This window comes from Victivallis lenta, from assembly GCF_009695545.1.
GTDB lineage: Bacteria > Verrucomicrobiota > Lentisphaeria > Victivallales > Victivallaceae > Victivallis > Victivallis lenta.
Genome location: NZ_VUNS01000027.1, coordinates 1 through 57671, shown reverse-complemented (window position 1 = coordinate 57671; position 57671 = coordinate 1). Strand labels below are relative to the sequence as shown.

Annotated in this window: 45 protein-coding genes and 1 tRNA gene (1 of these 46 running past the window's edge); 21 read left to right on the top strand and 25 right to left on the bottom strand. The window is 61.4% G+C overall.

Annotation, left to right across the window (positions count from 1 at the left end):
- From rdgC to thrC, 14 genes are all read right to left on the bottom strand, one after another.
- Window positions 1-1034, bottom strand: the 5' portion of a protein-coding gene (gene rdgC / locus FYJ85_RS18540; RefSeq protein WP_154420106.1) for a recombination-associated protein RdgC. It extends 64 nt beyond the left edge of the window; 1034 of the gene's 1098 nt are visible here — the first part of the coding sequence; it begins with the start codon at window positions 1032-1034; the stop codon falls past the left edge of the window.
- 614 nt (window positions 1035-1648) lie between these two features.
- Window positions 1649-1725, bottom strand: a tRNA-Val gene (locus FYJ85_RS18535).
- Window positions 1726-1798: 73 nt separating this feature from the next.
- Window positions 1799-2881: a GntR family transcriptional regulator gene (locus FYJ85_RS18530; RefSeq protein WP_154420104.1), complete on the bottom strand. Its 1083-nt coding sequence runs from the start codon at window positions 2879-2881 to the stop codon at window positions 1799-1801.
- 163 nt (window positions 2882-3044) lie between these two features.
- On the bottom strand, window positions 3045-4106 hold the full coding sequence (locus FYJ85_RS18525) for a protein arginine kinase (protein ID WP_158704135.1): 1062 nt from the start codon (window positions 4104-4106) through the stop codon (window positions 3045-3047).
- A complete protein-coding gene (locus FYJ85_RS18520) occupies window positions 4099-4653 on the bottom strand; it encodes a UvrB/UvrC motif-containing protein (protein ID WP_154420100.1) in 555 nt (184 codons plus the stop codon). The genes FYJ85_RS18525 and FYJ85_RS18520 overlap by 8 nt, the downstream gene beginning before the upstream one ends.
- Before the next feature lie 268 nt (window positions 4654-4921).
- Window positions 4922-5911, bottom strand: a complete 990-nt coding sequence (locus FYJ85_RS18515; RefSeq protein ID WP_154420098.1) for a beta-ketoacyl-ACP synthase III — start codon at window positions 5909-5911, stop codon at window positions 4922-4924.
- Window positions 5912-5974: 63 nt separating this feature from the next.
- On the bottom strand, window positions 5975-7024 hold the full coding sequence (plsX, locus tag FYJ85_RS18510; protein ID WP_106054311.1) for a phosphate acyltransferase PlsX: 1050 nt from the start codon (window positions 7022-7024) through the stop codon (window positions 5975-5977).
- Window positions 7025-7057: 33 nt separating this feature from the next.
- On the bottom strand, window positions 7058-7237 hold the full coding sequence (gene rpmF, locus FYJ85_RS18505; RefSeq protein WP_106054310.1) for a 50S ribosomal protein L32: 180 nt from the start codon (window positions 7235-7237) through the stop codon (window positions 7058-7060).
- Window positions 7238-7502: 265 nt separating this feature from the next.
- The gene (locus FYJ85_RS18500) at window positions 7503-10097 is read right to left on the bottom strand and encodes a sugar-binding domain-containing protein (protein WP_154420097.1); all 2595 of its coding nucleotides are present in this window, start codon (window positions 10095-10097) and stop codon (window positions 7503-7505) included.
- Window positions 10098-10100: 3 nt separating this feature from the next.
- Window positions 10101-10763 carry a type II secretion system protein gene (locus FYJ85_RS24120; protein ID WP_106054308.1) on the bottom strand — a complete coding sequence of 221 codons (663 nt, stop codon included), beginning with the start codon at window positions 10761-10763 and terminating at the stop codon, window positions 10101-10103.
- Window positions 10764-10802: 39 nt separating this feature from the next.
- Window positions 10803-11810, bottom strand: a complete 1008-nt coding sequence (locus tag FYJ85_RS18490; RefSeq protein WP_106054307.1) for a LacI family DNA-binding transcriptional regulator — start codon at window positions 11808-11810, stop codon at window positions 10803-10805.
- 200 nt (window positions 11811-12010) lie between these two features.
- On the bottom strand, window positions 12011-13075 hold the full coding sequence (locus FYJ85_RS18485) for a DUF4434 domain-containing protein (protein WP_154420095.1): 1065 nt from the start codon (window positions 13073-13075) through the stop codon (window positions 12011-12013).
- 198 nt (window positions 13076-13273) lie between these two features.
- Window positions 13274-13891 carry a MarC family protein gene (locus FYJ85_RS18480; protein ID WP_106054305.1) on the bottom strand — a complete coding sequence of 206 codons (618 nt, stop codon included), beginning with the start codon at window positions 13889-13891 and terminating at the stop codon, window positions 13274-13276.
- 41 nt (window positions 13892-13932) lie between these two features.
- Entirely contained in the window at window positions 13933-15225 is a 1293-nt protein-coding gene (thrC, locus tag FYJ85_RS18475) for a threonine synthase (protein WP_154420093.1), read from the bottom strand.
- 201 nt (window positions 15226-15426) lie between these two features.
- On the opposite strand from thrC, the gene panD reads away from it, so the two are divergent.
- Genes panD through FYJ85_RS18460 form a run of 3 tightly spaced genes read left to right on the top strand, consistent with a single transcriptional unit; the run spans window position 15427 to window position 16261 of the window.
- On the top strand, window positions 15427-15798 hold the full coding sequence (gene panD, locus FYJ85_RS18470; protein WP_106054303.1) for an aspartate 1-decarboxylase: 372 nt from the start codon (window positions 15427-15429) through the stop codon (window positions 15796-15798).
- A gap of 20 nt (window positions 15799-15818) precedes the next feature.
- The gene (locus tag FYJ85_RS18465) at window positions 15819-15977 is read left to right on the top strand and encodes a hypothetical protein (protein ID WP_154420092.1); all 159 of its coding nucleotides are present in this window, start codon (window positions 15819-15821) and stop codon (window positions 15975-15977) included.
- A 32-nt stretch (window positions 15978-16009) separates the two neighbouring features.
- Window positions 16010-16261 (top strand): hypothetical protein, encoded by a 252-nt coding sequence (locus FYJ85_RS18460; RefSeq protein ID WP_106054302.1) that lies wholly within the window; start codon window positions 16010-16012, stop codon window positions 16259-16261.
- A gap of 102 nt (window positions 16262-16363) precedes the next feature.
- On the opposite strand, the gene FYJ85_RS18455 is transcribed toward FYJ85_RS18460, so the two are convergent.
- The 3 genes from FYJ85_RS18455 to FYJ85_RS18445 all read right to left on the bottom strand — a co-directional run bounded on the left by FYJ85_RS18455 (window position 16364) and on the right by FYJ85_RS18445 (window position 22407).
- On the bottom strand, window positions 16364-20473 hold the full coding sequence (locus FYJ85_RS18455) for a glycoside hydrolase family 2 protein (RefSeq protein WP_154420090.1): 4110 nt from the start codon (window positions 20471-20473) through the stop codon (window positions 16364-16366).
- Window positions 20474-20530: 57 nt separating this feature from the next.
- Window positions 20531-21262 carry a DUF1559 family PulG-like putative transporter gene (locus FYJ85_RS18450; protein WP_154420088.1) on the bottom strand — a complete coding sequence of 244 codons (732 nt, stop codon included), beginning with the start codon at window positions 21260-21262 and terminating at the stop codon, window positions 20531-20533.
- 107 nt (window positions 21263-21369) lie between these two features.
- On the bottom strand, window positions 21370-22407 hold the full coding sequence (locus FYJ85_RS18445) for a LacI family DNA-binding transcriptional regulator (RefSeq protein ID WP_106054300.1): 1038 nt from the start codon (window positions 22405-22407) through the stop codon (window positions 21370-21372).
- Between the two features lie 279 nt (window positions 22408-22686).
- Here FYJ85_RS18445 and FYJ85_RS18440 point away from each other — a divergent pair, with 279 nt between their 5' ends.
- The 7 genes from FYJ85_RS18440 (at window position 22687) to FYJ85_RS18410 (ending at window position 29947) form a co-directional block, all read left to right on the top strand.
- Window positions 22687-24573: a hypothetical protein gene (locus tag FYJ85_RS18440; RefSeq protein WP_154420086.1), complete on the top strand. Its 1887-nt coding sequence runs from the start codon at window positions 22687-22689 to the stop codon at window positions 24571-24573.
- A gap of 119 nt (window positions 24574-24692) precedes the next feature.
- Window positions 24693-25631 carry a fused DSP-PTPase phosphatase/NAD kinase-like protein gene (locus FYJ85_RS18435; RefSeq protein WP_235903241.1) on the top strand — a complete coding sequence of 313 codons (939 nt, stop codon included), beginning with the start codon at window positions 24693-24695 and terminating at the stop codon, window positions 25629-25631.
- Between the two features lie 19 nt (window positions 25632-25650).
- Complete coding sequence (locus FYJ85_RS18430) at window positions 25651-26349, top strand: hypothetical protein (protein ID WP_154420082.1); 699 nt, start codon at window positions 25651-25653, stop codon at window positions 26347-26349.
- 232 nt (window positions 26350-26581) lie between these two features.
- Complete coding sequence (locus tag FYJ85_RS18425) at window positions 26582-26977, top strand: DUF4190 domain-containing protein (protein WP_106054296.1); 396 nt, start codon at window positions 26582-26584, stop codon at window positions 26975-26977.
- A gap of 15 nt (window positions 26978-26992) precedes the next feature.
- Complete coding sequence (locus tag FYJ85_RS18420; RefSeq protein WP_154420080.1) at window positions 26993-27379, top strand: DUF2752 domain-containing protein; 387 nt, start codon at window positions 26993-26995, stop codon at window positions 27377-27379.
- A gap of 67 nt (window positions 27380-27446) precedes the next feature.
- Window positions 27447-29594: a glutamine synthetase III family protein gene (locus FYJ85_RS18415; protein ID WP_106054294.1), complete on the top strand. Its 2148-nt coding sequence runs from the start codon at window positions 27447-27449 to the stop codon at window positions 29592-29594.
- A gap of 8 nt (window positions 29595-29602) precedes the next feature.
- Entirely contained in the window at window positions 29603-29947 is a 345-nt protein-coding gene (locus FYJ85_RS18410; RefSeq protein ID WP_106054293.1) for a hypothetical protein, read from the top strand.
- Between the two features lie 75 nt (window positions 29948-30022).
- Here the strand turns inward: FYJ85_RS18410 and FYJ85_RS18405 are convergent, their stop codons facing one another.
- From FYJ85_RS18405 to FYJ85_RS18385, 5 genes are all read right to left on the bottom strand, one after another.
- The gene (locus FYJ85_RS18405) at window positions 30023-30940 is read right to left on the bottom strand and encodes a dihydroorotate dehydrogenase (RefSeq protein WP_154420078.1); all 918 of its coding nucleotides are present in this window, start codon (window positions 30938-30940) and stop codon (window positions 30023-30025) included.
- Window positions 30941-30943: 3 nt separating this feature from the next.
- On the bottom strand, window positions 30944-31720 hold the full coding sequence (locus FYJ85_RS18400; RefSeq protein WP_106054291.1) for a dihydroorotate dehydrogenase electron transfer subunit: 777 nt from the start codon (window positions 31718-31720) through the stop codon (window positions 30944-30946).
- Entirely contained in the window at window positions 31707-32336 is a 630-nt protein-coding gene (locus FYJ85_RS18395) for an MBL fold metallo-hydrolase (RefSeq protein WP_106054290.1), read from the bottom strand. The genes FYJ85_RS18400 and FYJ85_RS18395 overlap by 14 nt, the downstream gene beginning before the upstream one ends.
- Window positions 32333-36112, bottom strand: coding sequence for a DUF3857 domain-containing protein (locus FYJ85_RS18390; RefSeq protein WP_154420076.1), 3780 nt, complete (start codon window positions 36110-36112; stop codon window positions 32333-32335). Before FYJ85_RS18390 ends, FYJ85_RS18395 begins: the two co-directional genes overlap by 4 nt.
- A gap of 431 nt (window positions 36113-36543) precedes the next feature.
- Window positions 36544-37548, bottom strand: a complete 1005-nt coding sequence (locus tag FYJ85_RS18385; RefSeq protein ID WP_106054288.1) for an aspartate-semialdehyde dehydrogenase — start codon at window positions 37546-37548, stop codon at window positions 36544-36546.
- Window positions 37549-37665: 117 nt separating this feature from the next.
- On the opposite strand from FYJ85_RS18385, the gene FYJ85_RS18380 reads away from it, so the two are divergent.
- The 6 genes from FYJ85_RS18380 to FYJ85_RS18355 all read left to right on the top strand — a co-directional run bounded on the left by FYJ85_RS18380 (window position 37666) and on the right by FYJ85_RS18355 (window position 48839).
- On the top strand, window positions 37666-39555 hold the full coding sequence (locus FYJ85_RS18380; RefSeq protein WP_154420074.1) for a helix-hairpin-helix domain-containing protein: 1890 nt from the start codon (window positions 37666-37668) through the stop codon (window positions 39553-39555).
- Between the two features lie 258 nt (window positions 39556-39813).
- Complete coding sequence (locus tag FYJ85_RS18375) at window positions 39814-41793, top strand: heparinase II/III family protein (protein ID WP_206213302.1); 1980 nt, start codon at window positions 39814-39816, stop codon at window positions 41791-41793.
- A complete protein-coding gene (locus FYJ85_RS18370) occupies window positions 41780-43018 on the top strand; it encodes a GntR family transcriptional regulator (RefSeq protein ID WP_158704131.1) in 1239 nt (412 codons plus the stop codon). Before FYJ85_RS18375 ends, FYJ85_RS18370 begins: the two co-directional genes overlap by 14 nt.
- On the top strand, window positions 43015-43683 hold the full coding sequence (locus FYJ85_RS18365; protein WP_154420046.1) for a type II secretion system protein: 669 nt from the start codon (window positions 43015-43017) through the stop codon (window positions 43681-43683). Before FYJ85_RS18370 ends, FYJ85_RS18365 begins: the two co-directional genes overlap by 4 nt.
- A gap of 27 nt (window positions 43684-43710) precedes the next feature.
- Entirely contained in the window at window positions 43711-47412 is a 3702-nt protein-coding gene (locus FYJ85_RS18360) for a type 1 glutamine amidotransferase family protein (protein ID WP_154420044.1), read from the top strand.
- 92 nt (window positions 47413-47504) lie between these two features.
- Window positions 47505-48839 carry a Na+/H+ antiporter NhaC family protein gene (locus FYJ85_RS18355; RefSeq protein WP_106054282.1) on the top strand — a complete coding sequence of 445 codons (1335 nt, stop codon included), beginning with the start codon at window positions 47505-47507 and terminating at the stop codon, window positions 48837-48839.
- Between the two features lie 16 nt (window positions 48840-48855).
- Here FYJ85_RS18355 and FYJ85_RS18350 read toward each other — a convergent pair whose 3' ends face one another.
- Window positions 48856-49956, bottom strand: a complete 1101-nt coding sequence (locus tag FYJ85_RS18350) for a glycoside hydrolase family 5 protein (protein ID WP_154420042.1) — start codon at window positions 49954-49956, stop codon at window positions 48856-48858.
- Window positions 49957-50173: 217 nt separating this feature from the next.
- On the opposite strand from FYJ85_RS18350, the gene FYJ85_RS18345 reads away from it, so the two are divergent.
- Together FYJ85_RS18345 and FYJ85_RS18340 are read left to right on the top strand one after the other, a co-directional pair.
- Window positions 50174-51076, top strand: a complete 903-nt coding sequence (locus FYJ85_RS18345; protein ID WP_106054280.1) for a hypothetical protein — start codon at window positions 50174-50176, stop codon at window positions 51074-51076.
- Window positions 51077-51103: 27 nt separating this feature from the next.
- Window positions 51104-51349 (top strand): hypothetical protein, encoded by a 246-nt coding sequence (locus tag FYJ85_RS18340; protein WP_154420040.1) that lies wholly within the window; start codon window positions 51104-51106, stop codon window positions 51347-51349.
- A 242-nt stretch (window positions 51350-51591) separates the two neighbouring features.
- On the opposite strand, the gene FYJ85_RS18335 is transcribed toward FYJ85_RS18340, so the two are convergent.
- A complete protein-coding gene (locus FYJ85_RS18335; RefSeq protein ID WP_106054278.1) occupies window positions 51592-52380 on the bottom strand; it encodes a hypothetical protein in 789 nt (262 codons plus the stop codon).
- 199 nt (window positions 52381-52579) lie between these two features.
- Between FYJ85_RS18335 and icd the strand changes: the two genes are divergently transcribed.
- Genes icd through FYJ85_RS18320 form a run of 3 tightly spaced genes read left to right on the top strand, consistent with a single transcriptional unit; the run spans window position 52580 to window position 56317 of the window.
- Window positions 52580-53830 (top strand): NADP-dependent isocitrate dehydrogenase, encoded by a 1251-nt coding sequence (gene icd / locus FYJ85_RS18330; protein ID WP_106054277.1) that lies wholly within the window; start codon window positions 52580-52582, stop codon window positions 53828-53830.
- Between the two features lie 57 nt (window positions 53831-53887).
- Window positions 53888-54796 carry a CBS domain-containing protein gene (locus tag FYJ85_RS18325; protein ID WP_106054276.1) on the top strand — a complete coding sequence of 303 codons (909 nt, stop codon included), beginning with the start codon at window positions 53888-53890 and terminating at the stop codon, window positions 54794-54796.
- Window positions 54797-54808: 12 nt separating this feature from the next.
- Window positions 54809-56317 carry an ArsB/NhaD family transporter gene (locus FYJ85_RS18320; RefSeq protein WP_206213301.1) on the top strand — a complete coding sequence of 503 codons (1509 nt, stop codon included), beginning with the start codon at window positions 54809-54811 and terminating at the stop codon, window positions 56315-56317.
- 166 nt (window positions 56318-56483) lie between these two features.
- On the opposite strand, the gene FYJ85_RS18315 is transcribed toward FYJ85_RS18320, so the two are convergent.
- Complete coding sequence (locus FYJ85_RS18315; protein ID WP_106054274.1) at window positions 56484-57320, bottom strand: helix-turn-helix domain-containing protein; 837 nt, start codon at window positions 57318-57320, stop codon at window positions 56484-56486.
- Window positions 57321-57671: the final 351 nt, after the last annotated feature.

The following is a 57671-nucleotide window of genomic DNA, read 5'->3' as shown; positions in this document are numbered from 1 at the left end:
GAAAGAAGCGTTTCTACGAACTTTTTGAAGAATGCCGCAAGCACCAGACGGAATGTATTCATGTGCTCCATGCGTTCCTCCAGACGGTCGTCCGGTTCCATTTCTTCGCCTTCAGGGAGTTTCATTCCACCAAAGGAAAAAGTGTCCGCATCAAACATTCCCTGCCAGACTTTTTCCTCGTGCTCCAGATAGAATTTCGCCTTCTTGAGCTTTTTGCCAACTGAAAGTGCAGCTTTTGCTTCAGCCGCCCGTAAAGGACTGTTCCCGTTCTTGAGGGTGTTTTCCGCTGCTCCATCGGCTTCGCCTGCCAGCGCAAATGTCAAAGGACCCTCGATCGTAAAGGTACATTCCCCGACTTCTGGAACCTCCAGCATACCTCCGGTTTCCTGTTCGGAAAAATACCACAGCCATGTCAGAAAATCACGTCCGGGAACAGTTTCGCCATCCGCCCGGACAGAGAATTCAATCACAGGAAGTTCATCGGCATGCTTTCCGAACTCCATTTCACTGTAATAGTCGGGATTAATCTGTACCGGTTCAAACTGGAATGTTTTGATAAAATATTCGATAAAAAGGTCTATTTGTGCGGAGGAGGATGCCCCGAGATAGAGCATGTGATTTGTTCTGTCTATGACGGCCGGAATAGAGGAAAGCGTTGGAGGTACCGACACCTGATTCTTTTCAATCACCTCCGCCTTGATTTGCTTCTTCTGCTTCGACGGCACGTTGCTACGTCCGTTGCTGCGCATCCAGACCAGTTCAGCCTGCTGGCACCATGCCTTGAGCATAGAAGATGGTATCTTGCGCTCTGCTTTGCGCAGACTGATGTAAATCAGATTGTTCCATAGCACGGTGCTCTGCTCTATTTTTGAATCCAGCAGACAACGTCCTGACGCCCAGCCAATCTCCGGCTCATCTTTCACCAAATCTATGCAGCCGGCACGATTGGCGTTCAGCAAATCTATATAGTTCTCCGGCAAATCCTGCGGGAGTGCAAATAACGTAACGGAAAAAGTCCCAATTTCAAAAGGCATGATTTTCTCCTCCTGTATTTCATGTCTTATAGCAAACTGATACGGTGAATATATACCATAAATGATTGGTTTACAATAGGGGGAATTTCTATTTTTTGATTGCTGACCGGAATTAGAATAGCATAAAAGTTGAATATTCTTCGACAGGATTAATGTTGTCCGAATGTTGTCGTCAGGTCGTTTGTTCTGAAAAGCGAATTTCGCAAAACTCGAAAAATTCTCTGAATCAAAAAGTCTTTTGTTATGAATTGCGCGAATAAGGGGTCGACCTCTTGATTTTTTGAACACATGTCCTTTGCAAGTTTATTTTTGCATTATCAGTTGAGTACAAACATGTTACCTTAATAAAAGATTACAAAATGAATGTATAGCAGAGAAAAATTGACGATCAAAGGTCGAGCTTCTCGACGTGTGTTTCCTCCAAAAAATGCTCTCCAGACCAAAAGACCGGTCTTTTACTCCCCCGGAGAATTTACCGGGAGAGGGTCTGAAACACACCTTCATAAGAGAAAAGAGGAGATTCTCCGCTTTCGGGCAAAACGCGAGTTGAGCTCAAATTTACCCCCGAAACGAAAAAACCGACCAGAAGACCGGTCGGTGGAGAATTTTGAAAATGGTGGGCGGTACGTGACTCGAACACGTGACCTCTGCCGTGTGAAAGCAGCGCTCTAACCAACTGAGCTAACCGCCCGATCTGAATCGGTACGTTTTTTAATATAATCCCGAAGCCGGGTTTGTCAAGGGCGCAACAGGATTTTTTACCGTTATCTTGTGTTTCCGCGTGCGGAAACGGTTCCGCGGGTGATCAGGAGCGGCGGAATCATCTCGCGCAGTTCGAGCCCGTCGGCGTCCCCCTCCATCACCGCGCGGACGAAACGGGCGAGCCGGGCCCCGATCGCTTCGCCGAATCCCTTGACCGTCGTCAGCGGCGGCTTCAGGAACTCGACATAGCACTGGTCGTCATAACCGATCACGCTCATATCGTCCGGCACCCGGAGGCGGCGGCGGTGGCAAAAATCGATCACACTCAACGCAAGCTGATCGTAGAGCGCCATGACCAGAGAGAGCTCCGGGTCGCGCCGCAGAAATTCACCGAGCGCCCGGTCGCAGCTCGGCCCCATGTTCCGGACTTCGTCCAGGCTCATGCGGCAGACCTGAAGCTGCGCGCCGGCCTCCGAAACCGCATCGCAGATTCCGGCCAGCCGCCGGGCGAAATCGCTGGCGTCATCCGCACCGCGCGGACCGAGCACAGCCAGGTGGCGGTGGCCGTTCTCCAGCGCGTGTCCGGCCATCAGCCGGCCACCGGCGTAGTTGTCGCTGTCGATGAATTTACAGGTCGGATGCGTATGGCCGAGCAGGACCAGCTCCTTCGCGCCGGCTCTGACGGCGGCGAGCTGCTCATCCGTATAGTTGCCGAACACCACCGCGACGTCCGGCGCGTAACCCGGCTCCGGAAATTCGCCGTCGAGATCGCTGAACAGCACCGACACGCCGACCTTTTCCGGCAAATGCCGGCGGCACGAGTTGAACAACTGCTGAAGCTGCGGATTCGCAGCCTGATCCGGCGCAATGATGAACGTCACGTCGAATTCGGCGCGGCCCCGGCGGGAAGCCGCCTTTTCGAGTGCATCCGCCGTCACAAAAGTGCCGACCGGCGGCCGCCGTTCGAGAATCCCGAGCGTTTCGAGATCCGACAGCGCGCGGCGGATCGTGTTGCGGCTGACCCGGTAGCGCTCCCCGAGCTCACGCTCGGCAGGCAGCCGCTGCCCGCCCCGGTAAACCCCGATTGCAATCTCCGAAAGAATATGTTCCCGGAACGTATCGTTCTTGCCGCCGACCCGATTCATCGCCGCTTGCCCTTCTGCCTGATTCCTTGTTCGGAAAAGTTACCATAAAAAACCGGAAAATCAAGCCGCTCGTGCAAGAAAACGATCATTTCCGGTCCATCCGGACCAGACTTTCTTTTCCGCAACGCATGAAACGAACAGGGCCGAAACAGCGATGCGGGGATCAGAGCTTCAGCTTTTCCCGGCAGAGCGCCGCGCGACAGACATCCCGCTCCGCCGCATTCAGGACACGCCCCGCGGCCTTCTGCAGATGCGCAGCGCCGATCCCGATGAAAAGTTCATTGACCGTATGGATGTCGAGCGCCGAAAACATGCCGAGATCGACCCCTACCCGGACGCCGGAGAGACAATTGACCGCCTCTTCCCCACTCAGTTTGTAGCTGTGCCGCAGCGTTCCGTATGAACGCCCGACATGATCGAGCAGCGAAAACTGGTCGCGCTGCAGCAGAAGCTGCCGCGCATTCTTCTCGTGCGCGATCAGTTGGCCGATCACCGTATTGAGCCGTTCGAGAATCTGCGCTTCACTCTCGCCGAGCGTGCTCTGGTTCGATACCTGAAAGAGATTGCCCTGATTGCCGGTCCCCTCCCCGCCGATGCCGCGCACGGCCAGATTCAGTTTGTTGATCCCCTGAATAGTCGGCGCAATCTGCCCGGTCAGCACAAGCCCCGGCAGGTGCAGCATGACCGACGCGCGCATGCCGGTACCGACATTAGTCGGACAGCAGGTCAGAAAACCGAGCCGGTCATCGAACGCATAATCGAGACGGGCGGCAAGCTTATTGTCAAGTTCGTCGATCTGCGCCCAGACCGCACCGAGCTGGAAACCGGGCAGCATGGTCTGAATGCGGAGATGATCCTCCTCATTGATCATGACCGAGCGCGATTCGTCGTCCTTGACGAGCAGGCGCGTTCCAGTCGGCCGGTTCAGGAAGTCACGGCTGGCCAGGCGGCGTTCGAGCAGAAGCTCGCGGTCGAGTCCGTCCATCTTCTCCGGATCGAATGAAAAGCATTCCGGGCAGCCGAGAGCCCCGGACTCCGCCGCCGCACCGGACACCTCATCGCAGATCTTATGCAGCTCGCCGGAGTCGGCGGCCACCGGAAAACGGTGGCCGGCCAGATTGCGGGCCAGCCGGATGCGCGAACTGATCGCGATATCCTCATCCGGCCCGGCGTCGGCGAGAAAGCTGACCCGGTTCGCAAGCAGCCGGTTGATGTCGTCAGTCATTGCCCACCTCGCCGGTTGCCAGCCCCTCGAGCTGCGTCTTGAGCTGATTGATCCGGTCGCGGCAGACGGCGGCCTCCTCATATTCCTCGCGCTTGACGAGGGCGTCGAGTTCATGCCGCCGGTTGTCGAGCTCGGCTTCCAGCGCGGCACGGCCGTCCTGCGGAACGGACTGCGGACGCTTGCCGAGATGAACCGAACCGCGATGGACGTTTTTGATCGCCTCCGCCAGCATCGGCGCAAACGTCGTGTAGCAGTGCGGACAGCCGAGCCGGCCGCCGAAATTCCGGACCTTGTCGATCGTCCAGCCGCATTTCGGGCAGACAGTCGCAGCCCCGGCCGGAGCCTCCTGCGGCGGTTTGGCCGACGACGAGATCTTGCCGAGATTGCAGAGCATTTCGGCGAGATTGAAACCGAGAGCGCTCAATTCGCCGTTCTTTTCTTTTTCCGAAGCACAGGCGGCACACAGATTGGCCGTATGGGTCTCCCCGCCATGCATTTCTTTTATATGAATGGTTGCCTCATTCTTCTTGCAGACATCGCACAACATATCGGTAACCTCCTCACTGAACTGTTAAAGGTTCATTTAACAATTTAAAGCGTTTGCGCGATATTACAAGTGAAAAACGAAACTTTTTTTGCGGGAACGCAGGACGGCCGGAAACACTGAGGGGATGCAAAAAAACGCGCCCCCGGAAGGAGTGCGCATTCCAGAGGCGTCCCATCATCAGGCCGCATTCAACCGTCACATGCGATTCCGGCCGGACCGAACTCCCCGTCCCCGTTTTTGCGAAGGGGGGAACGAAACCGCGGCACGGTCAGAACCTGAGCAGCATGGCTCCCCAGGTCAGGCCGCCGCCGAAAGCGGTCAGCAGCACATAGTCGCCTTTGGCGATGCGGCCGGCGCGAAACGCTTCATCAAGACAGAGCCCGATCGACGCGGCCGAGGTGTTGCCGTAACGGCTGATATTCATGAAGACACGTTCATCCGGAACGCCGAGGCGGGGAGCGACGGCGAGGATAATCCGGCTGTTCGCCTGGTGCGGAATGACGAGCTTGACCTCATCCGGAGTGATTCCGGCCTCTTCGAGCACGTTTTTCCCGGCTCCGACCATCGCATTGACGGCCAGTTTGAAGACCTCTTTGCCTTCCATATGAATAAAGTGGTCATGCGCCCCGACCGACTCGACGGAGGCCGGCCTGCGGCTGCCGCCGGCCGGCATTTTGAGGATGTCGCCGTACCCGCCGTCGGTGTGAAGATCGCTGGCCACAACGCAATCGGCTCCTTCGTCTTCCGTATTTTCAAGCAGAACGGCGCCGGCGCCGTCGCCGAACAGCACACAGGTGTTGCGGTTGGTCCAGTCGGTGATGCACGACAGCTTTTCCGCGCCGCAGACGAGGACGTGCCGATACTTTTTCGGATGCGTCTTCATGAGCGAATAAGCGACTTCAAGCGAGAAAAGAAGACCGGAGCAGGCGGCCTCGAGATCGAAGCAGAACGCACCCTTCGCGCCGAGCCGGTCCTGCAGAATGCACCCGGTGCTCGGGAAGACATAATCCGGCGTGATCGTTCCGACGATGATCGCATCGACCTCTTCCCCTTTGATTCCGGCCATATCGAGCGCCTTCAGACATGCTTCATACGCAAGGTCGCTCGTCGCCTGTTCGGGAGAAGCGATGCGCCGCTCCTCAATCCCGGTACGGGTACGGATCCATTCGTCGTTGGTCTCGACCATTTTCTCGAGATCCGCATTGCTCAAAATCCGTTCCGGAACATACGATCCGGTACCTGCTATTCTGATGCTCATGTAACTCCTTCTGAGGCGTGAATGTTGATTTCCCTGCCGGCCGGCCCGACCCTGCGGCGGCCTTTACTTCTTCGCGTCAGCCAATTCGTGTTCCAGTTCTGCGGTATTGCTTCCGGTGGCGTTGAGCCGGGCGGTGATCCGTTCATTGAGGCCGAAGGTGACGCATTCGCCGGCCACCCGGATCGCGCTGCGGACGGCCCGCGGGCTTGAGGAACCGTGGCCGATGATGCAGATTCCGTTAATTCCGAGCAGCGGAGCGCCGCCGATATCGTCCGCATCGCCGAGCGACCTCAGTTCGATGAAGGCGTTCTTGGCCAGCATCGCCCCGGCAAGCCGGAGCGCATTCTTCGACAGCACCCGCTTCAGCCAGTACATGGTCGAACGGGCGAGTCCCTCGATACCCTTCAGCATGACGTTGCCGGAAAATCCGTCCGTCACCAGCACGTCCGCCACATCCTCGAAGATGACGTCGGCTTCGACGTTGCCGACGAAATTCAGTTGTTCGCGCTGTTCGAGCAGTTTGAACGACTCCTTGGTCAGATCGTTCCCCTTGATGTCCTCGCCGCCGACGGAGAGCAGACTGACCCGCGGCGTTTCAAGCTGGAAAAGATACTGGGCGTAGACCTCGCCCATGATGGCGAACTGCACGATGTTGACCGGCGTACACTCGGTATTGGCGCCGGCATCCATCAGAATGAAGCGGCCGCCTCTTTTAAGCGGAAGGCTGGCGGCCAGCGCCGGGCGGTCGATGCCGGGCAGCGTCCGGACCAGCACTTTGGTCGCGGCGACGGTCGCGCCGGTATGCCCCGGCGTGACCATGGCATCGACCTCCTTCGCCTTCAGCAGCCGGGCGCAGGTCGTAATCGAAGAATCCTTCTTGGCGCGGAGCGCGATCGTCGAAGGCTCCGACATCTCGCACACCGTCTCGGCGTGAACGATCGAAATGCGGGGATGCCCGGCGATGCCGTATTTTTCGAGATAAAACGGCAGCTTCGCCGAGTGGCCGACCAGGACGAATTCGTACTCGGGGTAATCACTGAGCGCCATGACCACGCCCTCGATCACCGGACCCGGGCCGTAGTCGGCTCCCATGGCGTCAACCGCAATCTTCATCTCTCTGGAACGCTCCCGCCTTTCGGGTGAGACTTACGCTTCGACGTTCAGGACCTGCTTGCCGTTGTAGTAGCCGCAGGACGGGCAGACCCGGTGCGGAGTGGACGGCGCGGAGCAGTTGGTGCAGAAGGTCGCCTGGACGCCTTCGTAACGGTTCGCGGCCTTGCGCTGACGGCGCTTCATGCGGGACGTTTTTCTTTTCGGAACAGCCATTTTAACAACTCCTTGACGTTGATTTCCGTTTATTCATTCCAAGTTTGAATCCATACAAGGTGTAGAATATAACACCCGATCGCGGACTTTTCAAGACGGGGACGCGCAGATTTATCGATAAAAACTCGATTGCGAACGGGTTACCCCCATATTTTGATCTTCGTCCCCCGGAAAAATCCGGCAGGAAGAACGTCCCGCCGCGCAGGAAAAACAACGGGACCGGCGGTTTCCAGGTTGAATACCGCCGGTCCCGGTTTCTCCGCCGTCACTTTCCGCTGTAAAGGCCGGGGCCGTCGCCGATGTGCAGCAGCACAGACTTCCAGATGCCGCCGTCGAGCGTGAAGTCATCGACCCGGACGACGAGCGTGTTCGCGCCCTCCGGCTTCAGGGCGGCGGTTGCGTCGAAGCTGAACGGCTCCTCCCACCAGGTCGTATCGGCGTCGCCCTCTTTCGTGTGGAGCCCGAGCCGTTTTCCGTTCAGCCAGACTTCGGCTTCATCGTCCACCGCCTCGAACCGGAGCCGCACGGCTTTGCCGCCCCACCCCTTCGGCGTGTCGAACGAAAGCGCATACCAGACCTGACCGTCATAGTTCGCGGCGCCGGGCAGGCCGCTCGACTCGAAGTGCGACGGAACCGCAATGCGGAACCATTCGTCCGAGGGGAACCGCGTCCGCTCGAACCAGCGCTCCCCCATCCCCCGGCGATCTTTGTCGAGCCGGAAATACCAGAGCCCGTCAAGCCGGGCGACGCCGGGCGGATCGGGCTTCACTTCGGAGCCGTAGAGGTAAATGCCCGAGAGAATCATGTCGGGACGTACATTTTTCGCCCACTCCCAGCCGTCACGGAAAACGAGCCGCACCCGGCTGGTCCGCACGTCATCGAATTCCGCCAGCAGTTCATGCTCCCCCCTGACCGGAGCGAGCGTCTTCCAGTTGCCGTGCACCTCGGCCGCGATCTCCGCGTTCCGCCACGCATAGCCGCCGTCGCCGGGAATTTTCACGACGGCCCGGTTCAGGCTGTAGCAGCCCGGCAATTCGATTTCGACCCGGTGCGGGCCGGAAACACGCCCCGAACTCCACGCGGCTTTGCCGCCCGAAAGAGCCGCTTTCTTCAGGTCGCCGATACCGCGCACGCTGGAAGTGAATTTCGCCCCGGCGAGCGGAATCGACTGCCGGCTCTTTTCGAGCCCCTTTTCGACCAGTTTGCGGTATTCGCCAATGCGTTTCCGCTGTTCTCCGGCGAGGTAACGCGCATAGAGCCAGGAGTCCGGCAGCTTCGCCAGTGCCGCATCAAGCAGCTTCGCGGCTTTCTCCGCGTCGGCCAGCCGCGCCGAAAGGATTCCGGCATTCGTCTCCTTCCCGATGGTTTTGACGTTCAGATTGAGCCGGAAGTATTCCGTAATCTCGCGCCACGCCGGGCCGTAAAGCTCGTAAGCCGCGCGCGGCGCAATATTTTCGACGATCCATTTTTCATCGGTCGGCAAATCGGGATTCCACAGATACTGCGCCGCCATGAGTCCGATCAGGTCCGACGCCTCGTAGAAATATCCTTCCGTGCGGCCGTCATGCCGCTTCGCCTCGGTGAAGTTCAGATCCCAGGTGCTCCCGGCCCAGAGCGTCGTATAGCGGTACTGGCACATCTTGAGGCCGCCGAGATAGTGCCGGTAGGCGTCGACGGTTTCGGGAGAGCGTTCTTCGAGCATGACGTAAAAACGTTTTTTGAGCTCCACCGGAACGGTCGTTCCCATCAGCTTCAGGTATTCGCGGAAATTTTTCACATCCTTCAGGCCGTCGTTTTGCGGCTCGTCGTAGTAAACCGGGACGGTCCAGATCACATCTACGCCGGGACATTGCCGCGAAAGCGCTTCGAACATCGCCTTGAACCGGATCGCGTCGGGACGCGCCGGCGACGGATCGTCCGGATAATTCTTCCGGTCGAGCCCGTCGCGTTTCGACCAGAAGTGGTCGATATAGCTGTACCACCAGCCCGCATCGGTCACATCGTGCCAGAAGTAGCCGCCGACGCCGGGCTTTGAGGCGTATTCGAGCGCGAGGCGCACATACTCCTGATTCACCTTCGGGTCGGACCAGTTCCACGGCTTCAGCGGCGGCTCCCCCTTCGGCCGGTTCCAGTAACCGGAACAGAGCTTCAGATAACGGTCGCGCGCGAAGGTATGGCAGGCCGTGTCGCCCGGATACCCGGATTTCCCATAATTGTACCGCAGAAGGAGGCCGTTCAGGACGAAAGAGTCCTCCTGCCGCTTCCGCGGGGCGTCGCGTCCGCCGACCTGTGCGGCCGATCCCATGCGCATTTCGAAGCCGGGCCAGTCGAGCACATCCGCGCCGCGGATCGTCCAGATGCCGTTTTCATGCCGGATCAGCTGGGTCAGCGCGGCGAACGCGTAGGCGGCGCCCTGTTCTCCGGGCGACACGATGATGAATTCCGGCGCGCTTCCGCCTTCAAGCGTACGGAGCAGATAGCTCTGGAGCCGCCGTTCGCCCGGCGGCAGCCGGTCGAGCCGGAAACCGCCGGATTCGAGCCGGCGTTTCAGCTCCGGCGTCAGCGCCCGGTCAGAGAGAATCCGGACCGGCGCGCCGGCTCCCCCGCCGGCCGAAATCCGGAACGGCGCGCCGAAACGCACGGTGAGCCGTTCCGACAGGTCGGCCGCGAACCGGGAGAATTTCTCCCGGGAAAACGCATCGTCAACGTACAGAACCACTCCCTCCGGCAGCGGAAAGTTCTTCTCGCCGTAAACCGCCCGGCGCGGAAACGGATAGATTGTGCGGAAACGGTCGAACCCGGCAGCGGCGACGGTAAAGGCAAGTGCAGACAGCATGGCACAGATCATCAGCTTCTTCATCGTTCACTCCCTCCAGAACACGTCGAAGCTGCGCTTGTCGTGACTGCCGTTCGCATGTTCGCCGATATGAACCTTGCCGACATGCCAGTCAAGGTAGAGGATATTCGAATAATTGACGTGGCGCATGTCGATCGTCTCGGAATGGTTCCGGTACTGCCAGATATACCAGTTGCACCAGTTGGTTCCCAGATTCTGCCCGGCGCCGTCCGCCATGCCGACCTTGACCGACGGATTGACCCAGCGGCTGCTCTTGCCGCGTCCCTGCTCATAGGCGCTGTAACCGGCGCCGCCGGCATGGTCGAAGCTCTGAAAAATGTAATAGCCGCGTGCCGGAGCACTGTCGTAGAGCGGAGTCCGGATCTTCGTGCAGGTCGTGGCGGCGGACGGTACGTACTTGAGGGTGTTCAAATAATTGTCCCAGCTTACGCCGCCCCAGGCCGCGCCTTCGTAGCCGTCGCCGAACATCCAGCAGCGAAGACTCCAGTCGTTGTTGTCGGCGATGTACTGCGCCATGCCGAGGCCGGTCTGACGCATGTTGCTCACGCATCCGGCAGTGCGGGCCCGTTCGCGCGCCTGCTGCAGCGCGGGCAGCAGCATCGAGGCGAGAATCGCGATGATCGCAATGACAACCAGCAATTCAATCAGGGTGAATCTGGATGTGCGCATCAGTAGCTCCTTTCCTTTCTGAAAATATGGATTGACGATCTAGCGGGAAACCGTTTTGACACTGCGGCGGACCATCAGGCGGCCCGGAACGACGATGGAACGGAGTTCAGGGGCGCCGGCTATTTTCCGCTCAAGCTCGTCGAATACCTGCCCGGTGAATTCAGCCGGGTCGATCCGGATTCCGGTCAGCGACGGGTTGTAAAAGCCGGACATTTTCGAACAGTCGATCGTGGCGACCGAAACGTCGTCCGGAATGCGCAGTCCGCGCTCCCCGGCGGCCGCACAGAAACGCATCGTGACGAAGTCCGACGTCCCCAGCACCGCCTCGGGCCGCTTGTCGAGAATCCGGCCGACCGCCGCATCAAGCGACTCCATACTGCCGAACGAGAAATCGACCAGTTCGAGACCGATCCCGAACTGCGGCGCGAACTCCATGCATGCCGCCCGCTTGCGCGGAAAGGCCGGGTCGTCGAGCATGACCAGCTGCCGGATGCCGCAGCCGGCAAAGTATTCGAGTAAATCGCGCATACCGGGGCGGAAGTCATAAATGACCGAGCTCACCCCCTCGGATTCGGCGTTGACCGTGACCAGCGGCAGGATGCCGCCGTAGGCCCGCTTGATCCGTTCGGTCTCCTCCGAACACTTTTCAAACGCCTGCGAGCACATGACCACGCCGTCGACCATGCGGGTCAGCAGGGTTTCGAGCGTGCGGATTTCGCGGCCGACATCCCATTCGGTCGGCATGGTCATCAGCCGGCAGCCGCGCAGGTCCGCCTCGCGCATCAGGCATTCGGTCAGCTCCGCGTAAAACGGCGTACCGACGTCACCGCAGACAAAGCCGTAGATTCCGGTCGAGCGCTTCTTCATCGCCTGCGCAAAGTGGCTCGGCCGGTAGGAGAGCTGCTCGGCGAGCTCCCGAATCCGCAACTGGGTGTGTTCCGGGACCCGCCGCGCCAGCGGTTTGCGGTTCAGCACAATTGATACCGTCGCCGCGGAAACTCCCGCCCGCAACGCCAGCTCCGTAATCGTCACTCCGCCTTTTGCCATTCTGCATCACCGATTTAAAGGTTTCAGTGCTTATCGGCTGATAAGCTCTCAACAACTGCGCCCTGAAAGAGCGGACGCCGGGTCCGTACAGGCTCTAAACGTTTTAACAATATTAATTATGACAAATCATTTCGCTGAAGTCAAGAGCCTTGCAGGAAAAAAATCGAAAAAATCTCCGCCTCCCGGAAATCCGGCCCGAATCATTTGCGGCCCGCCAGCACGGCCTCGCGGTAGACTGCGTAAGTTTCATAAAGGGTGCGGGCGCGCTCCCCGCCGACCGGAACCGGGTGGCCGGGGTGGTGCATCAGGCCGGGATACTGGTAGATGATCTGCTTGTCGACATACGGCGCCGTCAGGTCGAGCTGGGCGGTGATGCGGGACAACTCGGCTGGAATCAATTCCCGGCGGTGGTCGAACTCCCAGATCTCCACATCGTTCCAGAGTGCGGTACGCCCGCGTTTCCGGGTGTAGTAATTCCAGTAGTCCGGCTCCGGGCACTCCGGAGACTGCCACCCGTCATGGCTGAACCGCAGCATTTCGTAAAGGAACAGCAGGCGTTCCAGACTGCGCAGCCGGTCCGCCCGCGCGTAGCGGCCGAAAATATCGGGTTCCACTCCCAGTCCGACGGTATCCTGATAAGCGATGATGTCGACGTCGATATCCTGTAATACGCTCGCACAGATGCCGCGGTCGGCGCAGGGCGCGATCATGAAGGGACAATCGGCGACGGCGCGGACGGACGGCACCAGTTTGCACAGGCAGTCGCGGCCGGAGACGCTGCCCGGCGGATACTCGTAGGTCCAATACCAGCCGCCGAATCCCCGGCGGTGTCCATAAAGCTCGTAAAGCTCCCGGACGACGATGCCGGCAAGCTCGATCGCCCGGTCGGCGTACCGATAAGGGTCCGGCCAGTGCATGGCGTAAATGCCGTGAATCACAGTCATTCCCAGGCGTTCCGCCTCGTCGACGATTTCGGAGTAGAGCAGAGGCTTGCCGCGCATCCAGTCCGGAACCCGCCAGTGCCCGGAGGGATAATAGGCGCGGATGTCATCCATGCCGTTGCGCGCATCAATTCCCTGCTGAAAAACCAGAGTGTCGATGCCGATGCCCGCCATATCCTGCAGCATTTGGCGCCAGTGATCCGGCGAAAGCGCGCGGAGTTCCTGCTGAAAGCGGCTCCCCTCCCGGTCGTCCCAGTGATCCAGCTGCACAAAGCTTCCGCTGATCAGGCGTCTGAGAGGATCGACCGCTTTCCGAACCCTCATTCGTTATTTCCTCCTGCTTTCGCCAAGTGCCCTCGGCTGGTTTAAAGGTTTTAACAATATTAATTATGACGAATTTCCACGCCGAAGTCAAGAGCCCCCTGTGAAAAATCCGGAAAATCATCCGCTCCGGAACCGCGAACAGTGTTTCCGCCTCCGGGAAACAGCATTTGCGAAACGGCCGGGCGTATCGGGGAAACGTCAGAATCCGGCGGATTTCAGCCATTCGGAGGCGCCGGAGAGGATGATCTGAATTGCGACCGCGGCGACGATCAGCCCGGTAATGCGGATCAGCGGCCCGACCAGGTGCAGGAAACGCAGCAGCCGGCCGACCGGCAGCGAAAACAGCATGAAGACGAAGTTCAGCGCCAGCGCCAGCGTGAGGGCCGTGATGCAGGCCGCGTGACCGTATTCGGCGGCGAATGAGATGGCCACCGTGATCGTGCCGGGCCCCGCGATCAGCGGCGCGGCCAGCGGCACGATCGAAAGCTCGTTGAAGTCTTCGCGCATGTCATGCTCGCGCTTCTGAAAAAAACGGCCCTGATTGACGGCGGTCCAGCCGACGAAGAACAGCACGAAGCCGCCGGTGATCTTCAGCGAATACATGTCGATCCGGAAAATATCCTTCAGCACGAACTGCCCGATGATCGCAAAGGAGACGAGAATTCCAAGCGCCGCGAGCGACGACTTCCACGAGAGCTCGAAGACCTGCTTCGAGGTCAGCGACGGCTCATAAGTGGAGAGAAACAGCACCTTGCTCGCGGGATTCAGCAGCGCGAGCAGATAGACGGTGTTCTCGAGAATCTTCGTCCATTCCATCGCGTCTGCCTCCCGGAGTTGCGGCGCCGTCTCGCGGACGGTCAGCGGCCGAGCGCCTTTCTGACCGCCTCGACCGTCGCGTCGATGACCTGGGGTTTGTTCGCATAGGTGCCGCGGATGCCGTAGTGGTCGAACAGCTCGTCCTTATGGTAGCCGATCACCGCATCCGGGTCCTTCAGCACATTGCCGGTCAGGATGCCGACCACATGGGCTTCGGGGTCGATGACGCCGGCTTCCTGCAGCTTCTTCGCGCCGGCGACCGAGCAGCAGCTGGCCGGCTCCGCGCCGATTCCGGCCGCGTCGACCATCGCCTTCGCATCCATGATCTCCTGCTCGGTGACCGCTTCGACGACGCCGTTGCACCACTCGAGGCCGCGCAGCGATTTCTCCCACGAAACCGGGTTGCCGATCTTGATCGCGGTGGCGATCGTCTCGGGATCCTTGACCGCCTGGTACGGCGTGTGGTTCTTCCACATCCGGTAAAGCGGCGCCGAGCCGGCCGCCTGGATGACCGCGATGCGCGGAATCTTGTCGATGATGCCGAGATCGTAGAGCTCCTTCATTCCCTTCGACAGCGCGGTGTTGTTGCCGAGGTTGCCGCCCGGAATCACAAACCAGTCAGGCACCTGCCAGTCGAGCTGCTGGAGAATTTCAAAACCGATCGCCTTCTGCCCCTCGATGCGGAACGGGTTGATCGAGTTCAGGAGGTAGATGTTGAGCTCGCGGCAGACCTCCTGCACAAGCGCCATCGCATCGTCGAAATTGCCGCGGATCTGCAGCGTTCTGCCGCCGTAGGCCAGCGCCTGCGCAAGCTTTCCGTAAGCGATCTTCCCCTCCGGGATGAAGATGACCGACTCCATGCCGGAGACGGCCGCATAGCTCGCCATCGACGCGCTCGTGTTGCCGGTGCTGGCGCAGGCGACGGTCTTCGCGTTGTAGAATTTCGCCGCCGTGGTGCCGCAGGTCATGCCGCGGTCCTTGAAGCTGCCGGTCGGATTTTCCCCTTCGTGCTTGAGCTGGAAGTGCCTGAGTCCGGCATAGACGCCGGCCTTGCCCGCATCGTAAAGCCGGGTGTTGCCCTCCTGCCGGGTGACGATCTGCTCGTCGGGCAGGTCGAAAATCAGCTCCTTGTAGCGCCAGACGCCGGAACTCGCGGCGCCGCGCTTCTGCCCCCAGCGGCTCTCCCACAGGGCCTTGAGTTCACCGCCGTCGACCTGCGAAAGGTCGCGGACGAGATCGAGAATACCGCCGCACTCGCAGTTGTAGCGGACCTGAGACAGGTCGTAGTGCTTGTGGCAGCGGACGCACTCCAGATAAGCTTCGATTTTTTTCATGATTCTTTATCGTTCCAAAGGTTGACAAATGTATTTCGCGTGTTTAATTTACATGTGAAATGCTCTTTTTTAAAGCCGTATTTCCGGTGATTTGCGAAAATCCCCGGAAATATTCACCGCCGGATGATGATTATTTCCGGAAATGTGGTATATTAATAGCCGGGTACCTTATGACTGAGGAATAGGAATTCGGTTGTTGTTATGCAGAAAATCATGTTGAGCGGCAAAATTCACTTTGCGCGGCTGACGGCCTGCGAGCTCGATTACGAGGGCAGCCTCGAAATCGACCCGGAGCTGCTCGCCGAAGCGGGAATTCTGCCCTACGAGAAGATTCTGGTGGTGAACCGCACGAATGCGTCGCGGCTTGAAACGTATGCGATTCCGGGCGTTCCGGGGGAACGGACCTTCTGCCTGAACGGGCCGGCCGCGCATCTCGGCAATATCGGCGATGTGATCACGGTCATGGCTTTCTCGGTCATGTCGGAGGAAGAGGCGCGCCGGGTGGCTCCGGCCGTGATCGTGCTGAATGAGAAGAATGAGATCATCCTGCGCAAAGGCGCGGCGGTGAAGTAACCTTGCCGGAGGGCCGCCGGATGCGTCGTCGGAAACGGGAGAGCGGGCAGGTGGTGACGGAGTATGTCATCATGCTTGTGCTGCTCACCGTCTTCGCTTTGTCGCTTCTGCTGCTGGCCGGAGCATTTTCGAGACAGGGATCGCGGATGATCGAGCTCGTGAGCGCGGAAGTTCCGTAAGAATAGGGTTGAAACAATTGAGGGAGGCTGAAATGGGCATCGTACGCAGCGGAAAACGTCGGCGGCAGCGCGGGCAGGCGGTACTGGAATACGTCATTCTGATCGTGGTGGTGGCGCTGGCGGCGTTGTTCGTGCTGGCCAACTTCAGCGACCGCCTGCGCTCGATGGTGACCGGCGTAACGGTCACGCTCGGCGGCGAAGCCGACGATTCGAGCGACAAGTCGAGCATCGAAATCGTGCGGGAACTCGATAAAACCGGGCTGGACTACAACACCAACAACTGACCGGCTGCGAAAACGGAAGAATCCGCGTTTCTCCGAAAGAAGAGAAAACGCGGATTTTTTGTGTCTCTACGAATCGGCCGCTTCGAAGCGGCCGAAGACTGCTTATTCGAGTGTGGCGCTTCCGACCGTGAAATCGAGCGCCGGGCGTTCGCGGTTGCCGCGGTAGAAGAAGAAAAGCTCGTTGCGCAGATCGGAAAGGGGGAAGGTTCCGGACCGCCGGAGCTCCTTGCCGAACCGGAGGCGGTAGGTGTGGAACTTCCCGTCGCCGGGCAGCGTAATGACGCCGGTGTAGCGTCCCTTCCAATCTTTCTGCGGCAGGACGACTTCCACATTCCCGTCACGGCTGCTCCTAATGCGGAGCACCAGGTAATCGTACCGGCCGGACATTCCCTCCGGCGAATAGACGAAGAAGGCGGCAGGGACCTCGCCCTCCGGCGAAGCCTTGAACGCGATATTCCAGCCGTCGCGGACCTTTCTGACGGTTCCGGACACGGTGGATCCGACCTCCTTCGCCGGGTTGCAGTTCACGAAGTTCCGTCCGGTCATGTCGACCGGAGCCGGATGAGCCGTCTCCCCGGTTACGGCGATCAGGGCCGGAACCGCCGTTTTGGAGGGCAGGTAGTCGATGTCGTTCCGTTCGCGGAAGAGCGGTGAAAGGAAATCGATCGAGGCGATTTCCGTTCCGGGCCGCGGATTCTCCCACTCGGCGATATACGTGCCGATATTGTTGCCTGCCGGATTCTTGCGGTAGATGCCGACCAGCGCTTCGGGCAGCGGCGACGCATTCCACCAGTCGCCGATGTTCCGGTTGCCGACCAGCGGCAGGTCGACTGATCTGCCGTCGGCGTAATTGATCCGGTAACGTCCGGCGTCGGCCGCGCCTCCCCAGGCGGCGGTGTGCAGGAAATAGAGCCGCGAGAACTTCCGGTTCACCTTGATTCCCCTGATCGAAAGCGGGAATTTCGGACGATCGGTCCCGGCCAGCACGAGGCAGGATTTATCATTGTTTTCCGCCGGGTCGATGATGCGGAAGGCAACGCCGGCCGCTTCGACCGCGCCGGTCGGCATCATGCGGAAGTCGTTCTCCCCCTGGTCGAACCAGCCGCCCTTGCCGTCATTGTCGAATTCGTCGGAGAAACCGCGGTTCGCATACGGGGCGAGATCGACCGGTTCAAGCCGGGCGGGATTGACCTTGTAGCCGGTGTCGGCGGAGGAGACCATCGGCCGCGCCTCCTTCCGGAGCTCGGCGGTTCCGGCCGCATAGCGGAACAGATTGCGCAGGTAACGCGCGGCCGAGCTGTCCTGCGGCGCGGCCGCGAACGCATTCAGCTGCGACACGATCAGACGCCCTTTGCCGACTGTGCCTTCGAGCAGCGCCATGCCGACGTTCCGGCTGCCGAGATTCGGCCCCTTGGCGGCGAGCGCATTTTCGGTGAACGGCAGGAAACAACCCGAAACGACATAGCCGAAATCCGGATTGTTCCAGGTGTCGAAATTCCGGGCGGAAAGCCCTTCGAAAACCGGATGGGTCAGAATCACCGGGTCGCAGAAGCTCTTCTCGTCGGCGACCAGCTGCAGCCCCAGCGGCAACTCGCTCGACAGGTTCTTCTGCTCGAGAAGGAGCACGACCCCGCCCGCATTCAGGAACGCCGAAAGGTTCGGATCGTTCCTGAGCGCGAGACGCTGCGGCGTCTCGGTTTCCGGCGGGATGACGAGGGTTGCCGGGGCCTTCAGCGTTTTAAGGTCGCGCACGACGGTGTACGGCATGCCGAACGCCTTCAGCTGCTCCGCGAGCCGGGCGACGTTTTTCGGCGCGCCGGTGTCATAAACCAGTACGGGGCGGACCGCTTCGATCTTTTCGCTCCTCAATGCCGGAGTGTCGATATAGAGATCGTAATAGTTGCGGGCCAGCTCTTTGCCGTTGTCGAGCAATGTGAGCCGGAGCTGGTAAAAGCCGGTTCCGGTTTCGGGCATGGTCAGTTGGACTTCGCGTTTCGCGTTCCGCTGGGCCGGAAGCTCTCCGGCCGGAAGAGAGGCGACCGGAACGGTTTTGCCGTCGGGCCCGGCGAGGGCGACCTCAAGGGTCAGGCTGCGGTATGCGCGGTTCGAATTGTTGACGATCTCCAGGTTCCAGGCGGTCGTTCCGCCCGAAAAGAGGTTGCGCGGCGGAAGGCCGGCCGGATTGCGCAGCGTCGGCAGGACCGGCTGGTTCCAGAGCGTTGCGGTCTTGAGCGTCGGGTCGCTGAACCACGGCGCAAAACCGGTGAAGCGGCGGTCGAGCCGGTAAAGCTCGAAGATGCGCCGTCCGTAGCGCGACATCGGGACATCCTGCCGCACGGCTGGGTCGACCGCTTCGGCGAGGCTCATGCAGCCGGTGAAGCCGATTCCGCACGGCTGACCCCAATTGTATTCCCGGTTCACATACTTCATATATTCATCGATGTCGTTGCGCTTGAAATTCGCATTCTTGTTCGAAGCGTCGTGGAAGCCCCACGAGAAACCGACGTTTTCCCAGGCGATCAGCGGTTTTTCGAGCCGGCCGTTTTTGCCGCCGAAGATTTCGAGCAGTCCCTTATAGATGAAATCAGCCTCCTTGTCGCGCTCGGTCCACGGGCGCGAAAGGGCGACATAGGTGTGCAGGTCGTAGACGTCGGTATCGAGCTTCGTCCGGCCGTAGGAGCCCCAGCCGGCCTGTCCGGAAAATGTGCTGATCGGCCGCTTCTGGCGGTCCATGGCGCGGACGGTTTCGACCTGAAGATCCATCTGCCGCGCGATTTCGGGCCGGTTCGAGTGGACAACCTCGTTGCCGAGCGACCACATGGCGACCGACGGATGGTTGTAAGTCGCCTCCACGAATTCCCGCAGCTCCGGAATGTTGTGCTTTTCGAATTCCGGAACGTCGAGGTGGGTCGTGAAGCTCCAGGCCCACTCGTTGAAGATCATCATGCCGCACTCGTCGGCGATCTCAAGCGCGGCCGGGACGATCGGCATATGCGCGTTGCGCAAAATGACGTAACCGAGATTGCGGCAGCCGAGGATGAAGCCGGTCAGCAGCTTCTCCTCCTCCTCGGCGGAACGGTTGAAGCCGCCGTAGCTGCAGGACGGAATGTTTTCGCCGAACAGATAGATCTCCTCGCCGTTCAGGTAGAATTTTCCGTTTTTCGCGTGGAATTCACGATAACCGAAGCGGGTGCTCGCAGCGGAGACGGTCCGGTCCGGTCCGCGCAGCGCAAGGGTCAGGAAATAGAGGTACGGGCGCTCGACCGACCACTTCTGCGGATTCTCGAGCTTCAGCGTCAGGCGCCCGGTATTGACGCCGGGCTTCAGGGCGATCCCGGCGGAGGCGGTTCCGGCCGGCGTGTTGGCGGCGGCCTTCATCGCGTCGGTGACGACGCCCTCAAGCGTACCCGCGAAGGTTCTGCCGGTGTGGTTCACGATCGTGTAGTCGACCTCGATGCCGCCCTTCGCAAGATCCGGCGTGACGAAGAGCTTCCGGATGCGCAGCGCCGGTTCGAGCGAGAGCGTGACATTCTGCCAGATGCCGCCCTTGATGTTGCCGATCCACCACTGGGCGCCGTAGGCGTGGACCGCCTTCTCCCTGCGTCCGAAGGAGGGGCCGAAGTCGGAGAAGACGCGGAGCGCGAGGACATTCCGGCCCGGCTTCGCGGCATCGGTCGCGTCGATTTCGAACGGCGTGAAATCGCCGTGGTGGCTGCCGATCTCCTTCCCGTTCAGGAACACCTTCGCATCGTAGCCGACGCAGTCGAATTTCAGGATGACCCGGCGGTTCTCAAGCTCGGCGGGAGTCAGCTCGAATTCGGTGCGGTAGAGGCCCTTCGTATACGGCTCGGACTCCTTGCGGGCCTGCGGATACTTCACAAACCAGTCGAGCGGAACCTTGATCGTGCTCCAGCCGGAGGCGTCGAATTCCGGCTTCATGAAGCCGGTGTTCAGATCGGCGTCCGCCGGGAACGGCGTCGCGGAGTTGGTCACGCCGGAGAAACGCCACTCGCCGTTCAGGGAACGGCTGCGGACGAAATCGGCCGGCCTGACGGTCTCGCCGCCGAGCTTGAATTCAATTTGATCGGGCTTGACGGTTTCGGCCCGCCTGAAGTCATGCGGCGGGGGAAGATACGGAGCGATGTCCGCACGGACCGGGCCGCAGAGTACGGCGATTCCCGCGAGAGCGGGCAGGATCTGTCTGATATTCATGGATACTCCCTGCAAGTTATGAGTGAGATGGCCGGAAAGCTGCGCGGCGGAGCCGCTTCAGTCCAGTTTGCCCCAGTAGAGCTTGTCGCAGTCGGTCCCATTGATGATGCCGGTATTCTTGTGCATCGGAGCGACGTGGCCATCGAGCCAGACGATGTTGGCGGTCATGCTGTGACGGAAATCGAGCGTCGGCCACCAGTTTGCGAATCCCATACTCCCGCAGACAAGGAGCGGGCTCCAGTTCTCGGGTTTGGCGTTGTAGTCGTAATCCTTCGTGCAGTCGAGCTGGTTGTCGGCGAGAAACACGACAGAGGAGGCCTTGCCGAATCTGCCGTACTTGACGTATTTGTTGTTGTTGTCGGCTCCGACCGCGGCGTTTGCCGTGGCTTTGATGCTCAGATACCAGCTGTTGTGGCCGTAGCCGAACCGGGTCGGCAGGGACGGGCAGATTGCGACCTTGAGTTCATTCATATCCTCGAATGTATCTTCGCCCAGTCTGGGCTGCCTGCCGTTGATGTAGGGAGCGAGCAGCGCGGTCCAGTAATTCGGCTTCTTCCATTTGGGGGTGTCGCTCTGGTCGGTCGGGGCGATTGACGGGACGACCGTATCGTTGTAGTCCGAAGCGTAAAGCATTCCGGCCTGTCCCCACTGCTTCAGGTTGTTCATGCAGTTCGCATTGCGGGCCCGTTCGCGCGCCTGGTTCAGCGCGGGCAGCAGCATGGCGGCGAGAATGGCGATGATCGCAATGACGACCAGCAGTTCGATCAGGGTGAAAGTGTGTTTTCTCATGATCCGTTCCTTTCTTTTGATTCGGATGTCCGGGCACAATACGGTCTTTGAAGCGGTTGCGGGACGGGGGATTCCGTCACGCTCCCGCGCTGTTTTTCTCCGATGCGTTACGGGGTCGGTACGTCAGCGGCATTCCGGGTGGTCTGGCCGAAAAAAAAAGAAAATGGAATCTCCGCCTGAAGCCTGCGGTCGGGCGATTCGATCAGCTTCTGCAGGTTCTTCACGGCCGTGCGGCCGATCTCATAATCGTCCACCACGACGGTGGACACCCAGCTTTTCCTGCTCTGATAACTGTAACAGGAGACGATTTCGATCTCATCCGGGACCCTGATCCCGGCTTCCGCCAGCCGCCCGTACGCCTCAACTCCCATGGAGTAGTTGTAGGCGAGCACCGCAGTGGGAGCTCCCGGCCGCCGGAACAGCGGCACGGCGATCTCATCGCCGGAACTCCGGATGTCCTGCACGTCGATCGTGATGCCGGGCCTCTCCCGCAGGAATTCCGCGATTTCCGCATCCATCTGCCGCTCGAGAAACGCATTGCGCGTCTCATGCAGCTGCAGGATGCGGCGGTGTCCGTGCGACGCGAGAAGCTCCAGCGCCTTGCGGGTTCCGGCCCGGGTCGCGTTGATGGTGTAGTTGTACTGTTCAAGCGGCCCCGGAACGGTGACGGCGAACACGATCGGCAGCCCGGCCTCGACCGGCTCCTGCCAGAAGGTTTCGCTCGGCTGGGCGCCCCACACCAGCAGCCCGTCGATGTTCTGCGACTGGATGAGCGACATGTATTCGCGGTCGTCCATGAAACGCTTGTCGTTGAAGATCAGCAGCAGCCGGAAGTCGCTGTTTTCGATGCCGGCCTCAACGCCGCTGATCAGCCGGGTCAGGTGGCCGTCCTCGAAGATGTGCATGTTCATCCGGGTATGCGACGGCACGAGAAGCCCGATGATTCCGGCGCGATGGGTGAAGACCCGGCGCGCATTCGCGTTCGGCACATAGTTCAGCTGCTCGGCGCAGGCAAGGACGCGCTTGCGGACCTCGGCAGGAATCGTCCGCGCCTTCTCCCGGTTGTTCAGTACGCGCGAGACGGTGCTGATCGACACGCCGGCCAGCTGCGAAACATCGCGGATTGTACTCTTCTTCGAAATCATGGTTCAATGCCGTCCTTTATGGTGAAACTCGGAGGAAACTTGTTTCCTGCAATTATATTATACCAAACTTTCCTTGAAATGTCAACAGCGGAACAGAAAAAAATTGAAAAATAAAAATTGTCGTAACCCATTCCAGAAACAGGTTTCCTGCGTATCGACCCCATCGCCGGAAAGAAAAAAAATAAGAAATCGGGCGGCTTTTCGTCCAATTCCGGTGGAGAAACCGGTGGAGGCGTGCTATTGTTAACCGTCGGCATCTGAGGTCGGAAAGGGACAGGTATGAAGAGATCGATCGGGTTGTTGGCCGCGGGAGCCCTCCTGCTGCTGTCGTGCATGGGCTGCGTGAGCGGAGACCGGGCGCTGCGGAACTCCCCCGCCGGCCGGAAGATCGAGGTCCGCTTCGACGGCAGCACGGTCAACCTCTGGCCGCTCTACTATCATAGCGGAGACTTCACTTCGGTGCTCTGGCCGCTGTTCGACCTGGACAGCCGCGGCTTCGCGGTGCGTCCGTTCTTCCACCATGACCGGGACGCCGCCGCGATCCTCTGGCCGCTCTCCGGCTGGGACCATTCCGGCGGCTGGGCGCTGACCGCCTACTGGGGAGAGGGCCGTTGCGGCGTGTTTCCGCTGTTTCACAGCGGAAAGTTCCATACTGTCGGCCCGTTTTTCTGGGAGCATGACGGGGAAAAGTTCACTTATCTTGGCATGTTTCCTCTCATATACTATTGGAAACCGGATAACTGGTTTGCCGGCCCGGTCTGGCGCACGCACGATTCCGGCGGTCTTTTTCCCGTGCTCTGGCTGTCGGACGATTTCAATCTGGCCGGTCCGGCCTGGTGGGATTACGACAGCGGAAATTTCGGCCTCTTCCCGGTACAGTGGAAAGTTGACAACTTCAATATGATCGGCCCGGCATGGTGGAATTGCGGCAGCGGAAACTGGGGATTTTTTCCGCTGGTGTGGAACATCAACCGCTTTCACGCCGCCGGTCCGGTCTGGTGGAATTACGGAAATCAGAGCTGGGGCGTTTTTCCGCTGGTGAAAATCTCGCAGGACTACCGGATAATCGGTCCGGTCTGGTGGCGGAAAAAACAGCCGGGCGGCGGCTTTTTCCCGTTGTTCGGTCTTTATGCAAACGGGACGCGGCAGGCAGGTCCGGTCTGGTGGGGTTCCGGAGAAAAAAGCCGGAAGCATGGATTTTTCCCGCTGTACTGGTATGAGTCCGACGCGGACCGGACCGAATTCAATCTCGGGCTGGTGCTTTTCATGCTGAACCGGTCCGGGCAGGAGAACATGAACTGGTGGGCGGCGGGCGGCCTCGCCGGCTGCGAAAAATACGGCGGGCACCTGAACTGGCGGTTCTGGCCGCTGGTGAACTACGGCAGAGGCGAAGCTCTCCCCTCGCCGGTTCTTCAGATCACGGACGACGAACACAGGGACAGGCCGCAGGCTTTGCCGGATGACCGCTACACGCCGTTCGGCAAAAGCTTCGGAGACGGCAGGGAGTGGAGGAATGTGACCCTGGAGAACCGGAAAACGTACGTCGGAACCCTCCTCGCATTTCATGAGACCGGCACATCGCGGGTGTGGCGCCCCGGCGCCGATTCCGCGACGCTCGACCAATTGCGCTGCGCACTTGACGACATGGAGCGGAACCTCATTCAGCTTGACAACGGCAGAAATTTCACGGAAGCGCGAAAGGCCGAACTACGTGAATCGCTGCAAAACGGGAAAAAGAGAATCGCGGAATGCGGGGAAAAACTGCAAATCGCCCTGTCCCTGCCGGAAAAAAAAGAGGATTTTACGGCGTGGCGCAGGCTCCTGGCCGAGCGCTTCTGCACCGAAGTCGATTTCCTCGAACACCGGACGCTCTGCGGCCTGACTTCGTGGTACGAACAATTCGGCGACGAATATCGGGGGCAGTTCGGGATGGGCGCCGTCATCATTCGGAAATATGCGGACAAGAGCGACTTCCGGCTTCTCGGCTTCCTCTGCCGCGAAAAGCACGACGGCGATTCGAGCGAATATCTGTATCCGCCCTTCATCAGCGTCAAGGAGTCGCCCGGCCGCTGCCGCTGGAGTTTCCTCTACCGGGTGTTCAGCTACGAGAACAATGACGGTCGGAAGTCCGGGCACATCTTCTTTATTCCGTGGGGCGAAAAATGAAATTTGTGATTCCGGCGGCCGCGCACGGAAGCCTCTTCCGGCGGCCCGCCGCGTGGAATGCGGAATCGAAAGCGGGCGGTCTTTTATTTTTTAGCACAGGAGGCGACAGAGTGAGCGACATGCGGAAATGGGTCAAAAAGCTGTTTTTCATCGTGTTTTCGGCGATCCCGACCGCAACGGTGCTGGCCGGGAACGGCGAACTCCCGCGCAATTTTCATGAGGTCGATCCTGCGAACCGCATCTGCCGCAGCGCCCAGCCGGGGCGCCGGGAGTTCGAGGCGCTCGAAAAACGCGGTTTCCGAACCGTTCTGAATCTGCGGAATTTCCACACCGACCGGCGGATGCTGAAGGATCTGAAACTTGAGGAGTGCGCCGTGCCGTGCAACGCCGGGAGCATGACCGAAGAACATGTCTACAACGCGCTCCGGATCATCCGGGACAAGCCGAAGCCGCTGCTGATTCACTGCTGGCACGGCTCGGACCGCACCGGAACCGTCGTCGCCGCGTTCCGCATCGTCTTCAACGGGCAGGAGGTCGAAACGGCGATCGCGGAGATGCGGGAGGAAAAGTACGGCCACCACGCCGATATTTACGACAACCTGCCGGAGCTCCTGCGGGCGGTCGACTGGGAAAAGATGCGGAACCGGCTGCAGACCGAGGATCTGTTCGTGGAGCCGTTCAAACCGGAACAGGTGCTGCGCATCGACTATGCGCCGGAGCCGTTCCGGGTGACGGCGGGCGGCAATACGGCGGAGAATCCCGGAGCGGCGCTGGCGCTTGTGCAAGAGGAATGGCGGAAAAAGCCGTACCGGGTCGCGCTGCTCGTCTTCGACCGGCAGCCGGGCAATCCGCTGTACGAACCGTTCGCCGCGAAGCTGAACCGCCTGCCGGAGCTGGAGGAAGCGGTGCGGATCGACGCCGTTCCGGACGAAACGAATGATGCATCGATGCGGACGCTCTGCCGCCGCGTCGGCCTGGAGGAAGGAACGGCGCGGGCGGTCCGGGTGGTTCCGCACCGGGTGATCTGGACGCCTCCCGCCGGGACGCCCTCGAAATAGTTGTTGAAACGGAGGAAAGATGATGGGATTTGCTGCGTTGTTGCTCGGCATCGCCGGGTGGATCGTCATGTGCATTCCGGATTGCGCCACGGCTGCGATCGTCCCGGCCCTGCTCGGAACCGGGCTCGGAAGTGCGGAGCTGCTCCGGTGCCGCCGCCGGAAGAAACCGGTCCGGCTGGCGGCGGCCGCCGTGCTGGTCAGTCTGTCGGCACTGGCTGCCGCGTTGTTTTCGAGTGCGGATGCGGTGCGCCGTGCGCCGGAACCCGGTTTCCCTCCGCCCGGAAAAGAGAAGCCGGAGACTCCGGCTCCGCCGGAAGAAGAGCCGGAACCGCCCCCCGTGAAAACACCGGTCGAAACGGAAGAACCGCCCGCGGTTCCGCCGCCGGAGAAGAAACCCGAGCCGCCGCCGGAAAAGAAACCCGAGCCGCCGCCTGTAAAAACGCCGGAACCCCGCCCCGTCGCCCCGCCGGCGGCTCCGCCGGCCGAAAAGCCGGAGCCGCCGCCCGCGCCGAAGAAGCCCGAACGCCCGTCGAACGCGGGGTCGGCGCCGTCGCAGATCGAGAAACCGGCCAACGCGACCTCGCTGCCGCCGTCCCGCCGCCCCGACAATGCGACTTCGCTGCCGCCGACCCGCCAGCCCGACAACGCGACCTCGCTGCCCGCAACGCAGAAGCCGGGCAACGCGACTTCGCTGCCCGCAACGCTGGTTCCGCGCTGAAGCAGAGAATTTGTACCAATATGACTTTCCCGGAATTTACACGTCCGGGAGGCGTAAAAAACTGCGATTCGGTGATTTTTTGCAGAAAAATACCGATTTTCCGGGACCGGACCTCCGGTTCGGGCTTGTACAATTCAGACATGGCATTATATTTTGACAGCTGCCGGAAAGCTCCGGCAGACCCTGCCGCCGGTAATTTTGGAGCACGCAGAGAAAAGAAGGAGAAATTGGAATGGGTATTGCCGCATTGATTCTGGGAATTGTCGGGCTGGTGATCGCGTGGATTCCGTTTTGCGGAATACTGGCGCTCATTCCGTGTCTGGTCGGCCTCGGCCTCGGCATCGCCGACATCATCGTCAAAGGAAAACGCGGAGAGCCGAAGGGGATGGGCATCGCCGGCACCGTGCTGAACGCGGTGGCACTGCTGATTGTGATTCTCTGGAGCATCGTATTTGCTGCTCAAACGGCCTCTCTCATGTCCGATCCCGAGTTCAAGGAAGCTTTTTCGCAGGAATTCAAGAGACAGCTCGAAGAGGCCGAGAAAAAAGCGGATCAGGACCAGAACGGCGTTGTCGTTTCGACCGAAGAGGTCGAGGTTCAGGTTCAGGCTCCGGCCGGCCGGGACTGAGCCGGCCGTTTCCCCATGGATAAACGGTACCGCATTTTCAACTGGACCGTTTTCGGCTTCGTCTGCTACATGGCCGCATTGCCTGTTTTTGCACGGGCAATGCGGTTTTTGCTGCCGCAAATCTGGCGCTGCAGCTATCTGCGGATGACCGGGCAGCCGTGTCCGTTCTGCGGGACGACCGGCGACCTTGCGCGGCTCTGGCACGGAAATTTCGATTTCCGGAATCCCGTCACTCCGCTGCTTGCAATGTTTCTGCTGTTTGAACTTGTCTGGCGGAGCGTCCTGCTTCTGCGCCGCCGCCTGCCGGCCCGGCTGATGTGGTGGGATCTCGGTGCGCACATTCTGCTCCTGTCGCTTCTGCTCGGCGCATATCTTTGCGTCTGGTTTGCCGCGCGGCCTTGATTTTCAACGGATTTGGGGCTATATTCTCCAGCGTTGTTTTTTATTTTCAAGCAGGAGTCACCTTAGTATGAGCGACAAGGCCAGACGGCAGGCGATACAGAACGTGACGGCGTCGGCCGCCGCGTGCGTCACCGACCGGATCGTATCGGAAAGCGCGCAGGAGCTTTTCGGGGAAGATGTGTTCAACCTCCCCTCGATGAAGGAATTCCTGCCGCCCCAGGCTTACGAGAAGCTGCTTGAGACGGTCCGCGACCGCGCGCCGCTGGACCCGGATATCGCCGGCGACGTGGCCGGCGCCATGAAGGCGTGGGCGCTCGGCAAGGGTGCGAGCCACTACACGCACTGGTTTCAGCCGCTGACCGGCGGGACCGCCGAGAAACACGATGCGTTTCTCGAACCGGACCATGCCGGCGGCGTCACGATGAAGTTTTCGGCGAAAAATCTCGTGGTCGGGGAATCCGACGCCTCGAGCTTCCCGTCCGGCGGACTGCGTTCGACCTTCGAGGCGCGCGGCTACACGGCGTGGGACCCGACCAGCCCGGCGTTCCTGCGCCGCTCCCCGGCGGGAGCGACTCTCTGCATCCCGACCGCATTCTGCAGCTACACCGGCGAAGCGCTGGATAAGAAAACGCCGCTTCTGCGGTCGATCCGGGCGCTTTCGGACCAGATCCGCCGCATGCTCGACATCTTCGGCGTAAAGGATGCCGGCTCTCCCGAAATCACGCTCGGCGTGGAGCAGGAGTATTTCCTGATCGACCGGAACTTCTATCTGGCCCGGCCGGACCTGATCCAGACCGGACGCACCCTGTTCGGCGCGCCGCCGCCGAAGCACCAGCAGCTCGACGACCACTATTACGGCACGATCAAGGCGCGGATTCTCGCTTTCATGACCGAAGTCGACCAGACGCTCTGGCGGCTCGGAATCCCGGCCAAGACCCGGCACAACGAAGTCGCCCCGGCCCAGTTCGAAATCGCGGCGGTCTTCGAGGAGCTGAACCTGGCCAGCGACCACAACATGCTGACCATGGACGTCCTGCGCCAGACCGCGGACCGCCACGGCTTCGTCTGCCTCATGCACGAGAAGCCGTTCGACGGCGTCAACGGCTCCGGCAAGCACAACAACTGGTCGTTCGGCACGACGAAGATGAATTTCCTCTCTCCCGGCAGGAGCCCGGAAGGAGGCGCCCTCTTCCTGACCGCAATCTGTGCGGTGATTCAGGCGGTGGACCGGCACGGCGAGCTGCTCCGCATGGCGACCGCTTCGAGCGGAAACAGCTACCGGCTCGGTGCGAACGAGGCGCCGCCGTCGGTCATCTCGATCTACCTCGGCGACGAGCTGACCCGGCTCATCGACGAACTCGAATCCGGCACGCCCGGCGAGGTCCGGAAGGGGAAGGCGATGCAGCTTTTCGTCGATACGCTCCCGCCGCTGCCGCAGGACGCGACCGACCGCAACCGGACCAGCCCGTTCGCGTATACCGGCAACAAGTTCGAGTTCCGCGCGCCGGGTTCGAGCCAGTCCTGCGCCGGCCCGAACGTGATTCTGAACACGATCGTGGCCGAATCGCTCGACGACATCCTCTCGGCGCTCGAAAAAGTGCCGAAGGAGGAGTTCAAGGCGACGCTCCAGTCCCTGCTGCGCCGGATTGTGAAGGCTCACAAGCGGATCATCTTCAACGGCGACAACTACTGCAAGGAGTGGGTAGCCGAAGCCGAGCGGCGCGGGCTGCCGATCCTGCGGACGGTCCCCGAAGCGCTCGCTGCGCTCATCACCGAGAAGAACATTTCGATGTTCGAGCGCTACGGCGTCTTTACGCGGGCGGAGCTTCTGTCGCGGCATGAGGTCTATTTCGAAGAGTACTGCGCCCGCACCCGGATCGAGGGAGAACTCTCGTTGACCATGGCCCGGACGCTGATCCATCCGGCCGCCTCCGAGCATCTGCAGCGCGTCGCCCGGAGCCTGAAACTGCTGCAGGAGACCGGAATCCAGGCCGGACGCGAGGAGCAGCAGGCCGAAGCCGAGCGGATCGGCCGGCTGATCGCCGAGATGACCGCCTGCGAAACGCGGCTCGAAAAGGCGCTGCCGACTTATGAGCCGGAGGAGATCCGCGATGCGCAGGCCGCGCTGCGGCAGGTCGTCGACCGGCTGGAAAAACTGGTTGACGATGAACTCTGGCCGCTCCCGAAATACCGCGAAATGCTCTTCATTTACTGAAGGCCGTCATGAGCACGCTGATCAAGTTTTTCAAGATCGCCGCAATCCTGTCGGACGGTCTGCACTTTTTCGTGTGGATTCTCTGGCTGGCGGTCTGTGCAAGCGGGCTCCTGAAACTGCACGACATCAACCCGGAACTTGCCGGCTGGCACCTCGGAGTGTTCTACGGGCTGCCGGCCGTCATGATGGCGCTTCTTGTTTATGATGCGCTGCGCCTCTGGCTCGCGGACGAAAAGCACCGGATGCTCTGGCTGTCGATGCTGATCCGGACCTTCTCCGTCATCATGCTGATCGTCGTCGCCGGCATCCTGCTCGGTCCCGCGTTCCGCCGGATCTACTACGGGGATTTCTGATCTTTTTCTCCATTACGGCATTGCGGGGGGCGGAGGAGACGAAATGTCTCCTCCGCCCCCCGCAATGCAGATATTTTACCGGAGCGCGCCGACGATCTCCGACACGGATTTGACGCCGTGCCGGTCCAGATACGCATTGATTCCTTCGATCACCTTCGGCGCCGCGCAGGGGTCGACGAAATTCGCGGTTCCGACCGCCACCGCGCTCGCACCGGCCAGCAGAAACTCCACGGCATCGTCGCCGGTCATGATTCCGCCCATGCCGATCACCGGGACCTTCACGGCATGTGCGACGTCATAAACCATCCGCACGGCGATCGGCTTCAGCGCCGGTCCCGAAAATCCGCCGGTCCGGTTCGCGATGCGCGGCCGCCGCGTCTCGATATCGATCGACATGCCCGGGATCGTATTGATCAGCGAAATCATGTCGCTGCCGGCATCGACCGCCGCCCGCGCGAAATCCGCAATGCAGGTCACATTCGGGCTGAGCTTCGTCATCAGCGGCAGCTTCGTCTGCGCACGGACCAGCGAAACGACCTCGTGCGCCAGCTTGAGATCCGTGCCGAAAGCGACGCCGCCTGCTTTCACGTTCGGGCAGGAGATGTTGATTTCCAGCGCGGCGATCCCGTCGCTCTCGGCGTCAAGCCGCGCGGCGACCTCGCCGTATTCCTGAATCGTCTTGCCCCAGATATTCACCACCGTCGTCGCATGGACGCTGCGGAGAAAGGGCAGATAGTGCTCGCCGTGCAGGAATTTCTCGACGCCGGGCCCCTGCAGGCCGATCGCATTGAGCATGCCGCCGGTCACTTCGGCCACGCGCGGAGTCGGATTCCCCGGAGACGGCTCCATGCGGATGCCCTTGACGACCACCGCGCCGAGCTGCGAAATATCGTAGTACCGGTGATATTCATAGCCGTAACCGAAGGTTCCCGATGCGGTCATCACCGGATTCTTCAGCGTGAGTTTACCGAGATTACAGGTCAGATCCGCCATCGTTTACTCCACATATACCGAGTCGAGATTGAATACGGGGCCGTCGACACAGGCCCGCGCGTAGGTCCAGCCTTCCGGGGTGTCGGCCTTGATCTTCACCACGCAGGCGAAGCAGGCACCGACCCCGCAGCACATCAGATGATCGATCGAGAGCTCGCCCGGCTGCCGCTTCTCCCGCAACAGCTTCGCAAGCGCCATCAGCATCGGGTGCGGCCCGCAGCCGTAGAAGAAAAAATTCCCGTCCGGCTGCTCGTCGAGCAGCTGTTCCACAAGCCCGGTCACGAAACCGCGATAGCCGAGCGAACCGTCGTTGGTCGCGACACGGACGTCATAGCCGGCTTTCCGGTACTCGTCGGTCAGCAGGATGTCCGCCTCGCCGCGCGCGCCGAGCAGGAAAATGCCGCGCTGCGGAGCCTGCTTCGTCAGCAGATAGGTCGCCGCGGCGCCGTAACCGCCGGCGACCAGCACCGGAGTGACGCCCGGAGCCGGGTCCGTAAAAGCGACGCCGAGCGGCCCCATGAGGTCGCAGACCGCTTCCGGCGCGAGCTCCGAAAGCTCCCGCGTCCCGTGGCCGACGACCTTGTAGACCACGCTGAGAACGTCCCCCTCGCAGTTGTGGATGCTGAACGGACGGCGCAGAATGCGGTCGCCGTGGCGGTTGATCCGGACATGCACGAACTGCCCTGCCCGCGCCTTGCGGCTGATTTCCGGCGCGAAGAAGCGGACCAGAAAGTAGTCCCCCTTCAACCGCCGGTTTTCAATGATTTCACCATTGGTCATAATTTGAATTCCGTATGTATGGATTGTTTTTGCGTTCCCGCCCGACCGTGGTCGCCGGACCGTGGCCCGGATAGAGTTCGACCTCGTCCGGCAGCGTCAGCAGCTGCGTGCGGATCGAATCGAGCAGAGTCGCGGTATCGCCGCCGGGAAGATCGGTCCTGCCGACGCTGCCGGCGAAGATCGTATCCCCGACGAACAGCGCCGGAGGGTCGCCCCGGAACAGGAAACCGCTGCCGCCCGGCGTATGCCCCGGCAGCGGGATGACTTTGAAATCGGAATCTTCCGTGCTGCCGGTCACCGCCGGCAGATCCTTCGCGGCGGGCAGATAGGGCGGCAGGGAATTTTCCGGGCTCGCATAGAACGCCTGGTCCGGACCGCGCAGGTAAACATAAGCCGGCCGCAGCAGCCGGCAGAGCTCCCCGAGCCCCGAGATATGGTCCACATGCGCATGGGTCAGCAGGACCGCGACGCGGTCGTAATCGAATTCCGCCGCCCGGTCCGCAATGTCGCGGGCGTCGGCGCCGGGGTCGATGACATAGAGCGTCCGGCTGTCGTCCGGCCGGACCAGGTAACAGTTGGTTTCAAGCAGTCCGGTCGGGACTGTGGCGATCTTCATGGTTTGACTCCCTGCTGTTGTTTGAGGATGATCCGCGACGAGGAGAGCTTCGAAAGCTCCCTCTGGAGTTCGACCAGCCTGCCGTAGTCGACCGGCGGCACCGATTCGACCGGCAGCGTCAGGCCGTATTCGAGGCTGATCGTTCCGGACGCCTCCTCCACATGGCGGTAGAAGGCGGCGGTCCCGGGGCGGCCGAGCTCGAACCGCTCCGGCCCGAGACCGACCGGGACGAAGTTCCCCGGCATCTCGATCCGGTATTCGAGCACGGTTTTCGCCGGGCCGTTCCGCCAGAGCGGCGTCCGACGGGTCGACGAAGCGGTCTTGACCATATTCGACAGCGCCGAAAAGCCCGGCAGCGAGAACTGCAGATAATCGCCCGACACCATCGCAAAGTGCGGCACCTCGAGCGTGAAATAGAGCTTGCCCGGATAACCGTCGAATGCGGCGACCGGTTTGCCCTTGTACTGCGCCTCCTGTGAAATTCCGGCGGCCAGCGATTCGAAGAACTGGTCGCTCTCCGCTGGAGTCATCTCCTTGAATTTCCGGTGCATCGACTGGTAGGGCAACCCGAAATAGCTGCAGCTCGCCTCGATCTGCGCGGAACCGTCGGCGCGGAGCCGGATGCGGTAGGCGCAGCTTGTGGCGCTCTCCCCTTTCCGGCGCGGACGGATGGTCATGAGCCGCCCCGTGTCGAGCGACAGCCCGATCGCCTCCTCCGACGCGGTCGATCCGAGCGACGCGTATTCGCCGGTATCGTTCAGATGGCTGTCGAAACCCGGCAGATAGACCAGCACCTTGGTGAAGATGTTCTGCGGCGCACGCATGAGCGGGCGGGTCGCCGCAGCCGCGTAGCCCAGCTCGGTCGCCGCGACGAAACGGTAGTCGACGCCGGCCGCCTTCAACATCGCGCCGAGCAGGATCGCCCGGTCCGCCGAATCGCCGTAACCGGACTGCAGCGTGACGTCGGCGGGCGTGAAGGCCGACCACGGCAGTTCATTCAGCGCCGGACCGGCAGGCCGTATATGCCGGGCGACCCAGGTGCGGATCGCGTTGATCCGCTCATCGATCCGCATGGTTTCCGGCGCGAGTTTGCGGGCGAGCTCGGCGGCTTTCGGCGCATTCCGGGTCTTCTCCGTCAGCGCGGCCGAAAGCTTCCGGCCGAACGCCGCGTAGTCACCGCTGGAGACCACGACAGTCGGGGCGAACATCCAGAGCGGCGGGCGGCCCGGTTCGGACGGCAGCTGCGGCACATCCGCGGCACTCCAGGAGTAACGGACGCGGTCGCTGTCGAGCACTTCGCGGAAGATCACGCCGTCCGGCGTCGCCGAGTGCTTGAAGCTCATCCCCTTCGGATATTCGACCGAAAAGCTCTTTTCGACAATCGGGAAATCTCCCGCGAAAACCACAGCCAGAGAGAAGAAAGACTGGTTTTTGCAGCTCCGCGTCACCGTCGAGTCGACGACCGAGCCCGGAACCACACCGGGGAAGCTCGCCACCAGCAGCTTGCCGGCCGGATAACGCGGCGCGGCCGCAACCCAGGCTGCGTCCATGACGTTGATCTCGGCCGGGGAAAGCTCCTTCTCCGTCCCGTCCGGAGCGGTCACCGTGGCCTTGACTTCAACGCTTTCCCAGACCGGATTGTAGGCGATTTTGAGCTCTGAATAATCTTTGACGCCGGCATAATTCAGGATTTTGCGCACGCTCCGGTCGGTCCGGGTCCAGGTCGATGCGTCCTTGAGCCTGACCTCCACCGATGCGTCGAGAAGAATCGAATCGGCCGCCGGAAACGCTTCGGCGACCTTCGTTTCGGCCGCGCCGCCGTAATCCGGACCGGCCACCGGCAGCTGCCGTTCGACGGCGTCGATCTCCGCCAGAGCCTTCTTCAGCTCGCCGTATCCGTCCGGCGAAAGCTCGACCGTGTCGATCGAAAAGTAGTTGTCGCCGACCAGCGAGGAGCCTTCGCTCTTCAGCACACGGTTGAAGTTCATGATGCCGGGCGCATTGATCGTGACCTTCGGCGGCAGCGAGAGAATCCGGCAGGTCGGGGGCAGCGTCAGCTTGAACTGCTCCGACACGCCGCAGGTTGAAAACAGCTGCATCGGAAACCTGCGCTCCCTGAGCCCGACCGAGCCGAGCACGAAGTTCGCCGCACCGAATTCGGTGCCGAAGCACGGCAGTTCAAGCAGATACGCCGGCGTGCCGGACGGCAGGCAGTCATCGACCCGATAGGTCATCTCCACTGCGAGGGGCCGGCTCATGTCGCGGACGTTTTCGGGGAAAATCTTCAGCGTCTCAAGCTCGGCGCCCGCCATCGCCCGCTTCAGGCGGCCAGCGAAGAACTGGCGGCGGTAGTCGAGCGGCCAGCGCGAAAACGCATCGCGGTAAATCTGGTCGTTGACGCCGAGGAAATCAATCACGCTGCGTCCCTGCAGCGTCCCGTCCGGCGCGATGGCCGCCTCGGTTTTGATCCGGAGCAGGTTGTTCGCGGTCGGCACCAGAGGCGAACGGCGCAGGACATCCCCCTGCGGCCTGGCCACGAGATAGCTCATGTTGGCCATGGTCGACGGCAGCAGCTCGGCGGTGGTCTCGTAAGTCGGGTCCATCAGGATATAATGCCCCGGCGTATCCTCGACCGCGACGATCGCATGGTTGAAATAGTTGTTCGGAACCTCGTCGTCCTTCGGATATCCGGCCATGAAGAGCACCGGGTACGCCTTGAGTCCTGCCAGTTCGAGCATCGAGACCAGCAGCGCCGCCTTGTCGCGGCAGACGCCGTAACGCTGGTTGAAGGTCAGCGACACATCGTGCGGCTCATAGCCGGGCGCCTCGGTTTCGGCGGTGATGCCCATGTAGCGGATCTGCTGCGAAACGAACTGGAAGAGGGCCATGATCTTTGCATCGGGGGTCTTGGCATCCTTCGTCAGCTCCTCGACCTTCGCCCTGATCTCCGGCGTGACCGCGTCGAGCCGCGGGCGGCAGACGCCGTAGTACCACTGCGAGATTTCGGGCCAGTCTTTCGCCGTGCTGACCAGCAGCCGCTGCACGCACATGTAGAGCGGCGGCATGTCCGGCTCGGGGACGACCTGCGGAACGTTTTCGGCCGTCCAGGTGTAAAGGATGCGCCCGTCCTTTTTCGTTTCGGCGAATTTAACGCTTCCCTTCACCTCGTCCTTGAGCCGGATCGCCTGCAGCGGATGCGACTCGGGACCGTCGATCTTCACTTCGTAATGCAGGAACGGCACATCGGCCTGCAGAACGTAGATGTTGCTCCAGACGCCCGGAATCCGCGGTTTCCTGACCGTCTCCTTCGAAACGACATGGATGATGTCGCCGATTTCCAGCTCCGGGACCGTCACCGCCAGCAGCTTGTTGGCCGGATCGTAGATGTTCGCCCCCATCTGGGAGGGCTCGACCGCGACGCGGCCGTTGGCCCTGACGTCGATCTTCACGACCTTGCCGTCCGGCTTGATCACCTCGAGCACAGGAACCTCGAGCGCCTCGTAAGTCGTATTGAACCGGAAGGTCAGCTCGCGCATGTCGCGCCGCCCGGTTTCGGTCAGCACCTTCTGGTAGAAGTCGTCCGTCTCCACCGCGGTCCCGTCCGCCTGGTAGACGGAGCTCTGAAAGTCGAACAGAAGCACACTGTCCGCATTCGGATACTTCTCCGCCGTGACCGGCGCGGACTGCGCCTTCAGCTGTTCCGGCGTCACCGCTCCGTACAGCACCGAGGCCGCGAACAGAAGCACGGCAAACAGAATCCCCGGAAACTTGCTCATATCTTTCTTCCTCCTTCATCGAAAGGATCGCAGTACAACTTCGGTTTACCCTATAAAATAGACCATTTTCCGGGAAAATGAAATGAAAAACGCAAGATTTATTTGAATTTTGCACTTGAGGCACTATATTTAGCAGGACGTAATACAGTGAAACCCTTTATTATTCAGGAGTTGAAATGGGACAGCAGCTTAACAAGATCCAGAAACGCCGCAGACGGAAAGCCTACATCGAACGTTGCAAAGAGAAGGTTCGCGCCGCAATCAACGCCGCGGCCAAGAAGAAATAACGTTTCGACCGGCAGACGGCAGCGTCAGAACACCCGTGAGACTTCTGTTTCACGGGTGTTTTCATATATTCTCCCGCTGCCGGAATACGAAAAAACGGCGGAAAGCGTCTCTGCGCCCTCCGCCGTTTCCGTCTCTGCTTCTTATTACAGAAGTTCGGCGATCTGGACCGCGTTCAGCGCGGCGCCCTTCAACACCTGATCACCCGACACGAAAATGTCGAGGCCGCGCTTGTCGTTGCGCGAGATGTCCTGCCGGATGCGTCCGCAGAGGACATCGTACTTCTCGGTCGCGTCAAGCGGCATCGGATAGCGCTTGTCGGCCGGGTCGTCCACGAGCTGCACGCCCGGAGCCGCCTCGATGATCGCGCGCGCCTCTTCCGGCGTAATATCGTTCTCGAACTCAAGGTTCAGCGCCTCGGAATGCGCGCGCAGCACCGGAATCCGCACGCAGGTGCAGGAGACCAGCAGTTCCGGCAGGTGCAGCATCTTGCGCGACTCGTTCAGCATCTTCAGCTCTTCCTTCGTGTAGCCGTTCTCCTTGAACGCATCGATGTGCGGAATCAGGTTGAACGCGATCTGGTGCGCGAACGCAACCGGATTGACCGCCTTGCCGTCGAGCACCTCGCGGGCCTGCACGATCAGCTCGTGCATCCCTTTCGCGCCGGCGCCGCTGGCGGCCTGATAGGTCGCCGCGACGATGCGCCTGAGCCCCTTCGCACGGTGCAGCGGAGCGACCGCGACGAGCATGATCGCCGTCGTGCAGTTCGGATTCGCAATCACGCCCTTGTGCAGTTTGATATCCTCGGCGTTGACTTCGGGAACAACGAGCGGAACGTCGTCGTCCATGCGGAACGCGCTCGAGTTGTCGATCATGACCGCGCCGGATTCGACCACGAACGGCCGGTACTCGCGGGAGATGTCGCCGCCCGCGCTGAACAGCGCGATGTCGACGCCCTTGAACGAGTCGTGCGTCATCTCCTCGATGACCACGTCCTCGCCCTTGAACTTCATCGTCTTGCCGGCGGAACGGGCGGAAGCCAGAAGTTTGAGGTTCTTCACCGGGAAATTCCGCTTTTCGAGCGTCTTGACCATTTCGACGCCGACCGCACCGGTCGCACCCGCGACCGCAACATTGAATCCGTTCGCCATACTGTTTCCTCCTTTGGGAATTGACACATACATCTTATTACTATACAACACCCTTGAAAAATTGCAATATCATGGTTATATTGGGACTCATGATTTTTTGAAAAAAAGGAACCGTTCATGATGGATACGCGGAATTTCGATGCCGGAAAGCTGACGCTGCCCGAGCTCGTTGCACTGATCGAATATCATAACCGCCGCTACTGGGAACTCGGGGAGCCAGAGATTCCGGATGCGCGCTACGACGAACTCATGCGGGCGCTCGCCGGACTCGACCCCGGGAATGAGCTCCTCACCCGGGTCTATGCCCCGGCGGTCGCCGGCAGCGGCAAGGTGCGCCACAGAAATCCGATGCTGTCGCTCGACAAGGCGTACTCGCTCGAAGAGGTTCTGAAATGGGCGGACAAATACGCGCGTACTCCGGATGAACCGCTGCTGGTCGAGCCGAAGTACGACGGCATTTCCGCCGGTTACGACGGCCGGATTCTTTCGACCCGCGGCGACGGCGAACTCGGGGAGAACATCACGGCCAAGCTGCCGCTCATCGAGCTTGAGACGGCCGGTTACCGGGGGCCGCTCGACCGGCCGGTGCGCGGCGAACTCGTGATCCGCGACGACGACTTCCGCAATCTTTACAGCCATATTTACAAAAAAGGCGGAGGCACCTACAAGAATTCCCGCAACGCGGTGGCCGGCATCATGGGGCTCAAGGAGATCGACGAGATGATCGCACAGAAGGCGAAAATCACGCTGGTCGATTACAACATGGTCTCCTTCCGGGTCAGGCTTTCGGAACTCGCGGACCGGTGGGAGGGGCTGCTTGCCGAGCTCGCGGCGCTGCCGTACCCGCAGGACGGCGTGGTGCTGAAGCTCGCCGACACCGCCTACGAAGCCTCGCTCGGCAGCACGGCGCATCATCCGCGCGGACAGATCGCCTACAAATTCACGAACATCCGGCGCACCACGAAGCTGCTCGATGTCGAATGGAGCTTCGGCAAGAACTGCCTGACCCCGGTGGCGCATCTCGAACCGGTTGAAATCTCCGGGACGACGATCAAACGCGCGACGCTGCACAACGTGCAGAACATCCTCGAACTCGGCATCGAAATCGGCGACACGGTCACGGTCGAACGGGCCGGCGACGTGATTCCGTACATCGTCAGCTCCGAGCCCGGCGCGGAGCGCCGTTCGCCGCTCATCGAAAACTGCCCGTGCTGCGGAACCGGGCTCGTGCGGCGCGGCCCCGAGCTCTGCTGCCCGAATCCGGACTGCTTCGAAACCGAGCTGCAGCGCCTCGCGGCCGCGGTCCGCAACCTCGGCATCGAACGGCTCGGAGAACCGACGCTGCGCAAACTCATGGAGAACTCCGGCGTGAAGCATCTCGCCGACCTGTTCGAACTCAAGGTCATGGATATCCTGAAGCTCGAAGGATTCGCGGCAAAATCCGCCGCAAACCTGATCGAAGAGATTCAGAAAGCGCGCGTGGTCAACGACTACCAGCTGCTCGCGGCGCTGAACATCCCGAACATCGGCGCGAACGTCGCGAAGGTGATCTTCGCGCATACCGACTTCGCGGGGCTGCGGAAGATGAATGTGGAAGAGCTCAGCGCGATTCCGGGGATCGGCCCGGAACGCGCCCAGGCACTGGTCCGCGAGCTGGCCGCCCAGTCGGAGTATCTCGACGAACTGCTCGGAGCAGTAAAGCTCATTCACGCTGCGCCGGAGCCGGAAGAGCGCCCGACCGTCTGCTTCACCGGCAAAATGCCCGAGAAGCGCAGTTACTACGAAAAACTCGCCGAAGCGCACGGCTACGCCGCAGCGGACGATGTGAATTCGCACCTCTCGCTGCTGGTCGCCGCGGATGTGAACGACACGAGCAGCAAGCTTAAAAAGGCCGCGAAACTCGGAATCCGCATCGTCTCCCTCGACGGCTTCCTGCGCGAACTCGAGGGCGCTGCCGCCCCGGAGCCGGAGGAACCGCCCGAAGGCCAGCTTGAACTGGGGCTGTAGCGGCTCCTGCAGCGCAATATCCATCGTGGGGGAATGCCGGGATTCTTCGGCGGCCTTTCTCCCTATTTTTTCGTCGGCAGACCGAACGTTTCCCGAATTTTTCCCGCTTTGCCCCGCCCGGAACCGGACGCCTCCCGCCATAATGACGATTTTTTTGCGGGAGAGCTATTGACATTTCATTCAAAATCGATCATAATATTAATACAGCGATACAGTTTACCGGTGCGGTCTTCCGCCTTTCATCTAAGGAGAATCAGAATGTCGGTCCGATCCTGTGCGAACATGCTGCGGAAACATTTCGCCGTCTTTTCCTCCGTATGCTTTTCCTCCGTATGCTTTTCCGCCGCCGTTTTTGCGGCGGCCCCGGCGGAGGAGTTCGAGGCGCTTCCGGTGACCGACCGCCATTTCGCAGCTCTCCGGCAGGAGCACCCGCGGCTGTTCCTGCCGGGAAACTTCGACACGCTGACTTCCGCCTACCGCGACAGTTACTGGGGAAGGCGGTTCGGAAACCGGATGCTTCACGATGCGGAACAGCTGCTTGCCATGCCTCCCCTCCCCCGCCGGATGATCGGGCGGCGGCTGCTGAAAACATCGCAGGCCGAGGTGCGGCGGATCGGGCTGCTGGCTACAGCTTTCCGCCTCACCGGAGAACGCAGATTCGCGGAACGCGCCCGAGCCGAAATGCTGGCGGTCTGCGCATACGACGACTGGAATCCGGCCCATTTTCTGGACGTCGCCGAAATGACCTTCGCGCTCGCGCTCGGTTATGACTGGCTCCACGACACGCTTCCGCCGGAGGAGCGCGACACGATTGCATCCGCCATTCTCGAAAAGGGGCTCAAGCCCTCGTTCGACAAGACGTTCAAGCAATCCTGGGTCGCCGGCGATTACAACTGGACGCAGGTCTGCCACGGCGGCCTCGCCGCCGGCGCGCTGGCCGTCTATGAACGCGACCCGCAGCTGGCGCGGCAGGTGATCCGCCGGGCGGTCGCGGCCATGCCCAAAGTGATGGCCGCCTCCTACCGCGGCAACGGCGCCTACCCGGAGGGCGTCGGCTACTGGGCTTACGGCACCAACTACAACACCCTGCTGATCGAGATGCTCGAAAATGCGTTCGGAACCGGCTTCGGGCTGGCCGACTATCCGGGGCTGGAGGAAAGCGGGGAGTTCGTGCGCGCATGCATTCTGCCCTCCGGCCATAAATTCGCCTGCTCCGATACCGGTCGTGAAAGCCGGGTCGGTCTCAACTACGCCAACGTCTACCTGATGGTGCGGCGCGGCAAGTCCGGGCTGTTCGACCGCTATATGAGGAATTTCCTGGCGGACTACACGGCAGCCCGGCCGCAGAAGCACCATCCCGCCGATCAGCGGCTGGCCGCGCCGATGCTTCCGCTGCTGGCCCGGCTGCCGGAACAGGCCGCCACCGGCGGGAGCACCGTTTATTTCAGTACCGACCGCGCGCCGGTGCCGGTCGCGGTCATGCGGACGGACTGGAGCGGAACCGCATCGGCGCTCGCCATGAAGGGGGGCCGCCCCTCCGGCAGTCACGGCCATATGGATTCCGGCGAATTCGTCGTTGAGATCGACGGGATTCCGGTGGCGGTCGATCTCGGCTCCGACCATTACACGCGCCTCGAAGCCCGCGGCATCAAGCTCTGGGACCGGGGACGGAGAGGCGAACGCTGGAAGGTGTTCCGCCTAGGCGCCGACGCCCACAACATCGCCCGGTTCGACTGCGCCGAACCGGACGCGGACGGCCGCGGGGCCGCAGCCGGACTCATCGAAGAGGGCGGCTGCGTGACAGCCGCCTTCGACCTCTCCGCGCCGTATGCGGGGCAGGTGCGCAGCTTCCTGCGTACCGGCACGCTCTTCCCGGACGGCGCGGTCGAGATCCGCGACCATGTGTCCGGCGCGAAACCCGGCGCCGTCTACTGCTGGCAGCTGACGACGCCGTTGAAGGTGCAATCCGTCGCCGGGGCGCGCCTGACGCTGGCGGACGGAACCGGCAGGACTTTCACAATCTCCGCCGAGCCGCCGGAAGGCGCCTGGAGTTTTTTCCCGGCCTCCGAGCTGCAGCGCGATTACGACTCGCCCAATCCCGGAATCACGCTGGTGCGCTACAAGCTGCCGGTTCCGGCCGGCGGCCGGGTGGAGAGCCGGTTCCGGCTCGAACGCATTTCCGCCAGTCATCGGAATGAACTCAAATCAGGGATCAGATACGAATATGCCGATCAGTAAAATCATCACGGGAGTACGGGAGCCGCTCTACCGCCAGCTGGCCCGGGAACTCGAACGGCGGATCGCAACCGGGAAACTGAATTCCGGAGACGGCCCTGCCAGTTACCGCGCGCTCTGCGAGGAGTTCGGCGTCAGCATGAGCGTGGTCCAGCGGGCATTCCGGGAGCTGCGTCGCGACGACCTCGTCCGTACCCAGCAGGGCCGCCGGGTGGAGCTGGCGCCCGACGCGCGGGCGGAGAAGGTGATTCACAAATACGGATTCATCCACCCCTACTCCGACGACAACGCCTTCGGGCGCCTGATGCCGTACCTGGCCGGGCGGGCGTTTGAAGGCATGGGGCTCAACAGCTTCGTGCTCGTCCGCTCGTCAGGCGGCGACTCCGGACGGGAACGGGAGATCGCGGAGAACATGCTCCACAACGGAATTCAGGGGCTGCTGCTCTCTCCGGCCGACATCCGGCTCAACGGCCCGTTTTTCGAGGAGGCGGCGCGCCATATCCCCGTCGTCCAGCTCGATCAGACTCTGGAACGGGCGCAGCTGCCCGGGATTCTTTTCGACTACCGGCGCGCGGGGCGGGAAATCGCCGGGTATCTGTTCCGCAAATGCAATACCGGGCGCCTGCTGGCCGTCCTCGACGAAAAGGTCAATCAGAGCATCCGGGAGCTGACGGACGGCATGATCGAAGCGGCACGGGAATCCGGCCGGGCCGATTCGATGGAAATCATCGCCCTCCCCGTGGTCCGGATGTTCGCGGACCGGGAGAAGCCGGACTGCCGGCTGCAAAAGCAGCTGGCCGGCTTTCTGGAAGAGAAACTCGTCTCCGGAAATTTCGACACCCTTTTTTCCCCTTTCACGATCCTGGTGGAGTATATCATGGTCGCGTCGGGCGTTCACGCCCGCCATCCGCAGATCCGCCTCGGCACCATGAACTACACCCGGATCGAACAGCACTCCGCCGCATACTTTCAGGCGCGGATCATGGAATGGGAACAGGACTACCACCGTCTCTTCACCGAAGCGGCGCGGCTGCTCCTGCGCTGGGAGCAAAGCGGACAGCGGCCGACGCTCCGCAAACGGCTCAGGATCGGCCGCCGCTTCCGCCTCGCCGCCGACAATACCGAACCCGCCGCGCCGCTGAATGCCCTCGTACTTTATCCGGGAAAAACGGAAAACGGATCAATCAATGCCATCCCCCAAACTTTACGCAAGGAGAAAGAAAGATGAGACGCCGTAACTTCACTCTGATCGAACTGCTGGTCGTGATTGCAATCATCGCCATCCTCGCTTCGATGCTGCTGCCGGCCCTCAACCGGGCGCGTGAAGCCGCCAAGGAAAGCAACTGCAAAGGCAATCTGAAACAGCTCGGACTGCAGATCCAGATGTATGCCGACAGCAACCGCGACCGCCTGCCCCGGTGGGAGCCCAGCTGGGAGTGCGAACTGCTGTACGGCGGCTATATTCCCTACAGCGGACAGGGGACCAAACTGTTCAACTGCCCGAGCGACACCATTCCGCGTACCGCCGAGGCGCTCGCTTTCAACAGGACTCCGAAGAGTTACCGCTGCAATGGCTACCTGTGGTCCGACGCCGACGCAAGCTGCCTCAACGGGGCATATTTGCGCACCGGGAACTCCCCCTCGAACCTGATTTCACTCATCGACCAGCCGTATGAAGGCATGGTCATCTACACCGGGACGGCGTCGATCCAGTACTGTTTCCAGAAAGCTTCCGGCGAGCGCCCCGAACAGTGGACGCACGGCCCGAAAGGAACCTGCCTTTTCCTCGGCGGCAATGTCGGCAACATCAGCTTCACGGTCGGCGACAGCGAAAACTGGGGCTGCGCATTGTGGCGGCGGCACTGGCGCGCGAACAAGGCGGAACATGAGTAAAACCATATGCGGCAAAAAGGAATATTCATGAACAGACTGCTCTCTCTGTTTTTCGCCCTGCTCCTCGTCCGGACCGCCGTCGCCGCTCCGGTGCCGGACGGCTTCCTGTTCGAAAAGAACGATCACTTCCTGACCCCGTCGGAATCGCTGTTTTTCACCTACGCCCTGGAAAAAGGAGACGAAGCGGAATTGCGGAACGGCATCGAATTCCGTATCGACGATCTCGCCGGAAACACGGTTGCGGAGGGAGAAGCCGCCGGTTTCGAACGCCGGGGCTGCCTCGCCGTTTTCCGGCTCCTGACGCCGGAGCAGTCCGCACAGCTCAAGCCCGGCTGGCACACGCTTGCGGTCCGCATTGCCGGAGGGGAAGCGGGGAATGACTTTTTCCGGATGAAATTTTACGTCCGGGGCGGCGAATTCGCCCGCCGGGTCGTCTATCTGCTCGACTGCGTCACGCCGGAAGGATTCGCCTTCTGGCTGAACGGCCGGGGGCAGCTCATCGAACCGCTCCGCGATTTCCCGGAACAGGGCAGGCCGGACTGCGTGGTCGTCTCCAGCTTCACGCCCCTGCCGGAAAAGACCCTGGGGGAGCTCAAACGCTTTGTGCAAAGCGGCGGAACCGCGCTTTTCTTCGGCGTCAACCATTCCCGGCTCGACGAACTGAACCCGCTGAAGCTGAACCGTGCGGACCTCTATCCTCAGAGCCCGAAAAAAAGTGCGGACGGTTCTCTCGTCTATCTGTTGAATGCCGAACTCGCCGACGGGGCGGAACTGCTGAAAGCGGCCGGAGACGGCTCTCCCGAAATCGCCGTAAAGCCGTTCGGTAAAGGGCGGGTGGTCGCCTATGCCGGCGGCCTGAAACCGGGCGCTGGCTACGACCGCATGATCTATCCGTACGGCCTCGGCATTCAAGTCGACCCCACTCCGCCGGAGCGGTTCCGCGCCGCCGCGCCCGACGCCGGCGGCTTCCGCGAAGGGATCAGCCGCAACAACTTCGGGCGTTTCGGCTGGCTGAACGACGACCGGATCAACGCGATCGGCCTCCAGCCCGACCAGACCTTCCGGATGTGGGACGTCGATCGGGACTCCTTCGGCGTGAGCTTCTCCGGCAGCCACACGCCGGGCAAACTCGCGGCGCTTGAAACCGGCTGGCTCGGCAAATCCATGCTCGGGACCGGCGGCCGCTGGGGACAGGGCACCGAAATCGTCTGGGGGCTCGGCACGCCCGGCGTCCTGCTGCGCAACCCCGATGCGGATAAAGTTTCGATCGAGAGCCCGATGCCGGCGACGCTGGCCTATCCGGTCAAAGGCGGGACCCGCGCGATTTCGCTGGAACCGGGCGCGATGGTTGATCTCAAGGGACTCTCCTCCAACTGGTTCCTGGTCTGGAAGCGGACGGACAAATACGATGCGTGGCCGCTGCTCTTCACCTTCAGCCGTAAAATCTCCGCTGCCCGGATGAACGGCAAATACCTTGAAATCGATTTCGCGAAACGCGGCGTCGATCTCGCCGTCATGCCGCTGGCCGGCATCAAGCACTACACGCCCGCCGAAACCGCCGGCTGGGAACAGGCGCTCCCGGCGGACATCGCCGCCCGCTGCGCCCGCTGGAGCCGGATTCAGGCCGCGCGGACAGTCGGCTGCATCGAACGCTACAAGCTCGACAAGAAGAACGGCACCGTCTTGATCCGCAACGACTTCGACTATCTGGTCATTCCGAACGACTGGGGCGTCGAGCCCGAATACGTCGCTCCGGTTCCGCCGCTGCTGCCGCTCTATGCGAAGTCCGGCAACGTGAAGTTCGCCGACGGAACCGCCGACCTCGACTACGCGACTTTTCAGGGGCCGCTGCACGGAGTTTCCGGCAAACGTTCCGAATACACGCTCGCGATTCCGGAAGTCGATTATCCGCTGCCGGTGACGGCTGCCGATCCGCACCTCGAACTGCCGGTGAACAAAGTGCTGTTCGAACGGATCACCGAACACCTAGCGGAGCCGGGGCTCTCCTATATCCCCTCCGACTACGGCATTGTGGAACGCCGGGAAAAAACGGTCTACCCGGAACGCGAACTGCGCGAAGCGACCTCCATGAAACCCGGCCCCGAAGCGGCGGAATGGAACTACATCGACCTGCACCGCACGCTCGGCGGCGTGGCCGGCAACCTCATGTTCAAGCCGTATCTCGACGGCGTCAGGGGATACGGCGACACCCGCGCCCGGCTCAACGCGAAGATCGCCCGGAATATCCGGCGCGACATCGAATTCTTCCAGTACAAGACCTTCCTGCGTTACCGGCAGGAGCCGTTCACCGGCGCCTGGTACCTGATGGCGTTCATCGCCCCGGTCCGCTTCAACGACGGCTACTGGATGTTCCACGACATGAATGAGACGGCCGGCATCTTCCTCCAGACGCTCGGCCTTTACAGCCGCATCATGGGCGACCCGGTATTCTTCGCGTCGAACGAACCGTACATCGACCTCTTCATGAGCAATCTCCTGGTTTCGCACGACTGGGCGTGGATGGGGTCGAGCGCGGTCGAATGGGGCATGGGCAACAACATCGACATGCTGAACGCCGAACTGTCCGGCTGTGCCGGAATGGTCCGGATCAAGGAGTCCCTCGGGAGGACGGACGAGGCCGACTTCGGCCGTTATATGGCCGCCAAAGCCGGCGCATCGACCGGGGCCCGGCTGCTGATGAGCGACTTCTACAACTCGCTGAATTTCCCGGTTCCGGCGCATCTCGAACCGGTCATTCACGAAATGGCCGGAGCCGGTCAGGCCGAAAGCGGAAAAGGGCGCTATCTGCCGCTCGGCGTCGCACAGGGCTACGGCGAAGGGTGGCCCTCGCTCTGGCCGACGGCCGTCACCCCCGGACTCCTGAAGCACTTCTTTGACGGCAAGGACTTTTACAGCACGAGCAAGGGCGTTCCGGCCGAGCTGCTGGCCTTCTACCGCTCGAACGAGGCGCTGGCCGGACCGCTGCGCGAGTTCGAGGCGAAATTCCGGGAGGCGGCTTACCGCGAACGGGCCCCGTACCTGTACAGCCGGATTGCGGGAAACGCCGGCCTGAAGTCCCCGTATGACCGCGCCGACCTCGAACGCATGCTGCTGCGGACCCTTTCGATGCCGGGCTGTTCGGCGCAGTCGCTCGGGGCCGGCACCGCGGATTGGGAGACCACCGCAATGGTGATCCTGCTCGATCTGCTCGCCCGGAACGCCGGGGAAATTCCGGCCGCCGGAATCGCGCCCGCGGCCGGAAGGGAAAAGGACGACGCGGCAGGATGGGAGGTCACCGGCGACGGCTCCGGACATGCCGTCATCTGGAGCGTCGACGAACCCGAAAACGTCGCGGACGGTCCGGCCTCCGCCTGTCTTGATCTCGCCGCGGCTTCCGGCGGAAAAACGTCCGCCGCCTTCTTCCGGTTCGACCGGCAGGCGATCCGGGAGAACGGGTTCCGCGCCGTGAGCTTTCTCGTCAAATCGGAAACGCCGGGCATGCTCCGGCTCGTCCTGCCGGACCGCGACTGGACCCGCGAGGCCGCCGCCGTTCTGCCGATCGACGGCGAAACGAAAACCTGGAAGCGCGTCCGGCTCGAACTCGAACGGGATTTCAAAATGAAAGCGTCCGGCATCGCACCGGAAAACCTGCGCGGAGAGCTGTTCCTCTACAACAGCGGCGCGACTCCGGTCAGGATTTACATCGACGGCTTCCGATTCGAGCCGTAAAGCGGAGCGGCCGTTCATTGTATTTTGTCCGGACCTGTGGTATATTCTGCCGCTGTCGAATCAACCAACACCGTCAGGATGGACTCTTCGGAATGGATATCACGGATTTTTCTCATACGCGCGCACCTCACGCCCGGGCATTGATTCCGTTCGGCGTGTTCCTCATTTTCTATCTCGGACTCTCGATCTGGTCGAACGATTTCTACAAGGTTCCGATGCCGGTCGCGTTCCTGGTCGCCTCGGCGACGGCGCTGCTGCTGAACCGCCGGGCGTCGCTCAAAAGCAAGATCGAACTCTTCGCGCACGGCATGGGGGATGCGGACATCATGACCATGTGCCTCATTTTCATTCTGGCCGGAGCCTTTGCCTCGACCGCACGGGCGATGGGGGCGGTCGATTCGTCCGTCCAGCTCGCGCTTGCGGTCATCCCGCCGAACCTGCTGCTGGCCGGGCTTTTCGTCGTGGCCTGCTTCATCTCGCTCGCGGTCGGCACGTCGGTCGGCACGATCGCCGCGCTCGGCTCGATCGGGGCGGGGCTCTCCGAAACCCTCGCCGTCCCGCCCGGTTTCTGCCTCGGCGCGATCGTCGGCGGCGCAATGTTCGGAGACAACCTCTCGATGATCTCCGACACCACCATCGCGGCGACCCGGACCCAGGGCGTCGAAATGCACCGGAAATTCCAGGCGAACCTGAAAATCGCGATTCCCGCGGCGGCCGCTACCGTGCTGCTCTACCTGCTCCTGAGTCCGGCGGTCCACCCGGACCGTGCGGTCGGCAGCGCCGGCTGGGGAGCGTTTTTCGCCATGCTGCCGTATATCAGCGTACTGGTCCTCGCGCTCTGCGGACTCAACGTCATGGCCGTCCTGATTCTCGGAACCGCCTTCGCCGGGGTCATCGGCATGGCCAACGGGAGTTTCGACCTGTGGGGATTCCTCGGCGCACTCGGTTCCGGCACCCTTTCGATGTCCGAAACGCTGATCGTCGCGCTGCTGGCCGGCGGACTCCTGAAGGTCATCCGCTACAACGGCGGCATCGCCTATCTGCTCAAAACCATCGAGACGCACATCCGGGGGCGGCGCGGAGGCGAATTCGGCATCTTCCTCCTGGTCGGCGTCGTAAACTGTTTCACCGCCAACAATACGGTTGCGATCGTCATCACCGGCCCCATCGCCCGCGATATTTCGAAACGGTACGGCATCCCGGCCGCACGCAGCGCCAGCATCCTCGACAGCGCCAGCTGCATCGTACAGGGCATGCTGCCGTACGGCGCCCAGATCCTGACCGCCATCGGCGCGGCGGGCGCGACGGGGCTGGCCGTCTCTCCGCTCGAAGTCATCCGATACCTCGGTTACCCGTATCTGCTCGGCGTCTTTCTCCTTGTTTCCGTCTTTCTCGGACGCCCGGCCCGCAGCCGGTCCGTCCGCTGACGGGGGCGATTCCCGGTCAGGCGGTAATCTCTCCCCGGATGACGGCGGCGAGGCGGGGGCTCAGAATTTCCCGGCGGTCGTCGTCGACCAGGCTGAACCGGTTGCCGTCGTTCGGTGTCGAGAGGTAGTTCCAGACGCAGTAGGGAGTGCGGTGCTCAAGCAGCAGCGAGATCACATCCCGCATATAATTTTCCCGCCATTCCAGCGGACAGTGGCGAATGGTGCCGAACTCCCCGCACCAGACCGTCCGGCCGGGATGGGCTGCCTGGTATTCGAAGGCGGGGGCCATCGCACGCCGCAGGACATTTGAATCCATGCGGCCGTCGTCCGGATACGGATTCTCATCCCGGTACACGAAACGCCTGAAGTCGCGGTAGATTTCAATGTCGCCCGGATACGGCATCCTCCGGTTGTAACAGAGCGGGGCCGACTGCAGGACGCCCTGCTGATGCGTGAATTCGTACGGGAAATAGAAATGCCAGGTGTAGATGACGTTGTCATCGAATTCCGGCAGGAACCGCAGCCGGTCGCAGCTGTTGGCGCAGGTTCCGCCGATCACGATGCGGCGCGACGGATTCAGCTCCCGGATCGCCCGGATCGTCCGGGCGGCGAGACGGTTCCAGTTTTCGATATCCGACTCCCGCGTCTCGTTCACCTCGTTCAGCAGTTCGAACACGATCTCCGGGCGCCCGGAGTAACGTTTTTCGAACGCGACCCAGACGGCGATGAAGCGCTCCTGCAGCTCCGGGCTCTCCATCAGCGTGACTGCGGACGGGATATCGCAGTAGTTCCCGACCGCCTTATGCAGATTCAGGACGATATTGACGCCGGCCGCCCGGCACCAGTCGCAGAACCGGTCGATGTGCTCCCAGATCTCCCCGCGATACTCGCCGGGCCCGGCTTCGAGGACGACCTGGTCGAAGCCGAGGCGGATATGATCCATGCCGAGAGACGCGATGTAATCGATGTCGCGCCGCGTGATGTAAGTCGCGAAATGCTCGAAGTCACCCGGCGACAACCGGGTCTTCCACTCGTCCGGCAGGACGTTGAACCGTTTGTAGTTCGTGAGCCATCCGCCGATGCCCATTCCGTGGGAGAAGCCGCTGAAATCCGCCATGATCCGTTCCTTTCCGTTTGCCTGTTTTTCCGTTCCGCTTTTAACATACGGTGCGGCCGTGCGGTTTCAACCCGCCGGGACGGCAGTTTTGACACGGAAAATGTGAAAGCCGTCACTTTCCCCGGCAACCTGCAAAGTTCTTTGATTTCCGCTGACTTTGCGGGTTGCTTTTTCGGTTCGCAGCGTGTACAATAGAAAATATCGGGAGGAAATCAGGATGGAACTCGAAACAATCAGCTACCGGGGGTGGGATCACTGTCTGCGGCTCGCCAACGGCGACGCCGAGCTTGTCATATCGACGGGGCTCGGGCCGCGCATTCTCGCCTACCGCCGCAGCGGCGGCGCGAACTTCATGAAGAATTTCGATGACGAAATGGCCGATGTCCGGCAGGACGAATGGCGGAGTTATGGAGGCCACCGCCTCTGGCACGCGCCCGAAGTCTGGCCGCGCACCTACTATCCGGATACTGAACCGGTCGAATATGCGTGGGACGGGAAAATCCTGCGCCTCTCCTGTGCCGAAGAAGCGACGACCGGACTCCGCAAGGAGATCGATATCGAGCTGGCCGCGACCGGCACGGAGGTCCGGCTGCATCACCGGATTTACAACGGGAATCCGTGGGCGGCCGCATTTTCTCCCTGGTGTCTTACGGTCATGGCGCCGGGCGGAGAACTGATCGTGCCGCAGGAACCGTATGTTCCGCACGGCAAAGAGGCCGGGGAGTCGTTCGACTATGCGCGCCCGCTCGTGCTGTGGCAGTTCACGAAAATGGCCGACCCGCGCTTCACCTGGGGCGACCGTTTCATCCGGATGCGGCAGGATGACCGTTACGGTTCGAAGCAGAAATTCGGCGCGCTGGTCAAAGCGGGCTGGGCCGCCTACGCGCTCGGCGGCGAACTTTTCCGGAAACGCTTCGGGTACGAACCCGGCGCCGTCTATCCGGACGGCGGCTGCAACGCCGAATTCTTCACGATGCCCGGTTTTCTCGAAATCGAATCGCTCGGGCCGCTCGCCCCCGTCGAGCCCGGCGCCTGCGCCTGCCAGGATGAAAGCTGGACCATCACCGGCTTCACCCCGACCGGCGACGAAGCGGAAATCGCCGCTCAGTTGAACGCCTGACGGTGAATTGCGAAAAGGAGTCCAGCTTTGAACCGGGAACAATTCGACATTCTGCTCGTCGTGCTGATCGCAGCGGGCCTGATCCTCTCCAACACCGTCGGCCGCGGCAGGCCGCCGGTCAAATTCTTTGCGCGCGGCGCGGTCTGGGCGCTTTGCGGCGTGCTGGCATACGAGAAGGCGCTGTGGGCGGCGGTCCTGCTCTGGGGGCTCGCCGCCGTATTCGCCGGGCTCGGCGCACGAAGCCTGAACAAACATCCGGCCCGGACGGAATAAGCCTCCCGGCCCGGAAAACCGCAGCGGCCCGGAGTTCCGAGCGACCCGGCTCCGGCGGAATTTTCAAGGGCGCGGGACTCCGCGTTTCGGCTGCTCCCCCCCCCCTCCGCAGCGGAACGCTGCAAGGCTCGCAGTATGCCCCGGGAGTTTTTACTCCTCTCCTGAGCAGAACGCCCCAGCCCGCAGCCCGGGAGCAGGGAGAGCTATCCCGCCGGAACAGGGCGGCGGACTGCCGCTTCATCCTACCAGTTGATGAACGGAAGCCAGCTGATCCAGCCCGTCGTGGAACGGTTCAGCAGCCCGATCTGGAACCCCGGCTCGGTTTTGATGTTGTACAATCCGAGCTGGAACACCTTCCGGTCGACGCTGTAATTCTCCAGCCCGACCTGAACGACGAAGCCGGGACGCTGCCCCGCCGGCTCCCGCATCGGGTCCTCCGGCGCAGCGCCCGTCACGTTGAACAATGCCAGCTGCACGCCGCTGCCGTATTCGGCCTGATTCAACAGCGCGGCCAACTGAAACCCGTTCGCCGTTCCGGCCATGTTTCCGAAACCGGCCAGTTGCGTTCCGGCCAGCTCCGGCGCGCTGTTGACCAACCCCGCCGCCTGCACGCCCTCGCAGAGCTCCGCGAAGTTCCCGCCCAGCGCGAACTGGCCAGTCGCATATTTCCATGCGACGTTTGTGAAGGCGAACTGCAGCCCCTTCTGCCGCTGCATCTCCCCGTACCACCCGGCCCAGATGCCGTAAGAGTTGTGGAATTCAAAATTTTCACCGAAAAAGCCGAGCTGGAGGCCGCCGAAATATTGTCCCGCCGGAACCCCGGTCAGGCTGACGCCGACCGTCCCGTGCGTACCGTCGTCCGGGTCGCTGCTCTTCATGAAGAGCCCGATCCGCGGCGGCAGCTCGAGCGCCGGCGCGCTTGCCCCCGCTTCGGCTGCCGGCGTCTTTTCCGGCTCCGGGACGGCTTCCGCCGCAGTTGCGGCCAGCCCGGCCAGTACGGCGAACGACAGGAACCAATTGCGAAATTTCATAAGCGTCACTCCTCCGGAACAGGTGTTTCTGGTTCATTTCTCATATCATACCGCAACGGAGGATAAATTGCAAGCGCGGATTTCGAATCCGGTTAAAAGTTCGGAGATTCGTAACGCCCCCTGCTTGCAGACGGACGGCTCCGGCTGTATAGTATGCAGTGTCGTTATCTGCAAAAAAACAGTCAACCAGGAGACATACATGGCATATAAAATGATCAAGGTTCCGGCAGGCGAGCGCGTGACCGCCGATGCGTCGGGAAAGCTTCAGGTTCCGGATCGTCCGATCATCGGCTTCATCGAGGGCGACGGCATCGGTCCCGACATCACCGCCGCCTCGATGCGGATCTGGAACCGCGCGGTCGAAAAGGCCTACGGCGGCAGGCGGCAGATCGCCTGGATGGAGCTGTTCGCCGGTGAAAAAGCCAACCGGGTTTACGGTGAAGAGCTCTGGCTTCCCGGCGAAACCGTCGATGCGATCCGCGAATACCTGATCGCCATCAAGGGACCGCTGACCACGCCGGTCGGCGGCGGAATCCGTTCGCTGAACGTCGCTCTGCGGCAGGAGCTCGACCTCTACGTCTGCCTCCGCCCGGTCCGCTACTTCAACGGCGTCCCATCCCCCGTGAAGCATCCGGAGAAGACCGACATGGTCGTCTTTCGCGAAAATACCGAAGACATCTACGCCGGCATCGAGTGGAACGCCGGAACGCCCGAGGTGAAGAAAGTCATCGAATTCCTTCAGAACGAGATGGGCGTCAAAAAAATCCGCTTCCCCGAAAGCTCGAGCATCGGCATCAAGCCGGTGTCGGTCGAAGGCAGCGAGCGGCTGATCCGCGCCGCGCTGGATTACGCGATCGCGAACAACCGCCGCAGCGTGACCCTCGTCCACAAGGGCAACATCATGAAGTTCACCGAGGGAGGCTTCAAGAACTGGGGATACGACCTCGTCCGGCGCGAATACGCCGGCAGGGCGGCCGTCGCCGCCGACTGCGACTGGAAGGCGCCGGAAGGGCAGATCCTCGTCAAGGACTGCATCTGCGACGCATTCCTGCAGCAGATCCTGACCCGTCCCGACGAATACGACGTCATCGCGACGATGAATCTGAACGGCGACTATGTGTCGGACGCCCTCGCGGCCTGCGTCGGCGGCATCGGCATCGCCCCCGGAGCGAACATCAACTATACGACCGGGCACGCGCTCTTCGAAGCAACCCACGGCACCGCGCCCAAATACGCCGGGCTCGACAAGGTCAATCCGAGCTCGCTCGCGCTCTCCGGCGAAATGCTCCTGCGGCATCTCGGCTGGACCGAAGCGGCCGACCTGGTCAGCCGCGGCATCGAGCGGGCGATCACCGACCGCGTCGTCACCTACGACTTTGCGCGCCTCATGGACGGCGCGACCGAAGTCGGCTGCTCGGGCTTCGCCGAAGCAGTGGTGGAACGCATGTAATTATCGAGGGGGGCACCGTCCCCCCTTTCAACCTTTAATCGTGGAAGGTGCTCAAAGATGAAGCTGGTATCCATTCTGAATGAAGAGCTGATCTTTACGAACGTCAGCGGCGTCAGCCGTTCCGGAATCTATGCGGAAATGCTGAAAAAGGCGCAGGCGGTTCTCGATATCCCGCTCGACGTCGACAAGATCGTCTCCGGCATGATCGAACGCGAGGACACATTGCAGATCCCGTACGAGGGGTGTGCGATGCCGCACCTGCGTGATCCGGAATTCGATGACCTTTACATCATCGTCGGGGTGCTCCCGAAGCCGGTCCATTTCAAGGAGGCCGACGTCGCCCCGTGCAAACTGGTCCTCATGTCGCTCATCTCGCCGGACACCAGCGATCTCTACCTGAAGTCGCTCGCCGCCATGATGCGCTACCTCGCCGCCGGCGACAACCTCGAAAAGCTCTGCGGAGCGAAAAACGCGTCCGAGTTCATGGAGACGCTGCGCAAGGCCAACGTGACCGTCCGCAGCAACCTCGTCGCCGAGGATGTCATGATCTCCTGCGGGAGCTATCTGCGCGAGAACGACACGCTCTCGGCCGCGCTGGACCTCTTCAGCCGCGACGATCATACGACGATTCCGGTGCTCGACGAAAACGACCGGCTGGTCGGCGAGCTGACCGCGATGGACATCCTGAAAAGCTTCATCCCCGAATACATCTTCCGGATGGACAATCTCGACTTCCTGACCAGCTTCGAGCCGTTCAACCGGATTTTCCAGGAGGAGAATCAGCACGTGGTGCGCGATTACATGCGCAACCCGTCGCTCACGGCCCACCCGGAGACTCCGCTGATCCAGTTCACCGTCAAAATGGTGAAAAAAGGCGTCCGCACCTGCTTCGTCGTCGATGCGAACCGCAAATATGTCGGAGAAATCATGGTCAAACACATCGTTAAAAAAGTCCTTCGCGGGTAAATGCGGCATATCATGGAATACTCGACTCTTATTTTTTGGATCGGGACGGTCGTGTTCGTCGGAACCTACGTCCTCATCGCCTCGGAGAAAGTTCACAAAACCGTCGCCGCCCTGCTCGGCGCCATGCTGATGCTGCTCGTCATCCTGCCGGGACCGGGCCACAGCTCCGCGGAACCGGCTCCGGCCGCTGAAAGCGTGGCCGCGGAAAACGGCATCCCCGCCGAAACCGACGCCGGCCGGGCGCTGCTTCAGGAGGAGCGCGCCGATGCGCTGGCACAGACCGAACAGGCCATGTCGGCCGTGACCGGCCGCAAGGCGATGGTGCGCAACGCCGAGCTCTACGACAAACTCGACACGTTTTCGCGCTATTCGAACTTCGACGTGGTGTTCACGCTGGCCGGCATGATGCTGCTCGTGAACCTGCTCTCAGGGACCGGGCTCTTTCAGTACGTCGCGATCCGCTGCGCAAAGGTGGCCAGGGGGCTGCCGATCCGCACGATGATCCTGCTGGTCCTGGCGACGGCGTTCCTGTCGGCCTTCCTCGACAACGTGACGACGATCCTGCTCGTCGCGCCGGTCACGCTGCTGGTCTGCAACGAGCTCGGCGTACCGCCGATTCCGTTCCTGATGGCCGAAACCATGGCCTCGAACATCGGCGGAACCGCAACGCTGATCGGCGACCCGCCGAACCTGATCATCGGGTCGATCGCGGGGCTGAACTTCGCGGACTTCCTCATCAACCTCGCTCCGTTCATCATCGTCGTGATGGCCATCTACTGCATCTGCCTCTGGGTTTATTACTCGAAGCGCATGCATGTGACCGTCGAAAAGCGCGCGCTCATCATGGAGCTCGACGAACGCGCGGCGATCACCGACTGGAGCAACCTGCGCCGCGGCGGAATCGTCATGGTGCTGACGATCTTCGGCTTTCTGGTCCACGGCGCGCTGGGGCTCCAGCCCTGCGTGGTCGCCATGGCCGGAGCGACGCTCGCGCTCCTCATCTGCAAGGTCGATGTGGATCATGCGCTCGAAAAGATCGAGTGGAGTACGCTCTTCTTCTTCATGGCGCTCTTCATTCTCGTCTGCGGCGCGGAATACTGCGGACTCATGGAAAAGATCGGCGGCCTCATGTCGCTGATGGACGGCTGGCCGGTGCCGGTCGTGGTGCTGGTCATCATGTGGGTCAGCGCCCTCGCCGCGGCCGTGATGAACAACGTGTCGTTCACCGCCGCGATGGTGACGGTCGTGGCCGCCTTCATCAGCAGCACTCCGGCCTTCAACCACAGCATGGAGTGCCGGAATCTGCTCTGGTGGGGGCTGGCGCTGGCGGTCTGTCTCGGCGGCAACGCATCGCTGGTCGGCGCGGCGGCGAACCTGGTCACCGTCGGCATCGCCGAGAAGAACGGGCATCAGGTCGGATTCATGGATTTCCTGAAATACGGCGTCCCGGTGACGCTCGGCAGCATGGTGCTGGCATCGGCTTATATCCTTGCCCGCTATTATGTGACCTGCACCGCGTAATACGGTTCCGCCTGCCCGGCCTTCCCGGCGTTTCCCGCCGGGAAGGTTTTTTTATTGAATACGGAACAGACACGCCGGCCGCCGGGGAGCGATGCCCCCTTCTGAATTCTGCCGCAGGCCTCCTCCGCGGAACGCGAGCACCCGCCTCACGCTCCGCCGGAAACCTTCACGGCCGCGGGAATTCCGGAAACGCGGCCGGAAGAAAACGTTTCCGGAATTCCCGCGGCGACATGCCGCTTTCGCGCCGGAAAAAACGCGAGAAATAAAATTCGTTGCAGAATTCGAGCGCGGCGGCGATCTCCTTGATCGAGCGCCGGTCTCCGGAGAGCATGGTCATCGCATGGGCGGCCACGATGCGGTTGAGGAATTTTCCGGGCGAGATTCCGGTGTCGCGGGTGAATTTCTTGACGAACGACTCCGGGGCCATCCTGAGAAAAGCGGCCATGTCGCCGACCCGCGTCGCGGCCGTGGCGTGTTTCCAGAAAAAATCAAACAATTCCGCATAGGCCGGATTCGCATACAGCGCCGGAACCGCGGAAGAGGAGACCTGCGGCATGACCCGGTGAAGAACCGTCCAGCACCAGGCGCACAATCCGGAAGCCAGCCGCAGCGCATCCTTTTCCCGGATTTCCGAAATGACGCCGTTGACGAGCACCGGGTCCCGGCCGCAGAAAAACGCATGTCTGCCGGAAAGCAGCTCAAAGCCGCCGCAGACCGTCAGCCGGAAGTGGATCGACAAATGGAGCATCGTCTCATTGTGGTCGTGCGTGATCTCCTGAAACGGCGGAAGCAGAAACCAGCTGCCGCGTTCCGCGCGGCAGCTGCGGATGCCGTCCCCGAAGGTGCTCGCGCCATCCGACTCGAGAATGAACAGGAGCCGGTTGTACGGGAAACGGCTTTTCCAGGATCCGGGGTTCGTTCCGTAAAAAAAATTGACGAATTTCAAATCGACCTGCCCGCAGAGCGAAAGCAGTCCGAGCTCTTCGAAATGGGAAAGCGGCATGATTTCGCCTCCTTTTCCGGAACATAACCCGCAAAGCGGAGAAGTCAAGGCCGTTATACCGGAAAAGATATGTTTTTGTCCGTTTCGGCCATTCCGGAAAAAGCGTATCTCCGGTATAATAATATCATCAAAATATTAACAATGCCTTTCTCGAAGGTGCAAGTACGGCGGAGCCGCACGGAACACCGGAGACGAGCACGACACACAGTGTCGGGCATGGTCTTTTGAGACGAGCACGACACGCAGTGTCGGGCATGGTCTCTTGAGACGAGCACGACACGCAGTGTCGGGCATGGTCTCTTGAGACGAGCACGACACGCAGTGTCGGGCATGGTCTCTTGAGACGAGCAC

Coding starts and splice junctions, on each gene's coding strand:
- FYJ85_RS18530 (WP_154420104.1), bottom strand. CDS start 2,881: ATGAATCGGGTCGGCGGCAAGAACGATACGTTCCGGGAACATATTCTT.
- FYJ85_RS18525 (WP_158704135.1), bottom strand. CDS start 4,106: ATGACTGACGACATCAACCGGCTGCTTGCGAACCGGGTCAGCTTTCTC.
- FYJ85_RS18520 (WP_154420100.1), bottom strand. CDS start 4,653: ATGTTGTGCGATGTCTGCAAGAAGAATGAGGCAACCATTCATATAAAA.
- FYJ85_RS18515 (WP_154420098.1), bottom strand. CDS start 5,911: ATGAGCATCAGAATAGCAGGTACCGGATCGTATGTTCCGGAACGGATT.
- plsX (WP_106054311.1), bottom strand. CDS start 7,024: ATGAAGATTGCGGTTGACGCCATGGGAGCCGACTACGGCCCGGGTCCG.
- rpmF (WP_106054310.1), bottom strand. CDS start 7,237: ATGGCTGTTCCGAAAAGAAAAACGTCCCGCATGAAGCGCCGTCAGCGC.
- FYJ85_RS18500 (WP_154420097.1), bottom strand. CDS start 10,097: ATGAAGAAGCTGATGATCTGTGCCATGCTGTCTGCACTTGCCTTTACC.
- FYJ85_RS24120 (WP_106054308.1), bottom strand. CDS start 10,763: ATGCGCACATCCAGATTCACCCTGATTGAATTGCTGGTTGTCATTGCG.
- FYJ85_RS18490 (WP_106054307.1), bottom strand. CDS start 11,810: ATGGCAAAAGGCGGAGTGACGATTACGGAGCTGGCGTTGCGGGCGGGA.
- FYJ85_RS18485 (WP_154420095.1), bottom strand. CDS start 13,075: ATGAGGGTTCGGAAAGCGGTCGATCCTCTCAGACGCCTGATCAGCGGA.
- FYJ85_RS18480 (WP_106054305.1), bottom strand. CDS start 13,891: ATGGAATGGACGAAGATTCTCGAGAACACCGTCTATCTGCTCGCGCTG.
- thrC (WP_154420093.1), bottom strand. CDS start 15,225: ATGAAAAAAATCGAAGCTTATCTGGAGTGCGTCCGCTGCCACAAGCAC.
- panD (WP_106054303.1), top strand. CDS start 15,427: ATGCAGAAAATCATGTTGAGCGGCAAAATTCACTTTGCGCGGCTGACG.
- FYJ85_RS18465 (WP_154420092.1), top strand. CDS start 15,819: ATGCGTCGTCGGAAACGGGAGAGCGGGCAGGTGGTGACGGAGTATGTC.
- FYJ85_RS18460 (WP_106054302.1), top strand. CDS start 16,010: ATGGGCATCGTACGCAGCGGAAAACGTCGGCGGCAGCGCGGGCAGGCG.
- FYJ85_RS18455 (WP_154420090.1), bottom strand. CDS start 20,473: ATGAATATCAGACAGATCCTGCCCGCTCTCGCGGGAATCGCCGTACTC.
- FYJ85_RS18450 (WP_154420088.1), bottom strand. CDS start 21,262: ATGAGAAAACACACTTTCACCCTGATCGAACTGCTGGTCGTCATTGCG.
- FYJ85_RS18445 (WP_106054300.1), bottom strand. CDS start 22,407: ATGATTTCGAAGAAGAGTACAATCCGCGATGTTTCGCAGCTGGCCGGC.
- FYJ85_RS18440 (WP_154420086.1), top strand. CDS start 22,687: ATGAAGAGATCGATCGGGTTGTTGGCCGCGGGAGCCCTCCTGCTGCTG.
- FYJ85_RS18435 (WP_235903241.1), top strand. CDS start 24,693: ATGCGGAAATGGGTCAAAAAGCTGTTTTTCATCGTGTTTTCGGCGATC.
- FYJ85_RS18430 (WP_154420082.1), top strand. CDS start 25,651: ATGATGGGATTTGCTGCGTTGTTGCTCGGCATCGCCGGGTGGATCGTC.
- FYJ85_RS18425 (WP_106054296.1), top strand. CDS start 26,582: ATGGGTATTGCCGCATTGATTCTGGGAATTGTCGGGCTGGTGATCGCG.
- FYJ85_RS18420 (WP_154420080.1), top strand. CDS start 26,993: ATGGATAAACGGTACCGCATTTTCAACTGGACCGTTTTCGGCTTCGTC.
- FYJ85_RS18415 (WP_106054294.1), top strand. CDS start 27,447: ATGAGCGACAAGGCCAGACGGCAGGCGATACAGAACGTGACGGCGTCG.
- FYJ85_RS18410 (WP_106054293.1), top strand. CDS start 29,603: ATGAGCACGCTGATCAAGTTTTTCAAGATCGCCGCAATCCTGTCGGAC.
- FYJ85_RS18405 (WP_154420078.1), bottom strand. CDS start 30,940: ATGGCGGATCTGACCTGTAATCTCGGTAAACTCACGCTGAAGAATCCG.
- FYJ85_RS18400 (WP_106054291.1), bottom strand. CDS start 31,720: ATGACCAATGGTGAAATCATTGAAAACCGGCGGTTGAAGGGGGACTAC.
- FYJ85_RS18395 (WP_106054290.1), bottom strand. CDS start 32,336: ATGAAGATCGCCACAGTCCCGACCGGACTGCTTGAAACCAACTGTTAC.
- FYJ85_RS18390 (WP_154420076.1), bottom strand. CDS start 36,112: ATGAGCAAGTTTCCGGGGATTCTGTTTGCCGTGCTTCTGTTCGCGGCC.
- FYJ85_RS18385 (WP_106054288.1), bottom strand. CDS start 37,548: ATGGCGAACGGATTCAATGTTGCGGTCGCGGGTGCGACCGGTGCGGTC.
- FYJ85_RS18380 (WP_154420074.1), top strand. CDS start 37,666: ATGATGGATACGCGGAATTTCGATGCCGGAAAGCTGACGCTGCCCGAG.
- FYJ85_RS18375 (WP_206213302.1), top strand. CDS start 39,814: ATGTCGGTCCGATCCTGTGCGAACATGCTGCGGAAACATTTCGCCGTC.
- FYJ85_RS18370 (WP_158704131.1), top strand. CDS start 41,780: ATGCCGATCAGTAAAATCATCACGGGAGTACGGGAGCCGCTCTACCGC.
- FYJ85_RS18365 (WP_154420046.1), top strand. CDS start 43,015: ATGAGACGCCGTAACTTCACTCTGATCGAACTGCTGGTCGTGATTGCA.
- FYJ85_RS18360 (WP_154420044.1), top strand. CDS start 43,711: ATGAACAGACTGCTCTCTCTGTTTTTCGCCCTGCTCCTCGTCCGGACC.
- FYJ85_RS18355 (WP_106054282.1), top strand. CDS start 47,505: ATGGATATCACGGATTTTTCTCATACGCGCGCACCTCACGCCCGGGCA.
- FYJ85_RS18350 (WP_154420042.1), bottom strand. CDS start 49,956: ATGGCGGATTTCAGCGGCTTCTCCCACGGAATGGGCATCGGCGGATGG.
- FYJ85_RS18345 (WP_106054280.1), top strand. CDS start 50,174: ATGGAACTCGAAACAATCAGCTACCGGGGGTGGGATCACTGTCTGCGG.
- FYJ85_RS18335 (WP_106054278.1), bottom strand. CDS start 52,380: ATGAAATTTCGCAATTGGTTCCTGTCGTTCGCCGTACTGGCCGGGCTG.
- icd (WP_106054277.1), top strand. CDS start 52,580: ATGGCATATAAAATGATCAAGGTTCCGGCAGGCGAGCGCGTGACCGCC.
- FYJ85_RS18325 (WP_106054276.1), top strand. CDS start 53,888: ATGAAGCTGGTATCCATTCTGAATGAAGAGCTGATCTTTACGAACGTC.
- FYJ85_RS18320 (WP_206213301.1), top strand. CDS start 54,809: ATGGAATACTCGACTCTTATTTTTTGGATCGGGACGGTCGTGTTCGTC.
- FYJ85_RS18315 (WP_106054274.1), bottom strand. CDS start 57,320: ATGCCGCTTTCCCATTTCGAAGAGCTCGGACTGCTTTCGCTCTGCGGG.